We start from the raw sequence: 57,671 nt of genomic DNA, 5'->3' as shown, positions 1-57,671 counted from the left end.
TTAGCGATGGATATTGCCGGAAGTAGCCTTTATCCAAGTGTTAATGCATTAGCAAATACAGGTAACAATCTTGTCAGTGGAAGCCACATCGGGAAGTTGCAATTAAAAGCCAACTGGGAACTTGATCTCTGGGGAAAAAACAAATCTGCGGAAATGACGAGTGTAAGCCAATACTTTTCCGCGACTTTTCAGCAAAAAATGCTGGAACAGTCCGTTGCAGGGATGATTGCTAAGGCATATTACCTGAATATTGCAGGCCAGTACCAAGAACAAAAGATCAGCGAGTATATTACGAAAACCGAAGACTTAAAAAGGATTTTAACTGTTCAGAATAAAGTTGGAACGGCAAACGTCCTCGATTTGTCCAATATAGAAAGCGAGTCTATTCTCCTAAGCTCTTACCTTGAGAAAATCAGAAATGCGAATTCGCAATCAAGAAGAAGTTTAGAAATGTTGTGTGGAAAATACCCTGAGGGTTTGATAAAGGTAAGTGCGAAATTTTCGGCCTTACAACAGGATATCCCGACAAATTTTCCGCTCAATGTTTTGGAAAAGAGAGCCGATATTATGGCCCAGCAATTTCAAATAGAATCCACTTTCTATGAAATTCAGGAAGCAAAAGCCGCACGACTACCCGCTATTAACATCAGTGCCGCATTTGGAGCTGCTGCAACCAATGTTGAGGGGATCAGCAATCTGTTTTCCAATCCATTGATAAAAGTCGGTGGTGGTCTAACAACCCCTATTTTTAACGGAGGGAAACTAAAAAAGAATGTAGAAGTAAAAACCTCACAACAAAAACAAGCTGTTGAGCAGTATGCAAAATCAGTCCTATTAGCTTTTAATGAGGTAGAATCTGCCTTAGCAAATTTAGGTTCAATCGAAAAACAAGAGGTTTTCCAGCAATTGGCAATTTCTTCGTTAGAGAAAAATATAGATTTAACAAGAAAACAGATCAATGTCGGCAGCAGCAACAGTTTTATCCTGCTTCAAAAGCAAAGAGATCTGGTAAAAAGGGAAATGAACAATATCGATCTCCATCTCCAACAGCGCATTGAAAGGGTCAACCTTTACATGGCATTGGGAGCAAATGGACTCGCTAATTTTTAAATAACTCAAGTTCTATACAGTAAAAGCTAATCAAAAGATTAGCTTTTACTGTTTCCCCTCCATTATATCGATTTTATCAGCGTTATTATTTTACAAGACCATAAAAATTGTGGATGTCACAAAAACCGATTATTTTATACCTAGGCATATATTTTTTGTATAATTTAGGGGCTTAACCCATTTCGCACATGAAGAAAAATGAAATAACTTTATCTGCCTTCCATAGTAAATATACTTTTGGGGCATCGCTAGTTACCATATTCTTTTTATTTCCGATTTCAATCGTATTCATTAAAGCTGCAGATGTTAAATATACAGTAAATCAAACCCAATTAATTATTGCAATATTGAGTTTAGTTTTTGGTTTTTTAATCGTTGTAATGAAAAGTACCTTGCAAAAAATTTCATTTATAAAATCTGAAGATCAATTTTATTTGAAAGATGAAAAGGGAAATGAAGTTCCTCTGCCTAATAGCACAATCTATAATATTTACAACTATAATTCGAGAAAAGCGTTTATGTTAAGAGTCACAACACAAGCTGGCACAAAATATTTTTTGTCTCCTGATATGAACATGAAATCTGATATTGAAGAATTTTTTACCAAGTTCTCGAAAAAACCGATCAGAAAGGACTTTTATATTAAGGCTTATCCATACCTGATTTGTTGCGCTTATGTTATAATAAGTATTGTGCTCGTATTGTTTATTTAATGATTGATAGTTAGCGTAATCTCACCATCCAGGTTCAAAATAGATACGAATACTGGTTTAGTACATTAACCTTATTTCCGGTCATCATATACATGTTCAATAATGCTCTTCCATATCTTATTATTATGAGCATTCATTTTTGAGATGGTATCGACATCACTTACGATAATAATTTGGGTATCAACACCATCCACCGGCTGAACACTTTTACCTTCCTCCGAAGACCGAAATTCTCCCAAATTGATTTGAGTTATCAGGGCTTCCCAATCCTGAGGCACTGTTTTCTTATGATATTCTGAATTATCTGCTGGATTAGCCGCAACAGTTAGCCTATAATGTGTGGAGTCCTTATCTATCAACATACGCGAGTGAGATCCCAATTGCCCTCCAGAACTGATGATTTCAATAGACTTTATGCCCCCATCTTTCATAACGACTGGCTGATTTACTGTTCTATTTTTGTTGTTGGTACAGCTGATCAAAAACAAGGATAAAATAACTAATTTATACATTCTTCAAAATTTAAACTTTTATACATGGTTTACTTTGCAGAGTTCTGTAAAATGGATCAACCTTTTTCGGGGACAAAGACGTCCTATTTTATGTATCCTCCAATTTTTCTTATTGTCTGATCCTCCCATATTGCGATTTGTTGCATTGTATATCTTGAACCCAATTCCGAATGAATACTCTTCAGAATTTGCTCGGCATATTTCAATCCCATTAAATTACAGATATGTAAAATTTGATCGTCACTTTTGCCATCTTCATACCAGGTTAAGATCTGCCCAACAAATGTTCCATCCCAGGTCAATACGTCATGATCCGCCATTGGAATGGTATCTTCTGGACAGTAACGGATGAATCCTTTTAAAACATTATCATAGGCCAAAACTTCCAAAAAGTCATCCATTGTTTCAAATAAAGGGATATAGCGGTCTACGTCGAAAACGGACTGTTCCATTGAGTTGCAATCGATAATCATATGAGGCGGTATGAATGTATCGTAAAAATCATATTTCTGGAGATTTTCTGTTTCATCAAAAAGTCCCACGACAAAACGTGAAAGATCTAATTCAACTAAAACCGCTCGGATTTGGTCTTTTGTAAGCCGGCTTTTATCATTTTCTAAGTCTTGTAAGCTGTTTAAAGCCAGTTCCTCAGAGGCATTCCTCTCCTGAGTTGAAATTATTCTTGGTCTCATCGTTCTAGATTGTATATAAATAACGAAGAAATAGAGGATTACAAAGAGTATTGTCGCATATATTAAGATGATGGTCATTTATTTTTTGTGTTAATGATCTAAAATGAATGGACTAATACCAAGGTAAATATAGGGCATTTCCTTTCCTGCTTAATCAGAATCTTATATTTGCAGGTGACCAGTTACAATTCGCTACATAAGAATCATTATCTGGTACAGCCACTACCAAAAAGCACTTCATAACCAACTCTATAATATTGAGGCGCTGGTTTAACATTTCCTGACTGATTTAACAATACATGTTACAATGTAAAAATTAATTATTAAGAAACATAATTTCTATATAAAACAGGGGATATTTTTTAAGATTTACCCCAATCTGGGAATGGTTTTTGGCTTTTGCTAAACACTCCTAGAAAAAAAGTGATCAGTTATTACAACAAAGTGATCACTTTTTAGAAAATACTGATCAGTATTTGGTTAGGACCATTCAGTATCTTCTATCGACTGTTCGGTCCGTTCGAAGAACCGCACACAGTTTCAAACAAAGTGATTACCGAAAAGCAAAAAGTAGTCAGTCTTAGGGGAGCTTTAGTAACAAAAACCGCACTTACACATCATAATATAAGAAATCATTGAACGTTACCTACTTTTGATCTGTGATTTATTGAACAAATGCTATCAATAAAACAGAAAAATACTTCAGTTAAAATTTTAACACTAAATTTAATAAATAATACAATGGCGATACAGGAAACAGGTTTTTGGCAGGCTTACCTCACCCTCCTAATTATAGGAGGATAAATTTCACGATTTATCTGTATTGTAATAATTGAGAATACTTAATATGTTTGTTAACATGTTAAAATCAGTCCTTTTAAATCACTGAACAGCACACAATTAAAACACTTGATATGAAGAAACTGCTTTTCCAATTTATCTTAACAGTACTACCACTATTCGCAGTATATGGACAGGATACCAATGCAATAGATAGTTTGAGAAATAAATTTACAGCAGCAAAATCCGACACCGCCAAGTTATCGCTCTCAAATAAGCTTGCTCGGGAATATTTTATCCGTGGGGACAGCATTACAGCGTTTAAATACGGATACACATCGCTCGCTCTTGCCCGAAAAACTAAGGTTCGACTTTATCAAGCTAAGGGCAACCAGATCATGGGTTATCTGCACACCATATTGATCCATATGGACAGTGCTAAATATTACAATAATCAGGTTATCCAAATCCTAAAAGACGCAAAATCCACTGAAGAAATACGGGTTGTTGCCTATGCGAAAAATAACCTGGCGGCTAACTACCAAGTCACTGGACAGCTCAAAAAAACAGCAGAACTTCTCATAGAAAATTTGCCCAGATTTGAAAAGATAAAAGACAACAAACTCTACCAAGTCACTTTAGAAAATATCGCTGTAACTTTTAACGAGTTGGAGGATTTTGAAAAAGCTACCTTTTATCTTAAAAAGGGAATCGAGTTTCTAAATAAAAATAATTTTGATGCGGAGCATAAAATTGGTAATTACCTTACGGGCGCTTTGATCACCTACGGGCAGGATGATCTTGTGCTGATGAAGACGTATCTCGACCAAGTAAAGTCTTACCTCGACCAAGTGGGCGTTACCTCATTATATTCAGGTCGATATTATGCCTATTTGACCTGGTACTACGTCAAAAAAAAGGATTTAAAAAAATCAAGGGATGCACTCGCTCTAGCAGAAAAGTCACTCAGGCATCTGGAAAGCCGCACCAATTATTATGATTTTTACAATTCACGATATGGGGTTGCCAAATTGGCCGGAGACTATCAGGGAGCTTTGAAAGCTTCGCAAACCTTATATGAAATGGCAAGGGAAGATAACCGAGCTTCGATTGCTGCAAGACACGCAAAGGACATTGCTCTTCTGGCCAGCAAACTCGGTGATTATAAGACAGCCTATACCTTTCAGCAACGATACTCTGCTATTTCGGATAGCACGAAATTTGAAAATATGGAGGTGGAAATCCATGATCTGGAGATCAGTTATCAGACAGCAGAAAAAGAGAAACGCATTGTACTATTGGAAAATGAGCAACGGGAAGCCACATTAAAAAGTAAAAATCAGGTTTTGCTGAATTTAGTTTTGGGTATTGGTGCCCTTACTTTCTTATTGGTCATGTTGTTTCTTTTTTATGTATTGAGGACACATAAAAAGAATAATAAAAAACGTTTGGAGGAAATCGGTCGGGATCAAGAGCTTAAGATATCACAAGCACTACTTGAAGGTGAAGATCGCGAACGTATACGTATCGCTCGTGATTTACATGATGGTATCGGAGGAACATTGAGTGGAATAAAACTAAAACTTTCAGATCCAGCGGCTGATAAAGAATTGATGGTCCAAAAGGCAAATGAACAACTTGGTGCCGCCATTGGAGAGCTGAGAAGAACCGCACGGGGAATGATGCCCGAAAGTCTGCTAAAAAATGGGCTTGAAACCGCACTACATGACCTATGCGCGGATCTGATAAGCTCCGAGGTACAGATTGAATTTCAATCCAGTGGTTTATTGGCAGATCTTTCCATGAATAATACTGTTCATATCTACCGTATTGTACAAGAATTATTGACCAATGCGATCAAGCATGGTAAGGCAAAAAATATTCTGGTGCAACTTATTCAGGAAGGAGATACGATCTTGATTACTGTAGATGACAATGGTAAAGGATTTGATACAGGAAAAATGTCAAACGTAACAGGTATAGGTCTTAAAAATATTCAGAATCGCGTTGACTTTCTCAAAGGGAAATTGTCAATTGATAGTGATCCGAGAAATGGTACCTCCGTAAATATTGAGATTTATGTACGATAGAGAATTGGTTATAGCTATACTGGATGATCACCCAATGGTATTGGATGGCATTCAAGAAATTATCAGGAGGAATATCACCAATGCAACAGTCATCGGTTTTCCGAGTATTATGCAATTTAACGACTTTATCAGGGTCAAGCCCGTGGATCTCCTTTTGGTGGACATGTTTCTCAGTGATGGACGTGGAATTGATGTCTGTAAGGAGGTTAAAGAAAAGTTCCCTACGGTTCGTGTATTGGGAATGAGCAGCGCACTTGAAAGAAGCACGATCGTTGAACTTCTGCATCAGGGAGGATCCGGTTTTATTCTAAAAAATACCGAAGCTTCCGCGATCCTGGAAGCTATTGAAAAAGTGATGCGCGGTGAGATTGTATTAAGCCCTGAGGCAGATAATTTATTAAATAAATCTGTAGACAATCCAAGTCCGCTACCTACCCTAACCAGACGTGAACGAGAGCTATTGCTCTACTTGGTTCAAGGAAAAACAATAGCCGAAATTGCAGACATCTTGCTTTTAAGCAAATCAACGATAGACACCTATTGTAAATACCTCCTGCAGAAATTTAATGTGAGCAATACGCCGGAGTTGTTAACCCTCGTTTCCAGAGAAAACATATTGTAAAAGTCTTAGAGATTATGATTGTCACCTTACTTCCCTATCTTTTCGTTGCAGTATAATCTAAATCAAAAATTATGACAGTCTTTTTAACTCAATCTAGCTTGAAGAAGCTTATCTGATAATGTACCAAGCCTAACCATTATCAACTTGATAGAAGTTGAATCATAAAATATCAAAAAGTAGACAAAGAACATCCTGCAAGCAACCTAATAATTTTATAAAAAATTGAATGTAAATTAACAAATAACGGTTATCTTCATATGGCATACCTTGCTTTCCTTAATCCATTTCAGAAGTTATGGCATTAACGAAAGGAATTGGACTGTATTTATCTGAAAGACATCCCACTACATTACTAGGAACTATCTTTTAGAGATTAACATATATTCGGCATAGGGAAAATCCTAAGTTTAATGAAAGCAATATGATGAAAAAAACTGTATTAACCATTACATTAAACCCTTCGGTAGACAAAAGTACAAGTGTTCAAAACATTGTTCCCGAAAAGAAACTACGCTGCGATACGCCAAAGTATGAAGCCGGTGGTGGCGGTATTAATGTAAGCCGCGCGCTCAAACGACTTGGTATATCCTCAAACGCACTTTTTACCTCTGGAGGAAAAACGGGCAATATGTTGGAAGTATTATTAAAACAAGAAGAACTCGATATTACACCGATCCTTATCAGCAGTGAAACAAGGGAAAACTTTATTGTGGTAGATACGACCACGAATCAACAATACCGATTTGGATTTCCGGGGGAAGCCTTTACAGCGGAAGAGAAGGAAAACATTTTGGCTATTGTTGACCAATTAAATCCAATACCTGATTTTGTTGTCATCAGTGGTAGCCTCCCAAACGACGTTCCCGCGAACTTTATCGGATTACTTATCAATAAATGTAAAGCTAAAGGAAGCAAAGTAGTCGTAGATACTTCCGGAGATGCGCTTAAAGTTGCTTTGGAGGAAGGCATATATTTACTGAAACCAAATGCGGGTGAATTGGCCGCTCTTGTTGGAAAAGAGGAACTTGCAAGCACAGATCTGGATCATGCCGCCCAGCAAATAATTGCACAGGGCCAAGCTGTCCTTGTTGTCGTATCTCTTGGCGCTCAGGGAGCCGTATTGTATACCGCAGCAGAAAAAATTCAGATGGTTCCACCACTTGTAAAAATACGTAGTACAGTTGGCGCTGGAGACAGTATGGTTGCAGGCATGGTATCCGTTCTGGCTAGAGGAGGCACAACCGAAGAACTACTTCGCATGGGAATAGCTTGCGGATCGGCAACCACCATGGCCGAGGGAACCGCCCTCTTTCAAAAGAAAGATGTGGATAGACTATATGACGAAGTCAGAAAGCAATAAGCGTGTAGATAAAATACACGCGATTTAATTTTTAGAATAGTTGTTCAGTTGTAATAAGCCTGTCTTCCGGCAATTGGAGACATGCCACGCTATACGAAACTTTTTAACCTAATCTTTATTGTATTTATGCATATCAAAAACATTCAGAACCATAACCTTTTTGCATATCGAAGATTACGGCGGGCGATCGGTTATCTGGGTATCTTTCTACCCTTTATCTTGGTTTTGTTGTCCCTATTTAAGTTTTTCGGCACCAGCATTCAACCATCCATCAGTCATTACTATTTTTCAAATCTGAGAGAAATTTTTACCGGCACTTTATGTGCAGTTGGATTATTTCTAATCTGCTATAAAGGCAATGGAAATAAAGTCATTTGGAAAAATGATAATCTCCTCACAAATCTTGCTGGATTTATGGCGATCGGTGTTGCATTTATACCCACCGATCCAATCGGTAGCAGCTGCGCGCAATGCACACTCGTTGCAGTTGGTTTAAAGGAACTGCACTACGGTTTTGCAGCCATACTTTTTCTAACGTTTGCATTCCTTTCCATCAATGTATTTACTATTGGCCAGGAACCAAACAAAGAGATTCCGATTAGCATCATGAATGAAAATAATATCTACCGTTTTTGTGGCTATGGGATAATCGTTTGTATCGCTTTGATTCCCTTTAAGCTCTTTGGACATGCAACACTTGTCTTTGAGGCCTTTGCACTTTTTTTATTTGGCAGTTCATGGCTTATTAAGGGACGGGCTTTGGGTGATAAAGGTGCAATCGGCGAAAAATTATACCGTGAACATAATACCACAGATACCGAAGCGTCCTAGCTTTTGGGATCATCTACCGGATCGACCTCTACCCGCTTTTCCTCCTGTGTCAACGGAGCTGGAGGAATCTCACCACCGGCACGTTCGATTTCCTGGGTCTCCACATGTACGGCAAATTGAGCGGGTTCAATCGGAATCCCCATCACTGTGGCGTATTCTCTTGTGTAAATTGCTCCAAAATATAAGATAGCAGCGGTATAATACACCCACAGCAAAATCAAGACAAATGATCCCGCAGCGCCATAGGTATCCTGGGTCGCTGAATGTTCCAGATATAGTCCGATCAGATAACGACCCAAAATAAACAAAACTGCTGTAAATAGCGCTCCTGCTCGAACTGTCCGCCACTGAATATTCACGTCGGGAAGTACTTTAAAAATAATACTAAAGAGTAAGAATATAATACCAAATGATAGCGCAAAGTTGATCCCATCAAGCAGCACCACTGTCATGTCTGGAAAATAACGCTGCAACTGTCCTGTAAGGGCCAAGATTACACCATTGATAATCAAGGTGACAACCAGTAAAAATCCCAGACCAATGACTAAGGAAGAGGACAACAAACGATCCTGAATCAGTTTTAACCAGCCTTTCTTTGGCTTAGCCCGTACATGCCAAATTTTATTGATTGAATTTTGGATATCACCAAATACACTGGTTGCTCCCAATATCAAAGTTATGCTACTAATTAGCAGTGCCATATTGGATTTGCCCGACAATTCAAGATTTTGAATAACTTCCTGAATCTGTTTGGCGGCACTGTTCCCCACTAAGCCGCGCAGTTCCATAAAAACCTTCCCTTCGATGGCGTCTTCGCCATAAAATATACCTGCCAATGCAATTATTAAAACCAGTATTGGGCCAATCGAAAAAACAGTATAGTAAGATAAAGAAGCGCTATATTTCATTGAATCTTCATTCAAAAACCCAGCAACTGAGCTCTTCAAAATTCGCCAGTAGGTCTTTATCTTACTTCTACTTTTAGTTCTTATATCCATATTGATCATTTTTGTCAATAAGAATAAACCACCTTCTGGTAAAGAATGTTTTTGGATTTACAAAGAAACAGCGGTAACCTAGTTCGGTACTATCACATTATTCATGCGAATAGTCCCGAATAGTCCCTTGGAAAACAAGCTGTTTAGCACCCGCGACTTTTAAGGTGAGATCCATATCCGAAGCGATCGCCTTCAACATTAAAATCGGAGTGACTTTTAAGGCATTCGGCCAATCCACAAGATGAATTGCGACATGTGAAAGACTATTGGTTTTCGTATATTTTGCCTGCATCTTATCTATGGTTGACTCCGTCGATAATATACTAAATTGTCCATCATTTTTCTGAAACCACTGATAAAATAGCTTATTGGGAAGAAACTTAGGTAAGCTCTCATCCCCCCGAATTCCAAACCTCACATTTGGCACTTTACTTTCATAGGCAGTTTTTTCCTCTACTGTTTCAAAATCGTCATTCACAGCATAATTAATAATGGTATCTGTCTGTACGACCTGATTTTTTAAAACTTCGATATCAACATAATTCCCATTTGCATGCGCCATAATCGAGTCTGCCGAAACTGGAAGATCAACAAGTATGTCTTTTAAGGCTGTCTTTAACCGTTCGTTTGGAAAATTGATCCAGCCTTTGCTGATGTAATTTTCGTTTACCAATTCCCGGACGAGATATTCCTGTGGAAAATTCCAAGTATCAGATTGGAGTTCACCTGCGATCTCAATACGGCTACCTTTCAGGTCAAATTCAATAAAATTTTTGGACGAAATATCGCTATAACGCAATGATTTGCGGGTTAGTTCGCTCGGATGATTGATGAAACTCTCAATAGAAACCCGCTCTGTATCCGACTGGATCAACTGGATCATTTCATCTTTCTTTTTGTCGAGATTAAAACCCAGTCCGACCAACACGGTGTTACCTTTCCAAACAAATGCAATTTTATTTGTATCCTGATAAGCATAATTTACTCCCGGAGCGACGTTATTTTCAATGGAATCAACTTCCAGACCCTCTTTTAAGAATGTCAGAAATTGCTTCTCATCTTTCAAATCAAAAAAAGCATAAAAGTTCTTAGTCGTGTCGTCCAGAGAAAAAAGGAATACATTGGCCTTGATATCTATTCCATTGTCTTTTAGCTTAGTCAATTTTTTAGCAAAGTCCTGCCCTCCTTTCGGTGCAGTTTGCCATTTATCGAAGAATTGATTCAATAGGATATCATCCAGAGAAATCGTCAATAAAGCCTTACTCTTTTTATGGACTACAGACTTATACGACTGCTGTTGTCGAATGATATAAATTCCCCAGCCTATTATCACTAATCCTATGATAATACCTAAAGTCCAAATTATTCCTTTTTTAATCATTGTTAGTTATATCAATTGGGTTGTCCAGTTCAGGTTGTTCATCCGGCACAATGCCATCGAGCAGTTGGTTGATCATAAACTGTAAGCCATTGTTTGCGTTTGCGGGCAGTTCAAGTTGCAAATCAGTTTCCAGTCTATCGCCCACAATTCCTTTAGAACTCAAGGTAAAATTACCATAATTATTCAATTCTGCTAATGTAGAGCGCCAGCTATTGCCCAACACGAGATTCAGATCTTTTGTCAGCGCTGGTATTTTCTTTGTTTGGAAAGCCGCCGAAAATTTACTTCCTTTCATAAGCTTAGCAAAAGATTTATTGGGTTTCGTCGGGTAGTTATCCTTGTGCAAAATTTTATTTAACTGCAGGCTATCGTTGCTGATCATCACTAGATCTTCGCTGAACATCAGGTATAAAGGAAAATCTTTGCCATTACCTTGTTTGATTTTATAGATCCCGCCCGCAAAACTTGCATCGGACTTTGACACCGCGACATCCAATGCCTTTTTGATAATCCTTTGATCTTCGGATGTAAACATCCAGATAAAAGACACCACTTTCTCTTCCTTTGTCTTATTAACTTCCTTTACGTCATAATTATCATCATAGTCGTAATCAACGTAGTCAATCTTCAGGTTAGTGATTCCATTGACAACGACCAAATTGTCCCCAGGCATAATTTTGGCAACGGCTTTTTCATCCAGTGCAATTTCAAGCCCAAGGGCCATCAACTCAAGTACCTCATTCTCCTTTCCAAAATATTTTTTCAGGTTTTTTGCGAAAAATGCCGGTATTTCTTTTAGGTAAGCTTCGGAATTCACATTGACATTAAAATATCCCAGCGTTTCCTCTGTCAAATACTTTGCGAACTTCGGATTTGGCTTCCTTGCATACAATTGTTTGGTCAGTTTCACTAAATCTTTGCCGAGGGTTACACCTGTTTTTAGCGTAATTTTATTTCCCTGTTGTATCAGGTCAAAGAACATGTCCTTATAGTCATTTGCCAAAGAGAAACTGCTTGTATTATAATACGCATCTACCATGGAACGCACGGAACGAAGTCCGTCATAGAGACCTTCAACTTTGGGTAGCCATACACGTGCGATATCCACATTCTTTAGAAAACGCGCCTGCTCTGGTGCAGGTATATTCGGATAGTTACCGCTCAGTAGCTGCTCCTGCTCATGCAGTAACCATTTTTCCAATAATATATTCTTAATAGAATCGTTACGTCTATTCACTTCCTCAAAAGCCGTATCAAGTGAATCGTAGTCGATATGATCTTCATAGACACTTGTATCAGCATCGGTTGCACTGGCATAAACTTCCAAAGGTTCCCCCTCCTCTTGCTGTACCTCGGATTGCAATGTATCAAAATCAAATGCATCCCACTCCATCGTTGTAGAATCCATTAGTACAGAATCCGCACAGTCAGCTGCTGCTTCGGCCTCATCTGCAGCCGCAGTGGCAGCAGATACTGCAGCTGCGGCATAATCTATATTTTCGATGCCATACAATGCGGCAATAGAATCGTTGGCAAAATAGGTCGTGCCAACCTCGCCTTTTAAAATTCTAAACTCCTTTGCATTCCAAGCGAGCAATTGACCATCCATGGTTCTAAATCGGCTATAACCGTTCAAAGCCGGAAGCGAAGTCCCCTGCATAGTCAGCAACTTTTCAAAACGGCTGACAGCATTGATCGGGACAATCATCTCTCCATATAACAAACTATCCCTATCATTTCTGTAGTATATAGCCATTCCCTTCGAATCAACTCCTGTCTGCTGGAAATCCTTTTGCAGGTCAATACTCTTCTTTTCAAAATATTTAAAAAAACCAACCCGATCCAGCAACTTATTCAATGTGGAAGCTTCTGCGTATTCCACGACTTTAGCCAGATTAATAGCCACTATTGTATTTGATCTATCGGGTATTTTGGTATCAAAGCCCTGCGCTTGCACCGAACCAAAACCCACAGACAACATAACGCCAAAACAATAGGGAAGCAATTTTCTTCCCGAACGGCCTAATAAACTAGCTGATATAACCATATACATTTGATACTTTCTCTTATTTATCTATAACATCAAAAGTATCAAATGCAATAGGCTATTCTCATCCCTGAATTCAGGTAATTCGTGGATTTCTCCTAAGCTTCACGTATCAAACCATATTCTATAGCGGATTTGACAGCCGCAGTCACACTTTTCGTCTGAAATTTTTCCATTAAGTTTTTACGATGGCTCTCCACGGTATGGGAACTAATAAACAGGGATTCGGCAATCTGATTGGTCGTCATTCCTTTGGCCACAAAGGTCAATATCTCCTTTTCACGGCGTGTGAGTTTGGGAACTTGTTTCAGTCCGGAATCTGTTTTCTTGTTGAGTATAACCTGGGTTTTCTCACAGATATACCGCTTGCCCACCAAGACATCGGATATGGCGGTAATGATTTCATTGCCGGTGGCATTTTTTTGAAGATAAGCATCTGCCCCCTCATTCAAAATACTATTGATAACCGCCAATTCATTATGCACACTAAAGGCTACTATTTTCAGCTCTTTATGTGATTCTTTCAATCCCTTGACCAGATCGATTCCATTTGCATCGGGAAGATTGATATCCAGTAACAATACAAGCGGTGCATCTGCTACAATGTTTTTAAATAGTTCTGCTGCACTTGCATACATGCCCACAACTTCAAAATCTTCGTGGGAATTGATAATATTCTTTAATCCCTCCAACAACAGCGGGTGATCGTCTGTAATCGCTATTTTTATCATCTTAAGTTATTAATTAAACAACAGGCATTTCAATTTCTATGGTAGTCCCTTCGTCAATGGCGGATATAACCTTCATGTCACCATGTAGAAAAGAAAGTCTCGACTGTATATTGTGCATGCCTGCTGAATGTTGTAAATCTATCTTTTCGGTATCAAATCCCTTGCCATCATCTTCAATAGTAATATGTAAACGCTCATTATATACAGAAAGTTGTATGAAGATATTGCTTGCTGCAGCATGCTTCAATGCATTGTTTACCAGTTCTTGGATTATTCTGTATAAGGAAATCTGATGTTCTACACTTAATTTTGATTCAAATTGGATAAATTCACATTCTACTTGACAATTTGGTTGACTCATCCGTGCGGCATAATCCTTTAAGGCTTCCTCTAGACCATATTTGACAATTAGATCCGGCATCAGGTTATGTGCAAGTCGACGCAATTCGTCGACAGCATCATCCAGCAATTCGATGCTCCGTGTAATACCATCCTTAACTTCGGGCTGTTCGGCCCCGCTATCGCTGATTGAGGATAAGCCCAATTTTGTACTTGACAGCAATCCCCCTAAGCCATCGTGCAGGTCTCTAGCCAGACGAGTCCGCTCCTTCTCTTCCCCTGCCAACATCGCCGTCAGATTTTTAATGGCATGTTGCTGATTATTTTTTTCGATTTCAAGCCCATGCATGTGTTCCTTTTGCTTTAATGTTTTGGAACGTTGCCAATAAGCATAAAACAATAAGATAACAGCGATTAAACTACTAATAAATAACCAGATATAAATCGAATTCATACGTGATTTAAAGGCAATCTCCTGCTTGGAAACATCCAGTTCCTGTAATCGCTGTTCATTCTCCAAGCGGCTTAATTGCAAGTCCTGTTCCTTTTTGTCGCGCTCAAGTTGAAGCACTTTCAACTGTTGGGTACGGTTTAGTTCATTCAATTTTAAATTTTCAACCAATTGATTCTGTCGGTCATTTAGCGCTTTCATCAATTTGATCTGCTGTTCCTTTTTCTCCCCCTCCAAACGAAGACGCATTAATTTTTGGTTTTGCAGTTCTCGCTCATATTTTATTTCAAGTTGTTTGGTTTTATCCAATTTATCCGAGTTGAATGCCTCCTCGAAAACATTGATATAACTTTTTTGGTATTGAAATGCCTCTTCGTATTTTCCTTCTTCGACACTCACTTCAGCCAGTCTGCTAAAAAGACTTAACCCCATCTGATAATCATAATGTGGCTCTCGCTGCAGGTTGTAAAGCGCTTGTTGCAGATACTTTTTGCCCTGATCCCGATGGCCGCTTTTAAATGCCTCGTCAGCCAATACACCATAGGCCGGAACAGAGATTGCATATTGTCCTGTTTCCTGTGCAATTTCTAAGGCCTGTTGAGCAAATGAAATCGCTTTTTTAGCACCGTTTTCCGGATAAAATTCATGATACAGATTGGCTAGATTCACAGAGACATAGGCCATATCTGTCGGGTTAATAAGTTTTTTCTGATTAGCTTTTGCTATTCGATAAGCTTCCAGATAATGTTCCTCGGCTTTCTTCAAAAGTTGCTGATCTGTTTGGTTTGACCGATATTCCTCCTCAAATAGGTAACCAGCTTGCATATAGGCATCAAATAAACTATTCGTATTCTGACCTGCTTTCGCTGTCTCCAATAAAAGGTTCGTGTACTTCTCCTGAAATTCGTAATTCCGCTGATTGGCATAAATAGCCGTCAATTCTTTATATACCGCCAATTTACGGGCTATATTCGCATCTGTCTGGGGGGCTTTTTCCAAAAAAGAAATTGCTTTATGAAACTGGGAAACGGCCTGATCCTCCTTGTTCTGCCTTGTCATAATCCAGCCATCACAATAATGAATATATCCCTTGATACCGTTATCATTGATTATGGGAAGAACAGATTTTGCATGTTCCAGGTAAAAGCGCGATTTCTCAAAAAGGCGATCGTTATAACTATTCATTGCTGCGATGCAATTTAAATAGGCATAGTATTGTTTGTCGGGGTAATTTTTGGCCAATTGAATATTATCATTGAGCAACTGACTTGCCAATGCTTTCTCATTGTTGAAATATAGGGCCTGCGCATATTTTCCGGTCAACAGAAACCGTTCCTTACTCCCTAACGGAAGATTATAGTATGATTTCTGTAGCTCCTGCAACTGATCTTGGGCATACAGCTGACAGCAAGAGAATAGAAAAACTAAGCATATAATAAAGGTTTTAAAAAAAACACGAATATACCTCATAAAGTCTATTAATTCCCATTAGTGGATTGGCCAAACTTAGATAAATTTACCCTTATAAACAATTATAATTACCGTCAAAATTAGCCTGATCGCTGTAGATGCGCTGTATTTGTACCAACTCAATAGCTGCAATTTCCTAAATATAATACCATTGAGGCGAAGTGAATAGCAAAAAGTGTAGCTTTGCATACAATACTTCACTTGATCAGAAAAGAATCTGTAATGATAAAATATTTATACTTGTTTCTTGCTATTGCGGCAGAAATTTTCGCCACGACTTTCCTAAAGAAATCTGAGGGATTTACCTTATGGAAACCTACCGCTATCTGTATCATTGGTTACATTATCGCTTTTTATTTCCTGAGCATCACATTGAAATACCTTCCTGTCGGAATATCCTATGCAATCTGGTCGGGGGTTGGTATCGTTGCCATTACATTGATAGGGATGATTTTGTTTAAACAGATTCCCGACGCACCGGCAGTAATCGGAATGATATTGATCGTCGCTGGGGTAATTATTATCAATGTCTTTTCAAAAATGGGCGCACATTAGCTGATCTAAAAACTAAATGTGTATTTTTGCAACTTACATAAACTAAAGGATACGTGTCGTTAGAGAAACTAAAACTAAGCAAAAGATTGACTGCTACGATGACCGAGCTCGGTTATTTGGCTCCAAAGGAAGTTCAGAGTAGATGTATTTCCAGAATTCTTGGCGGACAGGATGTTATTGCGATTGCTCCTGAAGGAGCGGGCAAGACCACAACTTATGTATTATCTACCTTGATGAAATTAAAATTCACGGATGATGAGGCACCTAAGTTTTTAATCTTGGCTCCCAATGAAGAACGCATCGACGAGATCGTTGAAAAATTTTACCAACTAAGCAAAAATAGAGATCTTCGAATTATTGGATTGCGTGCAGGGGGAAGTATGGAAGAAGAAATAGAAGAATTAGTTGCTGGAAAGGACATTGTAGTCGCAACACCGAATCGTGCACGGGCAATCTATCTCAAATTAGCCCTCAATCTAAACCGTATCCAAACGTTGATTATTGATGATGCAGAAGAAATCATCAAACAGGGCATGCAAAATCCTGTAAGAGAACTAGCAGAAAGTTGTGGTAAAGTACAGCACCTGGTCTTCAGTACTGTTGAACATCAGAAGCTGTATGACATGATTGATAAGCATCTAAATGAGGATTATGCTTTGATTGAAGTGGATGAATTGGAGAATGAAACCATTGACACTTTAGATCTTTTATTGTACCATCTTCCCAATTTCACCACAAAAATCAATCTACTGAATTACCTTCTACAAGATAAAGAAGTTTTTCAAAAAGTGATTGTTTTTGTAAATTCAAAGCTTACAGCACAAAAGCTTGCCAGTAGCCTATTTCAACAAGGGAAAGAGGAAATAGCTATTCTAAACCCGCTATTTTATGATGATTTTGGCTTTGAAACAACGGCAGAATTCATAGAGAGTGAGCAAACTCGCGTTTTGATCATTGCCCGGGAAAACACCAATGCAGTTGATCTTGCTAATATTCCTTTTATTTTTCAATTTGAATTGCCAAATGAAAAAGAGGAATTTTTAAACCATTTAGTCAAAAATGACGAAAATGAGGACTCCGTGGTATTGACATTTACGACCGACCTTGAACTTCCAATGGTCAGAAAAATAGAACAGGCTGTGGGTAAACGAATGGATGTCCTGGATCTTCCTGAGGATCTGCAGATTTACAATCCCACAAGTGATAAAAAGAAAAAATCAACCAAGGAGGAACAAGAAGATAGTTCCCGCGGTGGAGCTTTTCACCAAAAGAAGGAAAGTAATTCCAAAACTTTCAATTATGGAGGTGGTGAAAAAGCAAAAATGACGATGAAATTGAAAAAGAAATAAATAAAAAAGGGAAGTTAAACTTCCCTTTTTTATTAAAATGTCAGCTTTTCATTGATCCTTTGAGGCATCGATGAGCTCGTTACGCTGAGTTTGTTGATCAGAAAGAAAAAATCCAGTTGAGTTTCAACGTAGGGATGCCCGTTAATGTATGAGAGTTTTATTTCAACACCTTTTTTAGCAACTTAATATACGCATTTGCGATATGTTCCATCCCCTGATCATTGGGGTGTGCATAATCCACCGTTGAGTTTAAGTCTAGCCCCAGTTCCCCACTCGATAGCATAAAAATTTGCCGAACCCCTTGTGACTGTAATTTCTCGTAGGTCGCTTTCAATACACGGCTACTTTGTTGGTATTCTTTGTTTTTGTCTTCGTTAAATACGGTATTGATATTCCCAGAACTATGCTGTGTCAATATGATCGGTGTTGTCGGGTGTTCTTTTCTTAAAAATGTAACCGCATTGACCAATAGCGAATCCAATTGTTTTTCGTTGAGTGATTTAGTAATCGCAAGATTTGGAATACAATCCAAAATATAACATGCGGCGTCCACCTGATTCATTACGTTTAGGATAGGCTGTTCAAGACGACCGTTACCCGAAAAACATAAATTCAACATCTCGTTATTAACAGCTCGGCCTACCTGACTTGTCCAGGCAAGTCCCGGACGGCTGGTACATGCCCCTTGTCCTATAGAAGTGCCATAGACCACAATAGGTTTCGAGGTAGTGGTATGTGCATATGTTAGCTTCGCAGCAGCAGGCACACCAATCTTCAACCATTTAACCGTATTATACAAAGGCAGATACAAGCGATAGCTAAAGTTATTATTCTTTCCTATATTCTTCCAAGTATAAGAAATCGTGTCTGAAAAATCATAATTACCGTAAGCCCATTTCCAAACTTTATTCGTTGTATCATAGGCATAAAGATCCAGTCCACTCACACCGGTAGTAGGCATATGGGGCATATTCAATCCGCCGGCAACTTGATATTGAACTGTAATTTCCGAGGCTGATGTCTGAAAATCAATATAGAGTCCAGCAGAATTTTGTCCCAGTTCCCAGACCGGTTTGCGCACCTGCTTTTCCAGCTCATCTGGTAGTCGACCAAAAGCTGTAAGCTTCTGATTGTCGATCCGACCTTCAACATGTTTATCATCAAGAGGCGAAAACCAGGTATAATTTTGCTGTCCTTTGACAATCGAAAGCGAGAACAGCATCAGTGCCATGAGAGAAACTTTTGAAAACATACGATACTTTAGGTTTAAATTTGAATTGATTAAAAAAAGGAGCCTATTGGCTCCTTTCTATTACGATTTATTTATTATACTATAAAATAGCTTGTCTTACACGTACCAGTTTTTCCATCAATCCTTCAAGTAGATCGAGGTGCAACATATTTGCTCCATCAGATTTTGCATTTGCAGGATCAGGATGGGTTTCTATAAATAGGCCATCGGCCCCAACAGCAATCGCCGCTTTGGCAATTGTTTCGATCAAGGCAGGCTTTCCACCTGTTACCCCTGATGTCTGATTTGGCTGCTGAAGTGAATGTGTACAATCCATTATAGTCGGCACATTAAAGGCACGCATTTCAGGAATTCCTCTATAGTCAACGATCAGATCCTGGTAGCCAAATGTGTTACCACGATCAGTCAAAAATACCTTTTCATTACCAGACTCTACAATCTTGTCTACAGCAAACTTCATGGATCCCGCACTTAAAAACTGTCCTTTTTTTACGTTAACGACTTTATTGGTTTTTGCTGCAGCGACCAATAAATCCGTTTGTCTACATAAAAATGCCGGAATTTGAAGAACATCTACGTAAGCTGCGGCCATTTCCGCTTCATGGCTTTCATGAATATCCGTTACCGTAGGAACGCCGAAGGTCTTCCCTACTTTCTCCAAAATTTTCAATGCTTTTTCATCTCCGATACCCATAAAAGAATCCAGACGAGACCGGTTGGCCTTACGATAAGAGCCTTTAAAAATATAAGGGATATTGAGTTTATCTGTAATAGTAACAATCTTTTCAGCAATCCGCAAAGCGATTTCTTCTCCCTCAATTGCACATGGCCCTGCCATTAAAAAGAAATTCTGCGAAGTTCCATTCTTTATTTCAGGAATGTATTTGTTGATCATATGAATTATATAAAAATTTTAATTACCCAATTCCGATAAAAACTTGATACGCATCAATTGAAGGTCTTCAAAGCTATAATCGTCACCGCCTAATTCCTTAAGCGCATCATTGATCGAATCAGTTTCAGCTGTTTTAAAGTAATCGTACACTTCGTCCTGACGATCTTCATCAATAATTTCATCAATAAAATAATTGATATTTATCTTGGTACCGGCATTAACGATTGTTTCAATTTCCTTCAAGATTTCCTCATAGGTAATTCCCTTCGCTGCTGCAATATCATCCAGCGCAATCTTGCGGTCAATATTTTGGATGATCGCCACTTTCAGTGCGGATTTATTTGCTGTACTTTTGATGACCAGATCTACGGGCCTGTCGATTTCATTTTCCTCCACATAGTCCTTGATCAGCGCAATAAAGGAAGCTCCGAATTTAATCGCCTTACCATTCCCTACCCCTTGAATCTGTTTTAATTCATCGATATTGACCGGATAATGTGTACACATCTCCTCTAAGGAAGGATCTTGGAAGATCACAAATGGTGGCAATGATTTACTCTTAGCGATCTTTTTACGCAGATCTTTGAGCATACCCAGTAAGGTCGTGTCGAGTGCACCAGTTCCATGACCAGCCTCGTCTCCAGCAGTGCTTTCGGCACTCTCGATAGGACGGTTTAAAACAAACTTTAACTGGTAAGGATTGTCTATATAATTCCGACCGATATCCGTTAATTTCAGCAAACCATAGTGATCAATATCCTTCTCAACGAAATTGTCCAGTACGGCTTGACGTAACAGTGATTTCCAATAGATAGTACCTTTTTCTTTTCCTGAGCCAAATAGACGGTGCTCGTCATGTTTGTAGGAAGATACAGGTTGATTGTTCTGCCCGATCATCACATTAATGACATGATGATCGTCAAATTTTTCACCCTGCTCTTTAATAAAGCCCAATACATCTTTTAGGGATTCCTCGGCTTCAAAATATTCTTTTTCCGAACGGCAATTATCGCACATGTTACTACAGCCTTGTTCGTCAAAGTTTTCTCCAAAATAATGAAGAATCTGTTTACGACGACAAACAGCAGATTCGGAATAATCGATGACTTCTTTCAGTATCTGCGTACCGATCTCACGTTCGGCCACAGGTTTATCTTTCATGAATTTTGTCAGTTTCTCAACATCTTTCTCCGAATAGAAAGCCAAACAATAACCATCGCCCCCATCGCGGCCAGCACGGCCAGTTTCCTGGTAGTAGCCTTCCATGGATTTCGGAATATCATGGTGGATAACATAACGGACATCCGGTTTGTCAATCCCCATACCAAAGGCGATTGTCGCAACAATCACTTCCACATCCTCCATCAAGAATTTATCTTGCGTATCGGCCCTTGTTTTAGCATCAAGACCTGCATGGTATGGCAGCGCTTTAATACCGTTCAGGTTCAACACCTCGCTTATTTCTTCAACTTTCTTTCTGCTCAAGCAATAAACAATACCAGTTTTGCCCGGTTTTGTCTTGATAAAACGTACAATTTCTTTGACCACGTCTTTTTTGGGACGTACCTCATAATATAAGTTGCTCCGATTGAATGATGATTTGAATAGCACGGCATCATTCATCTGTAAGTTTTTACGGATATCAGATTGCACTTTTGGCGTCGCTGTTGCTGTTAACGCAATAATTGGAATATTAGCGCCTATCTCATTGATAACTTGACGTATTTTGCGGTATTCCGGTCTAAAATCATGTCCCCATTCTGAAATACAATGTGCTTCATCTACGGCAACAAAAGACACGGTAATCTGATGTAAGAACTCCACATTATCTTGCTTAGCAAGTGATTCTGGAGCTACATAGAGTAACTTGGTCTTTCCCGCAAGCACATCCTCCTTTACACGGGTGATTTCACTCTTGTTCAGTGAGGAGTTCAAAAAATGAGCGATACTATCTTCGCCGCCGAACGCGCGAAGCTGATCCACTTGATTTTTCATTAAAGCAATCAACGGGGAAATTACAATTGCGGTTCCCTCACTCATGAGTGCAGGCAGTTGATAACAAATTGATTTCCCTCCCCCGGTTGGCATAATAACAAACGTATCCTTCTTTTGAAGAATGCTGGTTATAATAGCCTCTTGATCTCCTTTAAAAGTATCAAAACCAAAAAAATCCTGTAAATTGTCGAAAAGTGATTTTTCTATTTCCATTGCGCCTTGGGCAAAAATAAGATAGATAAATGAAGAAATAATCCTGAAAAATAATCTATTTTTGCAATCTATTCTAATACATAAAAGTAAGAGTATTTTTTGTGAAAAACAACTACGAAATAAAAAATATAGCTATTCAAGCTATTCAAGAAGAAGCCAAAGCAGTAGCTGCTCTGGCTCAATATATTGACGATGATTTTGTTACCGTTGTAAATAGAATCCTTCATCTCCAGGGACGAGTAATCGTCACAGGTATCGGAAAAAGTGCTATTATCGCACAAAAGATTGTTGCGACATTAAATTCGACAGGGACACCGTCTATCTTTATGCATGCAGCCGATGCCATCCATGGAGATTTAGGTATTATCCAACAACATGATCTCATTATTGCCATATCCAAAAGTGGTAATACACCAGAAATTAAAGTTTTAGTTCCATTTCTAAAACAAACGAAAAACACGTTGGTGGCTTTGGTTGGCAACACAGAATCCTACCTGGCAAAAAATGCAGACTACATATTGAATACCACAGTTGAGAAAGAAGCTTGTCCAAATAATTTGGCGCCTACGTCAAGCACAACAGCACAATTAGCCATGGGCGATGCGCTAGCCGTGGTACTACAGGAATGTCGTGATTTTACGGACCAGGATTTTGCCAAATACCATCCAGGAGGCGCCCTAGGCAAAAAGCTCTACTTAAAAGTGGCAGACCTATCTGATCAAAATGGTAAACCTAGCGTACAATTGGATGCCAACGTTAGAGATATCATCATCACCATCACGCATTTCAGACTGGGCGCAGTTGCCGTCTTAGAAGGCGTGCAGATCCAGGGTATTATTACCGATGGGGATATCCGTCGTATGCTCGAAAGACATACTGACCTCGCAACGATCAGCGCAGCAGATATTATGGGCAAATCACCAAAGGTAATCGATAAAAATGAACTGGCAGCCAATGCGCTTCATATCATGCGGGAAAACAACATCACGCAGTTATTGGTATCAGATCAAGGGAACTATGATGGGGTTATCCATATCCAAGATTTGCTTAAAGAGGGTATAATCTAACTGTAATAAAGTTGTTAGATGTGTAATAAATTGACAATAAATATTACATTTGGCATATCAGTTGTACTAGTTTAATCACAAAGTAATATCTTAGAAGCATGAAAAAGTATATAACAATTTTAGCAGTGATCATTTCCTTTATCGGTTTTTCGTCTATGCAAGCTGGACAAGGGGAATTTAAATTTGAAAAAGAAACACATGATTTCGGCAAGATTCCGGCTGGAACACCTGTATCCTATAATTTTAAATTTTCAAACACAGGCAGTGAGCCTATTATCATTTCGAATGTAGTCCCAACTTGCGGTTGTTCGGTAGCCGAGTTTACTAAAACCCCAATCAAACCGGGAGAAACAGGAACAATCAAGGTAACGTATAACGCCGCGGCCAAAGCGCCATTTACCAAAAGTTTTACGGTACAATCGAACACCAAAACACCTGTAAAGACACTTTATATTAAAGGGATTGTGGAATAAAAATCCGACAGATAAAACGAAAAAAGCCACATCCTGATGTGGCTTTTTTCGTTTTATTTTGGTTAGCTTTGCACAACTAATTTTAAAAAAACTATAATGCCAGTAATATCAGAAAAAGGGCTAAATATGCCTGCGTCACCCATCAGAAAACTGACGCCTTATGCTGATCAAGCAAAAAAAGAAGGTAAAAAAATATACCACTTAAATATCGGGCAACCAGATATCCAAACACCTGAAATTATGCTTAATGCTTTGAAAAATATTGATTTCAAAGTATGGGCTTATACACCTTCTGAAGGTACGGCCTCCTACCGAAAAAAATTAGCCGAGTATTATAACAAGCTAAATTACAATATTGAACCTACTGACATCCTGGTAACCAACGGAGGTTCAGAAGCAATCACCATTACGATGCAAGCCTGCTTAAATGAAGGTGAGGAAGTGATTATCCCAGAACCGTTTTATGCAAACTACAATGGTTTTGCCTGTTCGTCGGACATTGTGATCAAACCGATCATGTCTTATATTGAAAGTGGATTTGCACTACCTTCCATTGCTGAGTTTGAGAAAGTAATTACCGAGAAAACCAAAGCAATCTGCATCTGTAATCCCAACAATCCGACAGGTTATCTTTACTCGAGAGAAGAACTGGAAGCCTTACGCGAGCTTTGTCTGAAATATGATCTTTATCTTTTCTCCGATGAGGCTTATCGCGAATTTTGTTACGATGGCAGAGAGTTTATATCCCCGATGCACCTGGAAGGCCTCGAGAATAATGTTGTTATCTTTGATACGGTTTCAAAACGTTATTCAGCATGTGGTGCCCGTATAGGTTGTATTATCACCAAAAATAAAGAATTATATCAGACGGCATTGAAGTTTGCTCAGGCGCGTTTAAGTCCATCTTTGGAGGGACAAATTGCTGGCGAAGCTGCTGTGGATACTCCGGACAGCTACTTTGAGGCAGTATCTAAAGAATATACGGCCAGAAGAGATGTATTGGTCAGCGGATTAAATGCAATTGATGGTGTATACTCTCCTAATCCCGGAGGTGCATTTTATGTAGTTGCTAAGTTACCGATCGATAACGCGGATAAATTCTGCCAATGGATATTAGAGGAGTTTTCCTACAATAACGAAACGGTCATGATGGCGCCAGCAACTGGCTTCTATAGTACCGAAGGTGCCGGAACAAATGAGGTCCGCCTAGCTTATGTACTGAATCAAAATGATCTTAAAAACGCTTTGACCTGTTTGGAGAAAGCGCTTGAAGTATATCCAGGAAGAACGAATTAAAAAACAACATTTATACGTTATCAAAGCCGGTCCAAAAAAGGGACTGGCTTTTTTTGAACCTCCAAAGTATCATAAAGGCACATTTCTAGTGAATTTAAAAAAAACAAAACAAACTTTCGAGCGACATTGTTCTTATTACAGTATAACTAAAGATATTGCATATGGATAAATTGAAGAAATTCCAATTGATGGAAAAAATAGCGAGAGAGTTAGAAGATGTCAGAAATAGCCAACAGGCGGTTTTAGAAAAGATAGGCAAGATCGAAGTTGATAACATCGAACTCGGTGATAAGAAGATTGAACAAACAATTCCCGAAATCTATCAACGTACAGCGGATAATTCAGACGCTATCAAAGCGCTTCTGGAATCTTTTCAAGAACAGACAGCAGAGTTTGGTGAGAAAAACAATGTAGACAAATTATTGGAGCAACAACAAATCAATAGTATAAAATAGTTGTCTTCAAAATACAAAAAATGCCGATTGAAAAATCGGCATTTTTTGTTATATCGCGTTTATGCCTGTATTCTTGAGGCTTTAACTTTCAGATATTCCTCCTCAACAAAATGTAGCTGCTGCTCTGGAGTCAAATTTGAGTTATCCAATACGATAGCATCTTCGGCTTGTCTCAGTGGACTCTCAGCACGGGTGCTATCAATACGATCCCGATTGGCAAGATTTTCAACAACCTCTTCGAGTGTGACATCCTCCCCTTTCTCCGTCAATTCCAAATATCTTCTGGCTGCCCTAACTTTCGGATCTGCGGTCATAAAGATTTTCAGATCGGCATCAGGGAAAACGGTGGTACCAATATCCCGGCCATCCATAATAATATTTCTCCGGCTACCTAATTTTTGCTGTTGTGCCACCATTGCGGTTCGTACTGCTTTAATTGCACTTACATCACTGACTTTATCAGAAATGTACATCTGACGGATTTCTTCCGAAATATCTTCATCATTGAGGTGAATCTCCGTTTTGACTGCATTTGGAATAAAGTCGATATGGATCTCATTTAATGCCTGATCAATCGCTTCCTGATCATCCAAAGCAATGTTATGACGAATAAAATAAAGGGTTACCGCCCTGTACATCGCGCCGCTGTCAATAAAGGCAAATTTCAGTTTTTTAGCTAAAGCCTTGGCAAGTGTACTCTTTCCACAAGAGGAAAAGCCATCTATGGCAATAATAAAATTGTGTCTTCCACTCATTATTCATTTCCTCCTATGATGACACCGGGCTTATTCACTAAAGGGACTTTAGTTAAATTACCATCCACGATGCTTTCTGGTAAAAAGATATATTTTTTATCGTAAATAATATTGTCAATATAAAAGCTCAACCAATACTCGTTGGTCAGACCGAATACCTGCTCATCGATCGCTTCAACCCGATCAAAGGATTTGGGCTCTATATTCCCGATGAAATGCCGTAATGTTGTTGTGGTAACCTGTCTCCCATCCTTTTCACCATACCCTTTTGAACTGATCAGCACATTCTGTATCGCGATATTCTTATCGTTGATAACGTACACTGTCCAGTTCTTAGTCTCCACGGTTTCGCCCTCCAAAACCACGGCAATCATAATATCTTTTACTATATTTTCTGGCAAATCTGCTTTCATCCTTATTTAGACTTTGTCGTTTTCTTAGCTGGAGCCTTCTTTGCTGTTGCTTTTTTAGCAACTGTTTTCTTTTCGACAGTTTTTGCTTTAACGGCTTTACCCTTCGGAGCATCCGCTGCGGCCCACTTCAACACATCTTCGTAGCTGATCTTTTCGATTTCCGTTCCTTTCGGAATTTTCAAATTCTGCTTACCAAAACGGATAAATGGTCCCCAACGGCCTTGTTCAATCTGCGCATCCGGATTTTCATCGAATACACGGATTACTTTTTCAATATCTTTCTGACGTTTTTCCTGAATAATCTGAATGCATTCCTCTTCGGTTACATCCAAAGGATCTACTCCTTTTGGCAAAGAATAGAAAGCCGAGTTATGACGGATATAAGGTCCAAATCTGCCGATAGCAACTGTCATTTCCTTCTCTTCAAATACACCAACTTTTTTGGGCAATTTGAATAACTCCATCGCATCTTCAAAGGTGATTGTTTCAATCATCTGTCCTTTGCGTAGGGATGCAAATCGAGGTTTTTCCTCATCATCAGGAGAACCGATCTGAACCAAAGGTCCAAATTTTCCGATACGTACAGAGACGGGTTTACCTGAAACTGGATCTACGCCTAGCTCACGCTCATTGTTGGCACGATCGGCATTCTCCAATGTATCTTCAACTTCAGAGTGAAAAGGCCCATAGAAATCGTGCAACATTTTTGTCCATTCGGTCAATCCATGTGCAATATCGTCAAACTCTTTCTCCACATTCGCTGTAAAGTGAAAGTCTACAATACCATTGAAATGCTCTACAAGGAAATCATTCACGACAATACCAATATCCGTTGGGAACATTTTCCCTTTTTCTGCTCCTGTTATTTCCGTCTTAGTAACAGCTTTCAATTCAGTATTCTCAAGTGTCAACACACGATAGTCACGTGATCTCCCCTCCCTTTCTTCTTTCACAACATAGCCACGATTTTGGATCGTAGAAATTGTTGGTGCATAAGTAGAAGGTCTTCCGATACCCAGTTCCTCTAATTTCTTCACCAATGCGGCCTCAGTATAACGTGCCGGAGGTCTTGTAAAACGTTCCGTCGCAGACATACTTCTCAAGGTCAGTTGTAAACCAACTGTCAATGGTGGAAGGATTGCATTATCGCTATCCTCATCAAGGGTTGTCTCCTGATCATCATCTACAGATTCCATATAGACTTTAAGAAAACCATCAAATTTCATCACCTCACCAGAAGCGTTTAGATCTTCTGAACGTGTGGAAATCGAAATTTTCGCTAGTGTCCGCTCAAATTCAGCTTCACTCATCTGGGAAGCAATTGCTCTCTTCCAGATCAGTTCATACAATCGCTTTTCAGCAGAATCGCCTTCAATGGTATGTTCAGAAAAATAAGTAGGACGTATAGCCTCGTGCGCTTCCTGTGCGCCCGAAGTTTTTGTTTTATATCTTCTTACTTTATGGTATTGGTTACCATATGCCGATTTAATTTCTTTTTCAGCTGCGTCTATTGCAGTATCACTCAAATTGACAGAGTCGGTACGCATATAGGTGATACGTCCGGACTCATACAAACGTTGGGCAACTTGCATAGTACGTGCCACAGAGAATCCAAGTTTTCTACTCGCCTCCTGTTGTAAGGTAGAAGTTGTAAATGGAGCTGCTGGTGAACGTTTCGATGGTTTTGTCTCCAGATTTTTAACGGAGAACAAAGCCGCCTTACAGTCTTCCAAAAATTGAGTAGCCTCTGCTTCTGTTGCAAACCGTTGTGGAAGCTCAGCTTTAAAACTATCTTTAACCTTACCTGTATGAAAGAAAGCAACGATCTTAAATGCCGCCTCAGGTTCAAATTTGTTAATCTCACGCTCCCTGTCGACGATCAACCTCACGGCAACAGATTGTACACGTCCCGCAGATAAAGATGGTTTCACCTTTTTCCATAAAACGGGTGACAACTCAAAGCCCACCAATCGATCTAATACACGTCTCGCCTGTTGTGCGTTAACGAGATTATAATCTATTTTACGGGGATTGTCGATGGCTTTTAGTATTGCTGGTTTCGTGATCTCATGAAACACAATACGTTTAGTACTTTCATCTTTCAGTCCCAATGTCTCAAATAAATGCCAAGAGATAGCCTCCCCCTCACGGTCCTCATCGGATGCGAGCCATACAGTTTCTGCTGCCTTAGCTAATTTTTTCAGCTCGCTTACGACTGCCTTTTTATCAGAGGGAACTTCGTACTTCTGTTCGAAATTATTCTCTGTATTAATTGCATCATCGGTTTTCACCAGATCACGGATATGCCCATAACTTGACTTTACCAAAAAATCACTACCTAAATATCCTTCTATCGTTTTTGCTTTCGCTGGAGACTCAACTATCAATAAATTTTTCGCCATCTAATTTGAGATTTGTGCAAATAAAGGGAATTCTAAAAGGAATGACAATAATTTCTTGCAAAAAAGACAAAAAAAATAGATTTCGCCTTAATATATAAGTGTATTGTCCTATTTTCAATCCCGCTGTAATCGTTCTGAAAAGGCTTCCTTCTTGTAAAGATGGATATTTAACAGACCTTTAAAACTTCGTTTTTCTTCACTTCAATAATTTCTATAGTTCACTTCGGTTTGTTCTGCTTCGAAAACACATTCGAAAAAAGAGAAAATACAGCATCCGAAACCTTCAAAGTAAAATAGGTTATGTATATTCGCCTATTCAAAATGGGGTAATTTACCCCTAAATTTGTTTAAATATAATAATAATGAAAAGAAGTCTTTTTAGAATAGCCTTTTTTGGTCTGCTATTACCATTTGCATCTTGTTCAGTTATGAAAGATTCCGCAAAAACAACCAACAGCTTCCCTAAACTCAGTTTAGAAGCACATCGTGGCGGACGTGGCCTGTACCCCGAAGAATCCATTGCAGCAATGAAAAATGCAATTGACATGCCCCAAGTAACAACACTGGAAATGGATTGCCACATTACAAAAGATCGGAAAGTCGTTGTTTTTCATGACGATTATCTCAATCCCAAATTTGTGTTAAAACCAGATGGCACTGAGATTCCCGAAAAAGATAAATCTTTGAAAATATATGCAATGAACTATAAAGAGCTGATCAAGTACGATATTGGTTCCAAATTTTATAAGGAGTTTCCCGAACAGAAAAAACAAGTTACACGTATTGCAAAACTCGCCGACCTCATCGATAGTACAGAAGCCTATGCCCTCCAAAAGAGATCAGCGCCTATGTTTTATAATATTGAGGTGAAAAGTAAAGAGGATAAAGACGGCATCTATCATCCTAGAGTGGAAGAATTCGTTGATTTAATGGTACAGGTTATCACAGAGAAAAAAATTGCAGCACGCACCGTCATTCAATCCTTTGATATCCGGGCAGTCAAGTATCTAAACAAAGCCTACCCACAATTAAAAACATCTTACCTTATTGATGCCAACTATACAAAAAATACACAGGAGACAATCGCAGCATTAGGTTTTACACCTTTCATCATTAGCCCACACTATAAGCTGGTGACCAGCGAATTTGTCAAACAATACCATAAAGCGAATGTTAAGGTAATTCCATGGACGGTAAATAGTAAAACAGAGATTGAGCAATTGAAGGCGCTGAAAGTAGATGGAATTATCAGTGACTATCCCAATCTGTTTTAATCCTTGATTTCTGGACAACGAGCAAAGATCACCCTGTGCAATTCCCGATGATCTAAATCTGAAAGACCAAAATAAAGTAGCTTGCGCTGTCCACTACTCTATTTTGGTCTTACTTTTAATGGCTTTATCAATATACTCCCTACCTTTTTGAACTAAAAACTCTGCACGGTGGTAGTCCCACAAATTACAGATATTGTAAGGAATGTTGACAACAACATCCGGTCGGTAGAGATCAATAATCATACGGCTCATTTTTCTACGCATCACATAATAGGAAGCTTGTAGAATATCCAGAGAATTTGAGTTTTTTGTATCCAATTTTTTGATAACAGAATACTGTTTATCCGGTTTTGATTCCAGATTGACCGCTATAATTAAATTTTCTTTCCGTGTAACATGGTTGATGGGTAATGGATTGAGTACACCACCATCTACATAGACATGAGTATCCTCTTCTATTGCTGTAAAAACAGCTGGTATCGCGATGGAAGCCCGAATTGCATCATACATACTTCCAAAATCGAGTACGACTTCTTCTTCATAATTCAGATCGGTTGCAACTGCCTTGAATAAAATAGGAAACGTTTCGATATTAGCATCGGGAATAACCGATTTCAAGGCATTGAAGACTTTAATCCCTTTCATCATTCCCAAACCCTTCCAGCTGAAATCCATCATATTGAAAACTGATTTCTTTGTTAGATTATGCATCCAGTCTTCCAGTACATCCATCTTTCCCTGCGCATAAATTCCGCCGACTAATGCGCCAATGGAACAACCCACAATTTCATCGATCTCAAAGCCCATTTCCTCTAGTTTGCGGATAATACCGATATGTACCAATCCTCTCGCTCCCCCACCTCCGAGGACGAGTGTTACTTTACGATTCAAAAAATCTTTCTCTGACATATACTTAGACCTGCAATATAATGATGTTGACATTGACCCAACAATGTAATCCGATAATCACCGTTATTATATGTATTTTTGATTACAATATACGGAGTAAAATAAGAAATATGAAAATAGAAATTTGGTCGGACATCATTTGTCCATTTTGTTATATTGGTTTGACAAAGATTGAGTCTGCCCTACAGGAAGTTGAGCAGGAAGTACAAGCAGAGATTACCTGGAAATCCTATCAGCTCAATCCAGAATTTCCCGAAGACTTTCCGGGAATGCCAACGTACGATTACCTTGTCCGTACAAAAGGGATGAGCATGGATGATGTCGTGGCAATGACGGCACAACTCAGTGCGCAAGGTAAGGAACTTGGTATCGCATTAAACTTTGATAAAGCAATTATCGTAAATACGAAAAAAGCACATCGTGTCCTTCATTTTGCGCAGGCCCATCAAAAAGGAACTGCTTTGAAAAAATCATTATTCAAAGCTCATTTTACAGATGGTTTAGATGTCAACGATAATGCAACCCTAGTTGAACTGGCCAAACAAGTCGGCCTCTCCGCTCAAGCGGCACAGGAACTTTTGGAGTCTGATAACTATGCTTATGATGTCAGTCAGGATATTCAGGAAGGTGTCAACCTTGGTCTTCGTGGTGTACCATTCTTTGTCTTTGACCGGAAATATGCGATTCCCGGTGCACAACCCATGGAAGTTTTTCACAATACGATCAAAGAGTGTTTGGCAAGCCAATCCGCCCCATTACAACAAAGAGGTGAAGAAGGGCCTTCTTGCGATCCTGAAACAGGAAAATGTGAGTAAAGAAAGAAAAAAGTTTTATTTTAATTTACTATTTTCGCAAGCTTATAACGACAAACAAATTTGGTATAAATGCAGTTAACCAAACTAGAAATAAAGGGATTTAAGAGTTTCGGAGACAAGATCACGATCAACTTCAATGACGGTGTTACCGCGATTGTTGGGCCAAATGGATGTGGGAAATCCAATGTGGTGGACGCAATACGCTGGGTGCTTGGTGAACAAAGTACAAAGATGCTGCGTTCGGATAAAATGGAAAACATTATTTTTAACGGAACAAAGAACAGAAAACCAGCTAATCTTGCGGAAGTTTCCTTGACCTTCAATAATAACAATAATATCCTCCCAACAGAATTCTCTACTGTTACAGTGACCCGTAAACTATTCCGAAATGGGGATAGTGAGTATCGTTTGAATGATGTAAAATGTCGTTTAAAAGATATCACGGATCTATTTTTGGATACCGGGGTCGGTGCCGATAGTTATTCCATCATCGAGTTGAAAATGATCGATGAAATCATCAATAACAAAGACAATTCGCGTAGAAATCTTTTTGAGGAAGCATCCGGTATTTCAAAATACAAGGTGCGCAAAAAACAGACCCTAACAAAATTAAAAGATACCGAAGCTGACCTCAGTCGGGTGGACGATTTACTCTATGAGATCACAAAAAATCTTAAATCGCTAGAAAATCAAGCAAAAAAAGCGGAGAAATACACCCTACTCAAGCAGGAATATCGTCAAAGTAGCATTGATCTTGCTTATTATAGAATTGCTGATTTCTCGACTGAACTTGATCGACTTCAAACGCAGGAGTCTAAAGTTCAAAAGGATTCCGCAAATTCCCAGCAATTGATTCTCAATGCGGAGACTGAACTTCAATCACTGCGTCAGGTAAATTTGGAGCAGGAGAAGAACCTTTCTATACAACAAAAGGCTACACAGGAATTTGTCAACAAAATCCGTGGCTATGAGTCGGAAAAGAAGATCAAAAATGAGAAAGTAAAAAATCTTCAGGATAAAGAAAATCGATTAAACCTTGATGTCAATAGCGACAAACAACAACTTAATCACGTTCTTTATACCATTAAAAGACTGAATGAGGAGCTATTTGATGAACAGAATAAACTTGATTCACTCAAAGACAACCTGGAATCCAATAAATCTGAAGTGGATGCTCTGAGGGGTCAACAACAATCTGCTAAGGGGAAATTGGATATCTTCAACAAAAGCAATGCGGAACTTCAGGCTAAGATTTATAAACTCGAGAAGGATCTCGCTGTTTTTAATATCCAAAAGGAAGCCCTTCTTCAGGAAGCTGTCCGCAATAGTGTGGATACCGAATCGAAAGAAGCGGAATTACTACAATTTAACAGTGCTGTAGCGGAATTGGAAGGTCGTGTCGAAGCGCAGCAGTTGCAGTATGATTCGGCCAATCAACTGGAGGAAGAACTGCAAACGCAGATCCTTCAATGTCAGACAAATTTGGAGCAATTTAAAGCACAACTTGCGAAAGACCTTAGATTGGTCGATGCCAAACAGAATGAATATAATCTGACAAAATCCCTTATTGACAATTTAGAGGGTTTCCCAGATTCCATTCGATTCTTGAAGAAAAATGCAGGTTGGAAAAAACAGCCACCTCTCTTCTCCGATGTGTTATTTTGCCAGGAAGACTATCGTGTTGCGATCGAAAACTATTTGGAACCGATCATGAACCATTATGTTGTCGAGACGCAACAAGATGCCGTTCAGGCCATCCAGTTATTGAGCGACGCCGCAAAAGGCCGTGCCAATTTCTTTGTTCTGAATGCCATAGATACAGCCGTTAAACAGCCCCTTCCTCCACATGACAATCTCATGTCCGCATTAGATGTCATCACTGTGGATGAAAAATATAAAGCGCTTTGTACCCTACTCCTTCAGCATGTATATATTTTAAAGCAGGAAGGCGAAAAGGAAATGGAGCAGAAGCTTCCCGAAGCAGGACAGGTTATTCTCCAGAAGAATGGCCGTTACGCCAAACATCATCTAGGTATTTCAGGCGGATCGGTCGGGTTATTCGAAGGGAAACGTATCGGTAGAGCGAAAAACCTAGAGGTTCTCTCACAGGAAATTAAAGAGCTTAATCTGGAGATTGCAAAACTTGAAGACAAAATAACGGCTGAAACAGCACGTGTGGAGACTTTGCGTAGCAACTCACAAAAAGAACTTATTGATGAACTACGTTTTCAACTGAACAGACTCAACAATGAGTTGATAACGGTGAAAACCAAACAGGAGCAATATCAAGCTTTCATCAACAATTCGCAAATACGGAAAAAAGATATCCAGGAAAAAATTGCGACTATCGAGTCGGATCTTACAGTTGCCGAACCTCAACTTCAGGAATTACGTATAGAAAAAGATCAAAGTGTAACTGAACTCTCGGAATTGCAGGATCAATTCCATGAAATTTCAGAGATATTAAACGAAAAATCCATCGCCTATAACCAGGAAAATATCAGTTATCATCAACAACTGAATAAAGTAGCTAATATTAGCAAGGATCTCGAATTCAGAGAGACTCAAAAAGATGATCATGAAATCCGTATCGAGCGAAATAGTATTGAACTCGTTAAAGTACAGGAAGCATTGCGAACTACGATTCCATTTGAGGACGAAGAAGATGCAGATCTTATTGCTATGTATGAGCAGAAGATTTCATTGGAAGACGGCCTAAAAGAGCTAGAGGAAAAGTATTATGCGGACAAGCAACAGATCAATAATCTGGAAGATTCACTGACTCAGCAACGCCGCTCGAAAGAACAGAGTGACTTTCTTGTCGGTGAGATTAAGGATAAGAAAACAGCTTTACAAATTGATCTCAATGCACTTAAGGAACGTCTGTCGGTCGAATTTAATATCGAATTGAAAGATCTGATCGAACGTGAGGATGTACCGGAAATAGCCGAAGATCAATCCAGTTTAGCGACAAAATGCAGCAAACTCAAAAAGCAGCTCGATGAGTTTGGGACGATCAATTTAATGGCCAAAGAGGCCTTTGATGAGATGAATGAGCGTTATGACTTTATCAATAAGGAAAAAGCAGATCTGATTGAAGCAAAAGGCTCATTATTGGCAACAATCAAAGAAATAGATGATACGGCTAAGGTGCAGTTTATGTTTACCTTCAATGCTGTACGGGACAATTTCGTTAAGGTATTCCGTTCGTTATTCAATGAAGAAGACAGCTGTGATCTCGTTTTGACTGACCCAAGCAATCCATTGGATTCGGATATTGATATCATAGCTCAGCCAAAGGGAAAACGCCCGTTGTCAATCAACCAGCTTTCGGGTGGTGAGAAGACTTTGACTTCTACGGCATTGTTATTTTCCTTGTACCTCTCGAAGCCGGCACCTTTCTGTATTTTTGATGAGGTGGATGCTCCGCTGGATGATACCAATATTGATAAATTCAACAATATCATTCGTGATTTTTCCAAAAATTCACAGTTTATTGTTGTATCCCACAATAAGAAAACAATCGCAAGTACAGATATTATCTATGGCGTGACCATGGTCGAACAAGGTGTATCGCGTGTAGTTGCAGTAGATTTAAGGGAAGTAGCTTAGCGTTATTTTATTTAAAAGAATAGGAAAGCCCTACAAGCAAATTGTAGGGCTTTCCTTATACCTAATCATATTCCCGCCTTTAAATTAGACTTTTCGAGTAACCTGAATAATTAAATATTAGGATAAATGAACTTTATTTTTTAATTTCTAGCAATTATCAACGATTAAATTATGAAATTATTAGCTGCACTATTGACCTGCGCAATCTTACAGTCCTGCCAGGTAAACAAACTAGGCAAAAAAGATAAACACACATTGTATATCAATACAGTGGTCCCAGCACATAAATTCTTAAAGATTTCAACAGAGGACGCGAGCACATTTTCTATCGATGCCGTCAATAAATCGAGCAATACGATAGCGTTAGCGACTGATACCAGTGAAATCATCATGAAAAAAGGCAAAGAATATTCCCTGAACATCGGTCAGAAAGGAAGCGTGTCCATCAAAAATCCATCCGGGCAGGAAGTTGGCGTAAAGCTGAAAGTCTATAATCACTCTTCGAAAATTATCCAACATATGGATAACCTATAAACGGATAATCTATAATAGGCCCGACTTTATATTTTTAATTATAGGGGGGCATTTATCCTTCACTAAAAAACCATTCTGATTAATCAAAAAGTAAAAAGCCCAGAGTGGGGAACTCTGAGCTTTCGTTAGCCATATATTAACCTATTTTATGAAAAGTATTTGAAATTAAAACGACACATATTTCAATTAATTATATGATTACCATTCCTTTAACATTTTTTAACATTTATACAATATACGATCCTACCCTATCGTATATTCATGTATAATTACGAGTCAAGGCTGTTCACCAAAGAGCTAATCGAATACCTGAAAACGGTTCAACAGTATATGATCTTACCTTATGGAATGTTCCTAGCCAGATCAAAGTCTTTCACTGGAGAGCTAATTGGGTACCCGAAAAACTTTGCTGCATAAAAAAAGCCCGAAGTTGAGAACTCCGGGCTAACCTAACCAATTATTAACCTAAATTTATGAAAAGTCCAATTCTTAATCAAAGCATCCTTTTACATTGCTTTTCCTTATAACGTTGGCTTCTGGATCAATATTACATGTGCAGGTCTGATTTATTTTAGTTTTGACATTTTTTAACAATTCAATAAGTAACTTTAGGTGAACGAACTTGAAAAAAACAATTAATATGGCAGAATACGATTTAAAAGAGCTTGAAAAAATCCGTCAAAACAAAGATGTTCTTGACTATTTAGAGCAACATGGGATTTTGGAAATCAAAAAATTTAACGATGTCTATGACTATGAAAAAGAGCTCTATGAGCTACAGATTACCTTGCTCAAATTACAATATGATATCATTGAAAAGGGGAAACGTGTTGTCATTATATTCGAGGGAAGAGATGCCGCTGGAAAGGGAGGTACAATTGGTCGGGTGACCGAGCATTTAAATCCCAAAAAGGTACGTGTTGTGGCATTACCGAAGCCAACTGTTGAGGAGAATGGTCAGTGGTACTTTCAACGGTATATCAAGCATCTACCCAATGCCGGTGAAATGGTGATTTTCGACCGTAGTTATTATAACCGTGCTGTGGTAGAGCCTGTATTTGATTTTTGTACAAAGGAGCAGCATGAATTATTCATGCAACAGGTACCGGAATTTGAAAAGCAATTGATTGATGATGGCATTATCCTAATTAAGCTGTTTCTGAGCATCAGTAAAGAAGAGCAGGCGGAGCGCTTAAAGGAGCGGCAAGAAGATATTCTAAAGCACTGGAAGATTGGGGTTTTGGATCAGCAGGCACAAGAAAAATGGGATGTTTATACGGGTTATATTGAAAAACTCTTTAAAACGACTGCCACCAAAAAGTCGCCTTGGTTTGAAATCGACAAAGACAATAAAAAGAAAGCCCGCTTAGCTGCTTTTCGGATAATTATCAATGCAATTGCCGGAAATGAACAGGAGCAATTGGATTCTTTTGTGAACAAGCACAATTAAAATGCATCTATAAAAAAGCCTTCAGAAAGACAATGTCTTTTTGAAGGCTTTGTTCGCTAATTAATGCGATACTTTTAAACGAGTATCGTCGTAGCGATCCGAGGGCCAGCCATCTGTACCGACGCTGGCATTGAATGATCAAATTTTTCAAAATTTTCAATAAACAATTTTGCCAATCGTTTGGCTTGCATGTCGTAGGCTTCGTTATTGTTCCATAATCCCCTAGCGTCTAGAATCTGTTCGGGAACATATTCGCCACAGCTGGTCGGATAATCCAATCCAAAAATCTCATGCTTATTAAATTGAGCCTCCAATAGTGAACCATCCATTGCAGCACGAATTAGGGCCCGTGTATAGTTCAGTTTAATACGACGTCCGATACCATAAGGGCCGGCAATCCAGCCTGTATTAACCAACCATACTTTGATCTTGGGATTTTGCTCCAGTTTGGCCCGTAGTAACGCAGCATACTTCGCTGGGTGTAAAGGTAAGAATGCTTGACCAAAACATGTTGAGAAGGCTGCAGTAGGTTCCTTTACTCCCACTTCGGTACCGGCTACTTTTGCCGTATAACCACTCACAAAATGATAAACAGCCTGATCTACTGTTAGCAATGAAATCGGGGGCAATACACCAAAGGCATCTGCAGTCAGAAAGAAAATATTTTCAGGGGCATTACCTATTCCTGTCATCTCAGCGTTTTCCATGAAATCGATCGGATAGGAAACCCGTGTATTTTCCGTTTTACTGATATCGTCATAGTCTGGTCGATCAAACTCATCCAGGACAACATTCTCAAGCAAGGAACCAAAACGGATAGCATGATAAATTTCGGGCTCTTTTTCCTCTGTAAGTCCAACGCATTTTGCATAACAACCACCTTCAAAGTTGAAAATCCCCTTCTCGCTCCAACCATGTTCGTCATCACCGATCAATTTTCTATTTTTATCCGCCGATAATGTGGTCTTACCCGTTCCGGAAAGTCCGAAGAATAAGGCTGTTTTACCATCTTTGGAGGTATTCGCCGAGCAGTGCATAGATAATACATTATGTTCATGCGGTAAAATAAAATTCAAGATGGAAAAGATACTTTTCTTGATTTCACCTGTATATCCCGTTCCCGCAATCAACACCATTTTTTTTGTAAAGTCAATAGCTACAAAATTTTCGTTGCGAATACCGTAGTGTTGCGGGTCCTCGATAAGCAATGTCGGTGCAGCTAGTATTGACCATTGCGGTTGACTATCAATATCACCCGCAGATCTCAAAAACAAGTTGTTGGCAAAAATACTCTGATAAGCTGTTTCCGTGATAACACGAATGGATAATTGATATGCTGGGTCCGCCCCTGCCGCACAATCCCGAACGTAAATTGTTCTGTTACTCAAATGTGCAGCAACCTTTGAAAATAATGCATCAAAATTGGCCGAGGTCATCGGCTGATTGATTTCACCCCACCATACTGCATCCTTAGTCAAGGAATCCTCAACCAAAAAGCGGTCTTTGGGGGATCTTCCAGTAAATTTTCCTGTATCAGCGGCTAATGCTCCAGTGTCAGACAGTCTTCCTTCTTGATTCGCCAAAGCATGTTCGACCAACTCTGAAACAGGTAATTGATAAAATACATTTCCTGTATAATCAATTTTCAAATATTTCAAATCAGGCGCGTTTCCAATGTTACCCTTTTTCATATTTTTTGTTTGTTTTAAAATGTGCCCAAAGTTAAAGGCAAATTTCGCTAAAAACAAAACTTAATTATCTAAAAATCAGGCTTATTGTATAAAAAACACAAAACCAATAAGCTAACTATCAGTTACTTATAAAGGTAAAATAAATTAAACTTTTTAGCATATTTTTTTAGCACAATCCGTTCGTGTACCGTCCATATAATTTATATTTTTCGTAAATTGTTCCAAGCTTTACAAATATTAATAAGATGAAATTACATGCGATAGAAACAGGCTTCTTTAAATTGGACGGCGGTGCCATGTTTGGAGTGGTTCCCAAAAGTATCTGGAATAAAACAAATCCTGCTGATTCCAACAATATGTGCACATGGGGCAATCGTTTACTCCTCATTGAGGAAGGTAACAGATTAATGCTGGTGGACACAGGCCTTGGCGATAAACAAAACGAAAAATTCTTCAGTTATTACTATTTACACGGTGATGCCACCTTAGATAAATCGCTTAAAGCTATTGGCTTTGACAGAAACGACATTACGGACGTTATCCTGACACATTTGCATTTTGACCATTGCGGTGGTGCCATTATCCGTGAAGGGGAAAAACTATCTCCTGCTTTTAAAAATGCGGACTTTTGGAGTAATGCTGACCATTGGGCTTGGGCTACAACCCCCAATGCGAGAGAGAAAGCATCGTTTCTAAAAGAGAATATTCTTCCTATTCAAGAAAGTGGCCGATTGAAATTCGTAGAAGATAGCAAGGATCCATTTGGCAAAGACATCAGTATTCGTTATGCCAACGGCCACACCGAAGCGATGATGTTGCCGCAGGTTCAATATAAGGGAAAGACGGTGCTTTATATGGCAGATCTCTTGCCTTCTGTTGGTCATATCCCTATCCCTTATGTCATGGGCTATGATGTGAGACCGCTTATCACCATGGAAGAACGTAATAGCTATTGGAATGAAATCGTCGAAAATGAATATATTCTCTTCTTTGAGCATGATCCGATTAATGAATGCTGTACGCTACAACATACGGAGAAAGGAATCCGGGTAAAAGACATCTTTAAATTAAGTGATATTTAGGAAAACCTCGATTCGCTTATGAAATGATCTTGTTTCCCGATAGAGATATCATAGGAAAGGGGCTGTTTTTGACAGCCCCTTTCCTATGATAGTATAGATTGAAATCGTTAGAATCTAAAGCCCAAGGCCCAATAGTTTTCAAAAAACCAGATCTGTTGTGTAGCTTTGTCGACGCCTCTTCTACCCGTTGTGCGGATATTGTACAAATCCGTCCAGCCTGTTTTAAAATTTCCCTGCAGGTAAAGTCCTTTATAAAAACGGTAGTGTAAGCCTACTTTTGCCGAAGCACCATATCCGGCTATATTCCAGAAGTGGTTACCGCCTTCACCAAAAAGATGTACATCCGAACGCGGAATCAAGAGTCCTACATCTACACCAGACTCCATGGTGAGCACCTGTTGACCTTTGCGGTTGTTGATGATATCATCGTATCGCTCCAACCCGACGGAGGCAAAATTGTAGCCATCTGTATGTTCAAAAGTCAACATTGCAGAATCCACCGTGATCTTTTCGCCATTATATTGTCCTGCACGATTTCCGGTCGGTATGCCAGGGTTTGAGATTTCATCACCAATATAACCTGTGATCTTGACCTGTTGTGGAATATCCACAACATATTTCATATGATCCCAGCCTAAGGAAATGGAGTAATTGTCCTTGATATAATAACCAAAATGCAGATTAAATTGTGGAATAGTCAAACGACCGGGGTCAAAATAAGTAGACCCAAATTTCGTTGGGCGGTCACCCGCTTTTACATCATGGAGAATGAAATCATAATTTGGACCTGTAAAATGTATATCAGATTTTGCGTAAGAAGAAAAGTTATACCCCCAAAAAAAGAAAAACTTCCCTTTATTACTTTCTGTCCTTAAATTCCTTGGTTTAAAAATGCTTTTTCCTATTTCTGGATTTTCCTGTGCAAATAAACTCGAAACACTTAATGCAAGTGCTCCAATTGTCAAAAATATTTTTCTCATATCGGCGCTAAAAACGTTGGGCAAAAGTACCCTCATTCTATTTTATAACCAAATAAATTATATGGAAATTAGGAAAATATGACGAAGATCACAGAAATGTTTCCAGCTAGGAGTTTGTATAAAAAAAGCTGCTTCCGGATGAAAGCAGCTTTTTAAACTAAATTTTTATGGAATCAATTTATTTCGCTTGATTCTTACGAATGATATTCAAAGCACCACCGGCTTTAAACCATTCGATCTGTTGTGCATTGTAGGTATGGTTTGCCAAGATCTGCTCTTGTGTTCCATCTGCATGGTGCAAGACAAGAGTCAATGGTTTACCAGGAGCAAACTCCGTCAAGCCTAGGATATCAATCGTATCATTTTCTTGAATTTTGTTATAGTCGTCTTTGTTAGCGAAAGTTAAACCCAACATACCTTGTTTTTTCAGGTTCGTCTCGTGAATACGAGCAAAAGATTTAACCAATACTGCGCGGACACCCAAATGACGAGGTTCCATCGCGGCATGCTCACGGGAAGACCCTTCACCATAGTTCTCATCCCCTACCACAATTGATCCGATGTTATGTGCTTTATAGTCACGTTGCGTTGCAGGAACAGGACCATATTCACCTGTCAATTGATTCTTCACGTTATCGGTTTTCTCATTGAAAAAGTTAACCGCACCGATCAGCATATTATTTGAGATATTATCTAAGTGACCACGGTATTTCAACCAAGGACCAGCCATAGAAATATGATCCGTCGTACATTTACCTTTTGCTTTGATCAATAATTTCAAACCTTTTAAGTCTGTACCTTCCCAAGCTGCAAAAGGTTCCAACAATTGTAGACGGTCTGATGTCGGTGCTACGTCAACAACGATAGCACTACCATCCGCTGCAGGAGCCTGATATCCCGGATCATCAACAGCAAATCCTTTTGTTGGTAATTCATCTCCCACAGGAGGATCCAACTTCACTTGCTCACCTTTATTGTTCGTTAATGTATCCGTAACAGGATTAAAGCCCAAATCACCGGAAATTGCAATTGCAGCAACCAGTTCTGGTGAAGCAACAAATGCATAGGTATTTGGATTGCCATCCGCACGTTTTGCAAAGTTACGGTTGAACGAGTGAACAATCGTGTTTTTCTCTTGTTTGTCCGCACCTACACGATCCCACATACCGATACATGGACCACAAGCATTGGTGAATATCGTTGCGTTAAGATCTTCAAATGTTTTTAATAAACCATCACGATCCGCTGTAAAACGAACTTGCTCAGAGCCCGGGTTGATACCAAATTCAGCTTTGGTGATCAATCCTTTATCAACAGCTTGTTTGGCAATAGAAGCGGCGCGCGACAAATCCTCATATGAAGAGTTTGTACAGGATCCGATCAATCCCCACTCCACTTTCAAAGGCCAGCCATTCTTATCAGCCTCTTCACGCATGCGTGACACTGGCGTATATAAATCTGGCGTGAATGGCCCATTTAATGAAGGCTCGAGTTCCGAAAGATTGATTTCGATCAATTGATCAAAATATTGCTCCGGATTAGCATAAACTTCAGCATCAGCTGTCAAGTGTTGTTTGATGGCATTGGCAGCATCCGCAACTTCAGCACGGCCCGTCGCACGAAGGTAACGCTCCATGGACTCATCGTAACCAAATGTTGAAGTCGTGGCACCAATTTCTGCGCCCATGTTACAGATTGTACCCTTACCTGTACAAGATAGGGACTCCGCACCTTCGCCAAAATATTCAACGATTGCACCAGTTCCTCCTTTTACAGTTAAGATACCAGCAACTTTTAGGATAACGTCTTTTGCAGCAGCCCAACCACTCAATTTACCTGTTAATTTAACACCGATCAATTTGGGAAATTTAAGCTCCCAAGGTAAACCAGCCATCACATCACAAGCATCAGCACCACCTACACCGATGGCAACCATACCTAAACCACCGGCATTTACAGTATGCGAATCCGTACCGATCATCATACCACCTGGGAATGCATAGTTTTCCAATACAACCTGATGGATAATACCTGCTCCCGGTTTCCAGAAACCTATACCATATTTATTTGAAACAGAGCTCAAAAAGTTAAATACTTCCGAACTTTCGTTTTTAGCACGAGCTAAATCTTTATCTGCACCTTCTTTCGCCTGGATCAAGTGATCACAGTGAACGGTAGAAGGAACTGCTACCTTTGGACGTCCAGCCTGCATAAATTGCAATAAAGCCATTTGTGCAGTTGCGTCTTGCATCGCTACACGATCAGGAGCAAAATCAACGTAGGAAACGCCACGTTTATAATCTTCTGTCGCATTACCATCCCAAAGGTGGGCATATAAAATTTTCTCAGATAAAGTCAAAGGTTTGTTCACCACCTGACGAGCCGCAGCAATGCGCTCATCATAACGGCTGTACACCTTTTTAATCATATCTACATCAAAAGCCATATCTCTCTTATTTATGTTATTTAATTAAGTTACTGAAACCCTGATAGCTTTTTACTTTGTCGGAATAGGCGCAAATTTAGTTAAGTTAATGCCTTCGACAGCAGCTTTGTATTCTTCAATATTAGGAATACGGCCTAAAATAGCTGAAAGTACGACGACAGGCGTAGATGCCAATAAGGATTCTCCTTTTTTACCATCTCTGTCCTCTACGACACGACCTTGAAACAAACGTGTTGAAGTAGCCATCACTGTATCACCTTTAGCAGCTTTCTCTTGGTTACCCATACAAAGGTTACAACCAGGACGCTCCAGATACATGATATTTTCGTATTCTGTACGGGCAGTGCTTTTTGGCAAAGCATCACTGAACTCAAATCCAGAGTATTTTTGCAAAAATTCCCAATCGCCTTCAGCTTTCAACTCATCAATGATATTATACGTCGGAGCCGCTACAACCAATGGTGCCTCAAAAGTAACAACACCTTTTTGCTGTTCGATATTCCGCAACATTTTCGAAACGATTTTCAAATCGTCCTTGTGCACCATACATGAACCTACGAAACCTAAATCTACCTTTTTGTTTCCACCATAGTAAGAAAGATCACGAATAGTGTCGTGTGTATAACGTTTAGAAACGTCTGCGTTATTTACATCTGGATCCGCAATCATTGGTTCTTCGATAAGATCCAAGTCAACGACAACCTCAGCATAGTATTTCGCATTGTTATCTGGCGTCAAGGCTGGTTTCGCGCCAGATCTGATTTCCTCAATACGCTTGTTCGCTTTATCGATCAAACCCTGCAAAACGTTGTTTTTATTTTCCATACCCTTATCAATCATGATTTGGATACGATTTTTAGCGATTTCTAAAGATTCAATTAATGTATCATCTTGTGAAATACAGATGGATGCTTTTGCTTTCATCTCCGCTGTCCAGTCCGTAAAAGTAAAGGCCTGGTCGGCAAGTAAAGTACCGATATGAACTTCAATGATTCTACCTTGGAAAACGTTTTCTCCAGCGAATTGCTGTAACATCTGCGCTTGTGTGGCATGTACAACATCACGGAAATCCATGTGTTCTTTCATACTACCCTTGAAAGTAACTTTTACAGATTCAGGAATCGGCATCGAAGCTTCACCCGTAGCCAATGCCAATGCAACAGTACCCGAGTCAGCTCCAAAAGCAACACCTTTAGACATCCGTGTATGCGAGTCACCACCAATGATGATTGCCCATTCGTCAATCGTAATATCATTTAATACTTTGTGGATCACGTCTGTCATAGAGTGATAAACGCCTTTTGGATCGCGTGCTGTGATCAAACCAAAATCGTTCATAAATTTCATCAATTTGGGAATGTTCGCTTGCGCTTTCTTATCCCAAACAGATGCTGTATGACAACCTGATTGATAAGCACCGTCAACCGTAGGAGCAATTACTGTGGCAGCCATTGCTTCCAACTCCTGTGCAGTCATTAAACCTGTCGTATCTTGAGAACCGACAATGTTCACTTTCACGCGAACGTCAGAACCAGCATGTAATACTTTACCTGGTGTTACACCAACCGCATTTTTGTTGAAGATTTTTTCTACAGCGGTTAAGCCTTGTCCTTCAATGGTGATTTCTTTCGAAGGAGCAAATACTGTAGGTGCTTGGATACCTAAAGTTTGTGCTGCGAAAGTTTGGATTTTTTTACCAAATACGATAGCATAAGAACCACCCGCTTTGATAAACTCCATTTTTTGTGGTGTCAATGCTTTTGAAATATCAATTAGCTCCTGCTCACCATTATATAATTTTTTTGTTTTTGTATTGATAGTTAATACAGTACCTGTAGCAACAGAATAAACCTCTTCTAAAACAGGCTCATTTTTATCATTGCGAATAACATTTCCGTTTTCATCAACTTTCTTTACCCAGTTTTTAAGATCGATACCAATACCACCTGTAACATCTACTGTTGTCAAGAAAATTGGCGAGATACCATTCGTACCACCGACAATTGGCGCGATGTTTACAAAAGGAACATAAGGGCTAGCTTGTTTACCGGTCCATAAGGCCACATTATTCACACCTGACATCCGTGAGGATCCCACACCCATTGTACCTCTTTCGGCGATCAACATCACACTTTTACCTGGATGCTGTGCCTGTAGATCCTGGATTTGTTGTTGTGCTTCTGGAGTGATCATACATTTACCGTGTAATTCACGATCAGAACGCGAGTGCGCTTGGTTACCCGGAGATAGTAAATCTGTAGAGATATCACCTTCACCTGCGATAAAAGTAACCACCTGAATTTCTTCAGTTACTTCAGGAAGTTTCGTGAAAAATTCAGCTTTTGCATAGCTTTCCAAGATATCTTTTGCGATAGCATTACCTTGTTCATAAGCGTCCTTCAAACGAGCAGTATCTGCATCATATAAGAAAACTTGTGTTTTAAGTACTTCCGCAGCTTGACTTGCGATCGCAGCATCAGCACCTAAAGCAAGATCCAATAATACGTTGATAGAAGGTCCACCCTTCATATGAGACAATAGCTCAAAAGCAAAATCAGCTGTGATCTCAGCAACAACTGATTCACCCAGAATAATTTCTTTTAAGAACTGCGCCTTAACACCAGCTGCAGGGGTTGTGCCCGGCAAGGTATTATAGATAAACAATCTTAAAGATTCTGCTCTATTTTCATTGTTTAAATCTTTAATCTGAGCAATTACTTCACTTAGTAATTCTGCTCCGTCAATAGGCTTAGGATGTAACCCTTGGCCTTCTCGTTCTACAACCTCTTGTACGTAATCGTTGTAAATACTCATAGATATCAATCTTTCTATTTTAAGGGTAGTTCAGCAGATATACTCCTATCCTCCTACACTACCGTGTCTGTAATATAATTAAGCGAATATATAACCTGTGCAGCCTTCCTACATTAAATTATAAATTGCCCGTTCAGTTCGCATTTTTAAGTTGATTCATTTACCGTAAATCAACTATTATGACTAAATACAAAAATAGTGAAAATCCAACTTTAAACGCATGCATTCAATTTATTTAAATCAATTTGGAATTGTTCTAAACAGAACTTATGCAATCCAGCCATTTTTTTTTGAAACTATTTTTTTCGCCTTATCCATCCAAAAAAAGAGGCGATTTATTTTACTAAATCACCTCTTCTTATCTTTATATATTTTCTATATTTATATCTATATCTTTCAGCGATTTAATGGTATCCAAAGGCGCAGCAGCATTGAATACAAAAGAACCCGCGACCAATACATCTGCACCAGCTTTCAACAGTTGAGCAGCATTGGCTGTGGTAACTCCCCCATCAATTTCAATCAGCAATCCATCGTTGACACCTTTAGCCATTGCACGGAGTTCCTGTACTTTGGCATACGTATTTGAGATAAACTTCTGTCCACCAAATCCAGGATTGACAGACATCAGACACACAAGATCCAGATCGGCCAAAACATCTTTCAAAAGTGCTACAGGTGTATGTGGATTCAATGCAACCCCAGCTTTACAGCCTAACTCTTTGATAGCCGCCAATGTACGGTGCAAATGCGTACAAGCCTCATAATGTACGGTAATTATTTCTGCTCCCGAATCCTTACATACCTGTAAATAACGATCAGGATCAACAATCATCAAATGTACATCCAACGGTTTGGTGGCATGCTTCGCAATAGCTTGCATGACGGGAAATCCAAACGAGATATTCGGCACAAAAACGCCGTCCATAATATCGATATGAAACCAATCAGCCTCACTATTGTTTACCATGATGATATCATCGTATAATTTTGCGAAGTCTGCAGCAAGAACGGATGGTGCAATTAGATGTGATTTTGTTGACATGTTGTGTTTTTTTTGCAAAGATAACAAGTATTTTCCGTTCAACACAGCATTCCCCACATTTAACATGATTCAAATCGCTTCGGCAGAATCCACAAAAAATAAATTATAACTACATTTGTATATTAACTTTATATAAAAACATCGTTCACTGTGGGAAGATTAAAAATAAAATATAAAAGAGAATTAAACACGACAGAAAATCTCATCCGAAAAATTGGATTAATATTGATCACTATCGTTCTGATCTGTATTTTTCTTCCCAAACAACCGCGATTCCGTTATGAATTCCAAAAAGGAAAAGTATGGAACCATGAAAATTTAATATCCCCTTACAATTTTGCGATCCTCAAGACGCAGGAGGAGCTCAATGCGGACAAAAAAGGTATATTGAATACAATCCAGCCAATTTATAACGCCAACACAACAACTAGCAAAGAGCAGATTGATCAGTTCAATACTGATTTGTCTGAAAAATGGCAAAGTAGCAAACTCGACACGACACATGAAAATATAAACGATTACCGCAGTGCCGGAAATGCGATATTAAACCATCTCTATGGAAAAGGGATACTCTCGTTGAATAATCGGTTTCAAAACCGCAACAACGAGAAATCACCGGCTTCAAAACATTATAATTTTACGTTAATACAAGACAAAGTTGCCTCACAAAAAAACACGGCTGATTGCTATACCATCGAGAGCTCCTATGGCTATATGGACGAATTAATGCCTAAGCTGACCAAAATAAAACAAAAAGGTTGGCTAGAGGAAACATTAAAAAACTATATCACAATTAATTATATTTATAACGACCAGCAGACCGAAGCATTGGAACAAAATGCCATCGCCAATATATCCGTTACCCGGGGTGTTGTCCAAAAAGGTGAACTGATCGCTGAAAAAGAAAAGATTATATCCAATGAGACTTACCAAAAGCTAGAATCATTACGTAAGGTATATGAAGACGAAGGAAAAATAAGTGGAAATCAAAACTATGTAACCCTAGGGCAATTTCTCATTATATCCCTTGCTCTTTCCATACTTATGGTCTTTCTGTTTCTTTTCCGTAAAGACATCTATTTCAACAACAGGTTATTGATGATTATCATGATCGTTATCATCGGTATGCTTGCTGTACTTTCCTGGGCTATCAAGATCAAAATACCAAACCTGTACTTTATTCCATTTTGTGCGGTCCCCATTATCATCCGTATCCTATTCGACACAAGGGTCGCACTGAATATCCATCTATTGATGGTCCTTTTGGCGGGACTATTTGTACCGAACAGTTTTGAGTTTGTCTTTTTACAATTTATGGCGGGCATCGTCGCGATATACAGTATCAAGACATTGGTCAAGCGAGAACAATTGTTCGTTTCATCAGCGATCATCCTCGGAACATACTGGGTCGCTTACATTGGATTAGTAGTCACAAGAAATGGCTCTATTGACACCATTTACTGGACAGATCTCCTTCCCTTCTTGGTTAGTGTGATGATCACTTTGCTTGCCTATCCAATGATCTATGCCTTCGAGAAACTTTTTGGCATTGTTTCTGATTTAACCTTGATGGAACTCACCAATAGTAACTCCAAATTATTGCGGGAACTTTCCTTTAAAGCTCCAGGCACTTTTCAGCACTCCCTACAGGTAGCCAATCTGGCGGAGGCCGCAATTTATAAAATCGGGGGTAATCCCCTATTGGTCCGTGCCGGCGCCCTGTACCATGACATTGGTAAATTGACCAATCCGCAATTTTTCATTGAGAATCAAAAAACAGAGAAAAATCCACATGATGAACTCTCTCCAGAGCAAAGTGCACAGATCATCATCTCCCATGTCATCAAAGGTGTTGATGTCGCCAAGAAACATCAGCTTCCCGAGGTTATCCTTGACTTTATCCGAACACACCACGGTACCACACGTGTAGACTATTTTTATAATTTATTTGTTAAAAATAATCCAGACAAACTCGTGGACGAATCTTTATTCACCTACCCCGGCCCCATCCCTTTCTCTAAAGAAACGGCAGTATTGATGATGGCCGACTCTGTTGAAGCTGCATCCAGAGCGTTAAAAGAACCCTCGGAAGAGTCCATCAATAATCTGGTTGATAAAATAATTGAACACAAATTGATGCGCGGACAGTTCAACAATAGTAATATCACATTGAAAGATATCACCGAATCGGCTGTCATTTTCAAGGCTATGCTCAAAAGTATCTACCATGTGCGGGTGGATTATGATTTAAGCAAAAAAACAATGTGATTTTAATTGCTAAACAACAAATTGAAATTCAAATGCTTATTGTAACGTTACGTTTTTTTTGCATTTTTTTTGATATTTAGGCTTTGCAGATTCAAATAATTGCCTTATGTTTGCAATGTCAAAACACGGAAGGGTGCCTGAGTGGCCGAAAGGAACAGTTTGCTAAACTGTCGTACTGGAAACGGTACCGCGGGTTCGAATCCCGCCTCTTCCGCCAAGACTACAAAGAGCTCAACTAATGTTGAGCTCTTTTTGTTTTTTAATTTTCGCTTGTCTGATCTTATAAAGATCCCATCTCAAAATAATGTCAGGATGAAAGTAGTTTCGATATTATTTTCATTCTATTTAACATTAATTCCCTTCTTTCTATACGAGATTAAACACCTAATATACAATGATATGACCGACACGAGGTATCGTCCATATCATATAGTTTTTAGACCAGATCTAACTTACCTAAATAGTTTGTTCGACTGATCCGCGTTTGTTCTTGCGATGCGCAAAGAAGAGCCAAAGCTGTCCTTTAGTGCCCAAAAAGTGTCCTACACCCGGTTAACTCGATATTGTCGCGATGTTGATTCAATACCACTTCGTACCCTATCCATATCTGATTCGGCATTTATCAACTGTTTCTCTACTTATTACCTACTCCTTTTCTACTCTTTTAGTAGGGAATTAGTGGAGGATAAGTAGCGGAATACAGCAGTAATTGCGAATATGGTATGAGCGAGTAGTGAACAAGCGTTAAATGATCTGCGGACAAACTGAAAGGATATGGCAATAACTATCCAAAAAATCAAAACAAAGCTAGGAAGAAAAGAGAAATCTCGGATCTTTGAGGCAAGATCTGTTTAAATCTTGGCTATGTTAATAACTTAAAGTCTCTAATCCATCCGTTTCGAGGATTATACATCGTTTGCCTGCCGCAACAGCCTATTCCTTTCAGATGTTGGTTCCATTTATCTTTTTCTTACAAAATGATTTTGAACGATTGAATTTAGAAAGATTTTTGTACCCACAGCTTCAAACTTCAACATTTCGGAAAGATATCCGAACAAAGGAATCCCTTCCCCCAGCAGATAAGGAATCAGCGTGATAATGATCTCATCAATCCGGTCTTCTTGCAAAAAGCCCTGAATAGTCTTTCCCCCATCGATATACAGGTTATGATATCCTTTTCCATGAATTTCACCCAGTACATCGTTTAGGCAGCCTTTGACAAGAGAAGCTTTATCCCTGAATTTTGCAGGGATCTCCGTCATACTGTCGCTTAACACAAAAACATGCTTATCATAATACCATTCGTCAAAACCACAAACCACTTCAAAGGTTTTGCGGCCCATGACCAGCGCATCAATCTGTGCAATAAATTTCTTATAGCCCATATCATCCTTTTCGGGATTCGGTATGGAAAGCAGCCAATCGATTTCTCCGTTCCTATCGGCAATATATCCGTCCAGACTGGTAGCAATGAAGACTTTGTTTTTCTGATTCATTTTTATGTATTTAAAGTTATACCACAAAATTAAATCCTTCGACACATTTAAAATTGTACAGAATTTACCCTGCTCCAAATTTTGAAAATTCTTTTGGAGTATAACCACTGAATTTTTTAAATACCCTAATAAAATGAGACTGATCATAGAATCCAGCATTCAACCCAATGTCAGTCAATCGTTCCGGCGAATTGTTTTGAAGCAATAGGATCGCTTTATTGACTTTGTAAAGATTCAGATATTCACTGGGAGTCAAAAAATAATGCTTTCTGAATTTCTGAATGAAACTTTTCTGCGAAATCGGCAGCAGTTTACTGAAATCCCTCAGCATTCCCTTTCCTGCTATTTCAGCAGCCAGATGTGCTTCGAACCTCATCAAGTGAGGGTCGGTATTTACTGTTTCGAATACCCTCAACAAACATTTTTCGGCTTGGACAAAATCAGGATTCTCGACAGCAAAAAGACAGTCAAATAAAATCGAAGCTACTTCTTCCAAAGATGAGCTCCCTAATTTGGGGAGCAGTATTCCATAGCAAAACGGCTTTAAAATTAACCCTATGCACGCGTAAGCTCCATTTGTTCTGGTCAGAAAAGGTCGATTTTTTAAACCCGATAGCACCTGAAGTCCTATACGACCGTCTATCTTTTCGGTATTGATTCCTCTGATGTCGTACTCATCGCCATAACTGAAAATAAGTTCGGTAAACAAAGCAGCATGATGAACAAAATCCATGGTAAGATCAGGCGACTTTCCTACCCAGATATAATCTATAAATCCGCTGAGTGGATATTTTGGCCGGTAAGCTATTTCTTCGATCATTTTTATTTTTCTGAGTAAGCCAATTACACTGATTCTATAGGAACAGATAAATATAAAGGTTATTTTTCGGAACTAAGCCCGATATGATTTCCTTCTGTGTCCTCGATAACGGCAATATAACCTGCGGGAATCAAAGTTTTACTAAGGATTATTTTACCACCTGCTGCTATCACTCTATCAAGAACAAGCTGGATTTCGGGATAAGCATTTATATAAATAAGGACTCCAGATCGTGACGGTTTTTTATTAGGTGATTTGGTCAGAACTCCCGTAATTCGGCCAGACGTTGCCTGTATAACATTAGGATCATAAGGAAAGAATGTAAGTTCTTCTTCGGAATCCGGAAAAGACCTTATAGTCATCTTTAGGTCTAGGATTTCTTCATAAAAGCTTTTTGCCCTTAGGGTATTGAGGACAGGGATTTCGAACCAAGTTAGCACATTGGTATGCGCATCGATTTTCTTTAATTTTTGCATGACTTCTTATTTTTTTCAAAACTCAGGAAAAAATAAGATTTTAGCCTGTGACGATCGTCACATAATTAATAATGTGTCCTTCTTCTTCTAATTCGGCTCAATGTTTCCCGAGCCACTCCAAGAAAAGAGGCTAGCTGTGTGAGCGGAACACGTTGCCCCATTTCCGGAAACTGACTTTCCAGAAAGTCCAACCTCTCTTGAGGTTTATAGAGTTTGGCCATATTTGCGAATTCCGCCTGCTTTGATGCAAACTGGCGGATACAGTTTCTCCCCAATCTTTCAATCTCTATGTGCTGGCTTGAAGCTTCAAACAACTTTTTCTTATCAAAGATGACTACTGCCAACGGTTCACAGGCTACAATATTAAGGGCGGAAGGATGACCACATCCAAAACTCTGGATGTCCGTTGCGATTTCATCTTCAAAGAAAAATCCGATATTCTTTTTCTCAGCCTCTATCATGCAGTAGCTTTTGCAATAGCCCTTTTCAATATAAAAGAGCTTATCACATATATCGCCTTCTTTTAGCAAAACCTCATTTTTCCGGTATTCTTGCAAACGAAGGGCGGGTTGCAAATATATCCAGGCTTCATCAGAAAAATCCGTTAATGAACGTATGAAAAGTAATAGATTTTCCATTTATTTATCTAGAAATGCTAATTTTTATCGAAAACAGCATTTTAATATGCCATTCAATACATTTTCGTTTGTAAAGTTACCAAAAGCGATAGAGAACTTACATTAAAAAATCAACGAGCATTAATCTCTGTTTCCTTAAATATTTTTACAGCCCGCGATTCATGTGCTATAAGCGGGGCCAACTCCTCTTCGGATAAAGATGAAACAGCAGGAATAAATACAACTTTAGAATAACCAATATATCGTCTGTACAAAATCTGAGCTCTTTCCATATGAAAATCTGACGTAATTACGATTAACAAATCGGGTTTCTTTAGCAATACCAGTTCCTTAACCAGTTGAAAATCCGTTATGGTATTAGTCGAAAGTATCCCCTCTTCAAGGGCCTGTTCGGGTATTCCCCGCTCAATCAAGAATTGATAGGCATAGAAGTAATGTGGCCTTTCTGTTGTATTGAAATGTGCTCCGAAACCACCAGTGCACAGGATTCTAAAACCGGGATTGGCCAGGTGTAAATTGAGAGCACAATTCAACCTGTCTTGCGCCATCTGAGATAAATTGCCCTGTGCATCGTTCGGCGCACCAAGAACTAAAATTATATTATTCATACCATAATCTACAAAATCTGACATTACCTGCCAAAAAACAGGTAAAACTTTGTTGTGCCGGACCATACATTGCTATAAGCGGATACGAATAGAAATTATTCCTCACTTTTTAGGTGGAAAAAAGAATGATTTTGGATTCATCTTAAAATAAATCCATACCGCCTTTGCCATTTTCGCCAACTCCTTAGAGGACAGGTTTCTCGAACGGAACGCCAGGACCAATGACAAACCAAAGCTTATCAGAAAATTAAAGAACCCAATGATTCCGATACCCAAAATTCCCCATATCCAGATATCCGTGGACAGCTCCATACCATGCCCAAATAAGCCCAGGGCCAGATTCCCGCTTGCAAAAGTGATATGTCGAATATCCAAACTCAGACCAAGAAACATCCCGATGGAGGCCGTTGAACCCATAAAAACACCAAACCAGAGATTGGAAACAATACCAGCCCATTTCTTCTCATAAAAAGAGGCTATCTTGTCCGTCTTCGTTTTCCCAAATATCCTTTTCAGCAAGGGATGTTCCTGAATTCTGTAGTAAACGGAATTATGTTTATCTCGATTTGAAATACTTCCAGTGATAATACCTGACAGAAATAAAAACACACCTGCAATGGAAGCGTGCAAGATAACGGGGGTCTTCGTCGGATTTAAATCATCGACCAGATGTAGCCATTTTGCGCTTGCTATATTTACACCCGACAGCTGCTCTATTCCCCAAACTAACAAAAGACTAATGGGGAATGCCATAATTACATTACCAACGAAAGCGATAAACTGCGAACGAAATAAACGTGCGAAAAATTGCGCAAAGACCCAATAACGGTGTCTGTCAGTACCTTGGTCCGAAGTTCCCTGTTCAATCGCGCTCACAAGGGATGATGCTGTCATCGCCGGCTGCTTTGTTGCCAAGGTAGCACCAAAAAGATAGATGACCGTAAAACCGATCGCATAATTCAAGCTATACAAAAATGCATGCCCGAATTCGCTTGTCTCCACTTTTCCCAACAATAGTTTTACAATACACATCGCCCCCACAATTACACCACCGCCGCAGGCAGAACGAAACATTTTCCAATACTCCTGATGGGTTGACGTAATATAGTGCTCACCCGTCTGGGCGGTATGGTGTGTAATTTCGTAAGCCAGCAATTGTGTGCTCTGCCCTATTAATTTCCGAATATTGCTTTTTCTTGAATTATATCCAATCAGCGTCTTCGCCAATTGAATACTTTTCTCTGCTTTTTGGAATTCGCTATCAATCACCAAAAAAGAGAGCATCTCCTTGATGCGCTCCAGTTGTTGCCGAATCCGCAATAAGGACTGGTTCACTTTAATGGAAATACCAAAACGATGTGAATTACTAAAAGCTGTTTCTATATAAGTTTCGCATTGCTTGTGAAGTACCAATAGCTGTTTGTATGAAAGATCCTCAGTCGTAATATATTTTTTCTCCGATTGTAAAATACGATCATTTAACTCGCTAAATTCCCGCATGATCGCGATAAATGGACTATCAAAATTCTGAAACTCAGGTACCATTTTATTGACATCAGTTTCCATGGCGCGGCCCGTGATACGTTGTACCAACAGTTCTATGCCATATAAGATTTCAATCATTTCAAAACCCGTTTCATTATCATATATCGAATCGAATTCACATAGTCGAAAAAGCTCATGCAATTGCTCAGCGGGAATCGTTGACAACCAATCTGCGTCTTTAACATTGTAAAACACTTGGTTCAGTAAATACTGTAACGTTGACTTTGCCGGTTGATAAGGCAGATAGCGTTCCGTTATTCGCTTCCTGAGTTCATAAATAAAGTCGGCATAACTGATAATCCCTGTATCGGATACCAATTGATCAAAATCTCTTCGCCAAAGAACACGTTTGAGATATTGGACAAATTGACGCCTTGTATCGGGTAACTCTTTCAGAAAATCAAGAAAAAACTGTATATCGACCTGATAAAATAATTGCACTCTTTTTGGACGAATAATAGCTACAATTAAAACCAAAAGCTCAATTTCTGCAAACGCTGGATTATCCAAATGATTCTTATAGCGATCAAACAGCTCAACTATTTGCTGTTTCTGATCCATTTTTTTCTTCATAAACTCTTAGTATCCGCTTTTCGATGACTACTCAAATAGCCTGTATAAACTTTAATCCTTAAGATACCATCTTTAGGACTAAATTGTTTTAAATTATAAAATCTATTTCCTCTTATTTTCTATAAAGCAAAGAGGCTAAGGAGCACATAGCCCGCTACTATTCTCACTGTAATCTCAAACAGAAAAATACCTGAAACCAGTGATAAGCATGCCCCAAAATTCTTCTATTTTTGCAATTAGTGAACAGGATAAAAATGAAAACAGCGAATTTTGCGATAGTATGTTTAGGTCTATTTCCGATGCTTCTAAAAGCACAGGACGGTGTCACATTTGAAGATGATTTTAACTTATGGAATATCGAAAAAGGACAAACAGCCTCCGTTTTTGTTGAAAAAGCCTATATACGCTCCGGACCGGGGCTCAACATAAAAGTGGTGGACTCATTGACACTTGGCAAAAATGTCACCATTGCCAGTGCTCCATTTAAAGGTAATACCGTCAAAAATTTTTATGCCCCATGGTATCAGATCAGCTATCATAGCGATGGTCAGCTTAAACAGGGTTTCATCTGGCTCGGGTTATTGGCGCTCGGTAAACAGACCGACAAGAACGGCCTCCAGTATTTATTCGGCTTTGAACGTTTCATCAAACAACAAAATGAGGAACAACAGGATCACTATTTAACCACAGTAAAATTATTGGATGCACAAGATTCATTAATCACCAGTCAATCTTACCCATTTGTGTTCTCTGGTCAGCTAAGCTCGCAAAGTAAATTGCTGCCAGCTATGGGACTAAATAATGTAAAGCAAATCTTACGCATGGAATTTTTATCAGGTGCCTGCGGAGTTTCCACGGAGTACAATTACATGGCCTGGACTGGCCAGAAATTGATCAATCTCCCCAGTAGGTACTCCGTTAGTGATGCCGGTGTCTTTTATTACGACGAAAAAATCCTATTCCCCTCAGAACACAAAAGAAACAACCAGTTGATCTATAAGTACATCGAAGAAGGTGAAGCGAAAGATGATGATACCCTGAACCCCGACTATCGCATTTCGAAAAGAGAAGAACATTTTCAATGGGATGGCAATAAGTTCGTAAAACTTACGCTACCGAAATAACTTTTCAATAAAATTTAACATATTAGTAAAAATAATAAAAGAAAGAAGCAAAGAATGGAAGAGAAAAATATTTACGATTTGTTCTACAGTGGTGAACTTGATCTGTTTATTATAGAAGGTGAAAATCAATTGAAGCAGAACGACCAGGATGTCCCACTCTGGACACACCTTGCTGTTGCCTATCACGATCAAGTATTTTACGATGGACACGAAGCTATTTTTGA

46 protein-coding genes and 1 tRNA gene (2 of these 47 only partly in view) are annotated in these 57,671 nt (G+C 39.1%); 22 read left to right on the top strand and 25 right to left on the bottom strand.

Features of this window, described 5'->3' with window-relative positions; genetic code table 11:
* Together LC454_RS04200 and LC454_RS04195 are read left to right on the top strand one after the other, a co-directional pair.
* A protein-coding gene (locus tag LC454_RS04200) for a TolC family protein (RefSeq protein WP_223579895.1) crosses the window boundary here: on the top strand, positions 1-1,110 show its 3' portion. The gene continues 291 nt to the left of window position 1, outside the view; the window shows 1,110 of its 1,401 coding nt (coding positions 292-1,401); the start codon falls outside the window, past its left edge; the stop codon is at positions 1,108-1,110.
* Between the two features lie 188 nt (positions 1,111-1,298).
* The gene (locus LC454_RS04195; RefSeq protein WP_223579892.1) at positions 1,299-1,823 is read left to right on the top strand and encodes a hypothetical protein; all 525 of its coding nucleotides are present in this window, start codon (positions 1,299-1,301) and stop codon (positions 1,821-1,823) included.
* A 71-nt stretch (positions 1,824-1,894) separates the two neighbouring features.
* Here LC454_RS04195 and LC454_RS04190 read toward each other — a convergent pair whose 3' ends face one another.
* Positions 1,895-2,335: a hypothetical protein gene (locus LC454_RS04190; protein WP_223579889.1), complete on the bottom strand. Its 441-nt coding sequence runs from the start codon at positions 2,333-2,335 to the stop codon at positions 1,895-1,897.
* Positions 2,336-2,418: 83 nt separating this feature from the next.
* Entirely contained in the window at positions 2,419-3,027 is a 609-nt protein-coding gene (locus tag LC454_RS04185; protein ID WP_223579886.1) for a hypothetical protein, read from the bottom strand.
* Positions 3,028-3,941: 914 nt separating this feature from the next.
* Here LC454_RS04185 and LC454_RS04180 point away from each other — a divergent pair.
* The 4 genes from LC454_RS04180 (at position 3,942) to LC454_RS04165 (ending at position 8,710) form a co-directional block, all read left to right on the top strand.
* Positions 3,942-5,897 carry a sensor histidine kinase gene (locus LC454_RS04180; protein ID WP_223579883.1) on the top strand — a complete coding sequence of 652 codons (1,956 nt, stop codon included), beginning with the start codon at positions 3,942-3,944 and terminating at the stop codon, positions 5,895-5,897.
* Positions 5,887-6,519 (top strand): response regulator, encoded by a 633-nt coding sequence (locus LC454_RS04175; protein WP_223579881.1) that lies wholly within the window; start codon positions 5,887-5,889, stop codon positions 6,517-6,519. The genes LC454_RS04180 and LC454_RS04175 overlap by 11 nt, the downstream gene beginning before the upstream one ends.
* 421 nt (positions 6,520-6,940) lie before the next feature.
* Positions 6,941-7,879 carry a 1-phosphofructokinase family hexose kinase gene (locus LC454_RS04170; protein ID WP_223579878.1) on the top strand — a complete coding sequence of 313 codons (939 nt, stop codon included), beginning with the start codon at positions 6,941-6,943 and terminating at the stop codon, positions 7,877-7,879.
* Between the two features lie 126 nt (positions 7,880-8,005).
* Entirely contained in the window at positions 8,006-8,710 is a 705-nt protein-coding gene (locus LC454_RS04165) for a hypothetical protein (RefSeq protein WP_223579876.1), read from the top strand.
* Here LC454_RS04165 and LC454_RS04160 read toward each other — a convergent pair.
* The 5 genes from LC454_RS04160 to LC454_RS04140 form a co-directional block, all read right to left on the bottom strand.
* Positions 8,707-9,708, bottom strand: coding sequence for a YihY/virulence factor BrkB family protein (locus LC454_RS04160; RefSeq protein WP_223579873.1), 1,002 nt, complete (start codon positions 9,706-9,708; stop codon positions 8,707-8,709). The two genes, LC454_RS04165 and LC454_RS04160, sit on opposite strands and share 4 nt — an antisense overlap.
* A gap of 97 nt (positions 9,709-9,805) precedes the next feature.
* On the bottom strand, positions 9,806-11,089 hold the full coding sequence (locus tag LC454_RS04155; protein WP_223579870.1) for a hypothetical protein: 1,284 nt from the start codon (positions 11,087-11,089) through the stop codon (positions 9,806-9,808).
* Entirely contained in the window at positions 11,082-13,136 is a 2,055-nt protein-coding gene (locus tag LC454_RS04150) for a hypothetical protein (protein ID WP_223579867.1), read from the bottom strand. Before LC454_RS04150 ends, LC454_RS04155 begins: the two co-directional genes overlap by 8 nt.
* 98 nt (positions 13,137-13,234) lie before the next feature.
* Positions 13,235-13,867 carry a response regulator gene (locus LC454_RS04145; RefSeq protein WP_223579864.1) on the bottom strand — a complete coding sequence of 211 codons (633 nt, stop codon included), beginning with the start codon at positions 13,865-13,867 and terminating at the stop codon, positions 13,235-13,237.
* Between the two features lie 13 nt (positions 13,868-13,880).
* Positions 13,881-16,127 carry an ATP-binding protein gene (locus LC454_RS04140; protein WP_223579861.1) on the bottom strand — a complete coding sequence of 749 codons (2,247 nt, stop codon included), beginning with the start codon at positions 16,125-16,127 and terminating at the stop codon, positions 13,881-13,883.
* 222 nt (positions 16,128-16,349) lie between these two features.
* On the opposite strand from LC454_RS04140, the gene LC454_RS04135 reads away from it, so the two are divergent.
* Positions 16,350-16,682 carry a DMT family transporter gene (locus LC454_RS04135; RefSeq protein ID WP_223579858.1) on the top strand — a complete coding sequence of 111 codons (333 nt, stop codon included), beginning with the start codon at positions 16,350-16,352 and terminating at the stop codon, positions 16,680-16,682.
* Between the two features lie 53 nt (positions 16,683-16,735).
* A complete protein-coding gene (locus tag LC454_RS04130; protein WP_223579855.1) occupies positions 16,736-18,031 on the top strand; it encodes a DEAD/DEAH box helicase in 1,296 nt (431 codons plus the stop codon).
* A gap of 157 nt (positions 18,032-18,188) precedes the next feature.
* On the opposite strand, the gene LC454_RS04125 is transcribed toward LC454_RS04130, so the two are convergent.
* The 3 genes from LC454_RS04125 to recQ all read right to left on the bottom strand — a co-directional run bounded on the left by LC454_RS04125 (position 18,189) and on the right by recQ (position 22,386).
* On the bottom strand, positions 18,189-19,283 hold the full coding sequence (locus tag LC454_RS04125; protein ID WP_223579852.1) for an SGNH/GDSL hydrolase family protein: 1,095 nt from the start codon (positions 19,281-19,283) through the stop codon (positions 18,189-18,191).
* A 79-nt stretch (positions 19,284-19,362) separates the two neighbouring features.
* Complete coding sequence (gene kdsA, locus LC454_RS04120) at positions 19,363-20,178, bottom strand: 3-deoxy-8-phosphooctulonate synthase (RefSeq protein ID WP_120258021.1); 816 nt, start codon at positions 20,176-20,178, stop codon at positions 19,363-19,365.
* Positions 20,179-20,196: 18 nt separating this feature from the next.
* Positions 20,197-22,386: a DNA helicase RecQ gene (gene recQ, locus LC454_RS04115; RefSeq protein ID WP_223579850.1), complete on the bottom strand. Its 2,190-nt coding sequence runs from the start codon at positions 22,384-22,386 to the stop codon at positions 20,197-20,199.
* A gap of 101 nt (positions 22,387-22,487) precedes the next feature.
* Here recQ and LC454_RS04110 point away from each other — a divergent pair, with 101 nt between their 5' ends.
* The 4 genes from LC454_RS04110 (at position 22,488) to LC454_RS04095 (ending at position 25,677) form a co-directional block, all read left to right on the top strand.
* Entirely contained in the window at positions 22,488-23,453 is a 966-nt protein-coding gene (locus LC454_RS04110) for an SIS domain-containing protein (protein WP_223579848.1), read from the top strand.
* A 98-nt stretch (positions 23,454-23,551) separates the two neighbouring features.
* Complete coding sequence (locus tag LC454_RS04105) at positions 23,552-23,926, top strand: DUF1573 domain-containing protein (protein WP_077434338.1); 375 nt, start codon at positions 23,552-23,554, stop codon at positions 23,924-23,926.
* Positions 23,927-24,022: 96 nt separating this feature from the next.
* The gene (locus LC454_RS04100; RefSeq protein WP_223579846.1) at positions 24,023-25,222 is read left to right on the top strand and encodes a pyridoxal phosphate-dependent aminotransferase; all 1,200 of its coding nucleotides are present in this window, start codon (positions 24,023-24,025) and stop codon (positions 25,220-25,222) included.
* A gap of 161 nt (positions 25,223-25,383) precedes the next feature.
* A complete protein-coding gene (locus LC454_RS04095) occupies positions 25,384-25,677 on the top strand; it encodes a hypothetical protein (protein WP_223579844.1) in 294 nt (97 codons plus the stop codon).
* 59 nt (positions 25,678-25,736) lie between these two features.
* On the opposite strand, the gene cmk is transcribed toward LC454_RS04095, so the two are convergent.
* From cmk to topA, 3 genes are read right to left on the bottom strand one after another with little or no spacing between them, the layout of a single operon-like run.
* Positions 25,737-26,432 (bottom strand): (d)CMP kinase, encoded by a 696-nt coding sequence (gene cmk, locus LC454_RS04090; RefSeq protein ID WP_223579842.1) that lies wholly within the window; start codon positions 26,430-26,432, stop codon positions 25,737-25,739.
* The gene (locus LC454_RS04085; protein ID WP_120258027.1) at positions 26,432-26,845 is read right to left on the bottom strand and encodes a hypothetical protein; all 414 of its coding nucleotides are present in this window, start codon (positions 26,843-26,845) and stop codon (positions 26,432-26,434) included. Before LC454_RS04085 ends, cmk begins: the two co-directional genes overlap by 1 nt.
* Positions 26,846-26,847: 2 nt before the next feature.
* A complete protein-coding gene (topA, locus tag LC454_RS04080; RefSeq protein ID WP_223579839.1) occupies positions 26,848-29,247 on the bottom strand; it encodes a type I DNA topoisomerase in 2,400 nt (799 codons plus the stop codon).
* A gap of 362 nt (positions 29,248-29,609) precedes the next feature.
* Here topA and LC454_RS04075 point away from each other — a divergent pair, with 362 nt between their 5' ends.
* Positions 29,610-30,521: a glycerophosphodiester phosphodiesterase family protein gene (locus LC454_RS04075; protein ID WP_223579836.1), complete on the top strand. Its 912-nt coding sequence runs from the start codon at positions 29,610-29,612 to the stop codon at positions 30,519-30,521.
* 93 nt (positions 30,522-30,614) lie between these two features.
* Here the strand turns inward: LC454_RS04075 and LC454_RS04070 are convergent, their stop codons facing one another.
* Complete coding sequence (locus LC454_RS04070; protein WP_223579833.1) at positions 30,615-31,430, bottom strand: patatin-like phospholipase family protein; 816 nt, start codon at positions 31,428-31,430, stop codon at positions 30,615-30,617.
* A 110-nt stretch (positions 31,431-31,540) separates the two neighbouring features.
* On the opposite strand from LC454_RS04070, the gene LC454_RS04065 reads away from it, so the two are divergent.
* The 4 genes from LC454_RS04065 to ppk2 all read left to right on the top strand — a co-directional run bounded on the left by LC454_RS04065 (position 31,541) and on the right by ppk2 (position 37,841).
* Positions 31,541-32,245, top strand: coding sequence for a DsbA family oxidoreductase (locus LC454_RS04065; RefSeq protein WP_223579830.1), 705 nt, complete (start codon positions 31,541-31,543; stop codon positions 32,243-32,245).
* A 69-nt stretch (positions 32,246-32,314) separates the two neighbouring features.
* Entirely contained in the window at positions 32,315-35,857 is a 3,543-nt protein-coding gene (gene smc / locus LC454_RS04060; protein ID WP_223579827.1) for a chromosome segregation protein SMC, read from the top strand.
* Between the two features lie 171 nt (positions 35,858-36,028).
* Positions 36,029-36,391 carry a hypothetical protein gene (locus LC454_RS04055; RefSeq protein WP_223579824.1) on the top strand — a complete coding sequence of 121 codons (363 nt, stop codon included), beginning with the start codon at positions 36,029-36,031 and terminating at the stop codon, positions 36,389-36,391.
* A gap of 640 nt (positions 36,392-37,031) precedes the next feature.
* Positions 37,032-37,841 carry a polyphosphate kinase 2 gene (ppk2, locus tag LC454_RS04050; RefSeq protein ID WP_223579821.1) on the top strand — a complete coding sequence of 270 codons (810 nt, stop codon included), beginning with the start codon at positions 37,032-37,034 and terminating at the stop codon, positions 37,839-37,841.
* A gap of 74 nt (positions 37,842-37,915) precedes the next feature.
* Here ppk2 and pckA read toward each other — a convergent pair whose 3' ends face one another.
* Positions 37,916-39,532, bottom strand: coding sequence for a phosphoenolpyruvate carboxykinase (ATP) (gene pckA / locus LC454_RS04045; RefSeq protein WP_223579818.1), 1,617 nt, complete (start codon positions 39,530-39,532; stop codon positions 37,916-37,918).
* Positions 39,533-39,777: 245 nt separating this feature from the next.
* Between pckA and LC454_RS04040 the strand changes: the two genes are divergently transcribed.
* Positions 39,778-40,614 carry an MBL fold metallo-hydrolase gene (locus LC454_RS04040; RefSeq protein ID WP_223579815.1) on the top strand — a complete coding sequence of 279 codons (837 nt, stop codon included), beginning with the start codon at positions 39,778-39,780 and terminating at the stop codon, positions 40,612-40,614.
* A gap of 107 nt (positions 40,615-40,721) precedes the next feature.
* Here the strand turns inward: LC454_RS04040 and LC454_RS04035 are convergent, their stop codons facing one another.
* The 4 genes from LC454_RS04035 to rpe all read right to left on the bottom strand — a co-directional run bounded on the left by LC454_RS04035 (position 40,722) and on the right by rpe (position 47,899).
* Positions 40,722-41,594, bottom strand: coding sequence for a hypothetical protein (locus tag LC454_RS04035; protein ID WP_223579812.1), 873 nt, complete (start codon positions 41,592-41,594; stop codon positions 40,722-40,724).
* A 178-nt stretch (positions 41,595-41,772) separates the two neighbouring features.
* Positions 41,773-44,040 carry an aconitate hydratase gene (locus LC454_RS04030; RefSeq protein ID WP_223579809.1) on the bottom strand — a complete coding sequence of 756 codons (2,268 nt, stop codon included), beginning with the start codon at positions 44,038-44,040 and terminating at the stop codon, positions 41,773-41,775.
* A 51-nt stretch (positions 44,041-44,091) separates the two neighbouring features.
* Positions 44,092-46,854: a bifunctional aconitate hydratase 2/2-methylisocitrate dehydratase gene (locus LC454_RS04025; protein ID WP_223579806.1), complete on the bottom strand. Its 2,763-nt coding sequence runs from the start codon at positions 46,852-46,854 to the stop codon at positions 44,092-44,094.
* Between the two features lie 364 nt (positions 46,855-47,218).
* Positions 47,219-47,899: a ribulose-phosphate 3-epimerase gene (rpe, locus tag LC454_RS04020; RefSeq protein ID WP_223579803.1), complete on the bottom strand. Its 681-nt coding sequence runs from the start codon at positions 47,897-47,899 to the stop codon at positions 47,219-47,221.
* Between the two features lie 150 nt (positions 47,900-48,049).
* Between rpe and LC454_RS04015 the strand changes: the two genes are divergently transcribed.
* The gene (locus LC454_RS04015; protein WP_223579800.1) at positions 48,050-50,167 is read left to right on the top strand and encodes an HD family phosphohydrolase; all 2,118 of its coding nucleotides are present in this window, start codon (positions 48,050-48,052) and stop codon (positions 50,165-50,167) included.
* A 127-nt stretch (positions 50,168-50,294) separates the two neighbouring features.
* Positions 50,295-50,384 (top strand) — tRNA-Ser (locus LC454_RS04010).
* Positions 50,385-51,126: 742 nt separating this feature from the next.
* Here LC454_RS04010 and LC454_RS04005 read toward each other — a convergent pair.
* From LC454_RS04005 to LC454_RS03980, 6 genes are all read right to left on the bottom strand, one after another.
* Positions 51,127-51,663 carry a dihydrofolate reductase family protein gene (locus LC454_RS04005; protein ID WP_223579797.1) on the bottom strand — a complete coding sequence of 179 codons (537 nt, stop codon included), beginning with the start codon at positions 51,661-51,663 and terminating at the stop codon, positions 51,127-51,129.
* A gap of 64 nt (positions 51,664-51,727) precedes the next feature.
* Positions 51,728-52,483, bottom strand: coding sequence for a helix-turn-helix domain-containing protein (locus LC454_RS04000; RefSeq protein WP_223579794.1), 756 nt, complete (start codon positions 52,481-52,483; stop codon positions 51,728-51,730).
* Positions 52,484-52,542: 59 nt separating this feature from the next.
* Complete coding sequence (locus LC454_RS03995) at positions 52,543-52,959, bottom strand: VOC family protein (RefSeq protein WP_223579791.1); 417 nt, start codon at positions 52,957-52,959, stop codon at positions 52,543-52,545.
* A gap of 65 nt (positions 52,960-53,024) precedes the next feature.
* Positions 53,025-53,597: a Crp/Fnr family transcriptional regulator gene (locus LC454_RS03990; protein WP_223579788.1), complete on the bottom strand. Its 573-nt coding sequence runs from the start codon at positions 53,595-53,597 to the stop codon at positions 53,025-53,027.
* A gap of 110 nt (positions 53,598-53,707) precedes the next feature.
* A complete protein-coding gene (locus tag LC454_RS03985) occupies positions 53,708-54,205 on the bottom strand; it encodes a YdcF family protein (protein ID WP_223579785.1) in 498 nt (165 codons plus the stop codon).
* Positions 54,206-54,307: 102 nt separating this feature from the next.
* On the bottom strand, positions 54,308-56,323 hold the full coding sequence (locus LC454_RS03980) for a site-specific recombinase (protein ID WP_223579782.1): 2,016 nt from the start codon (positions 56,321-56,323) through the stop codon (positions 54,308-54,310).
* Positions 56,324-56,577: 254 nt separating this feature from the next.
* On the opposite strand from LC454_RS03980, the gene LC454_RS03975 reads away from it, so the two are divergent.
* Together LC454_RS03975 and LC454_RS03970 are read left to right on the top strand one after the other, a co-directional pair.
* The gene (locus tag LC454_RS03975; protein ID WP_223579779.1) at positions 56,578-57,447 is read left to right on the top strand and encodes a hypothetical protein; all 870 of its coding nucleotides are present in this window, start codon (positions 56,578-56,580) and stop codon (positions 57,445-57,447) included.
* A gap of 54 nt (positions 57,448-57,501) precedes the next feature.
* Positions 57,502-57,671: the beginning of a hypothetical protein gene (locus LC454_RS03970; protein ID WP_223579776.1), read on the top strand. It continues 2,206 nt past the right edge of the window; the window shows 170 of its 2,376 coding nt (coding positions 1-170); it begins with the start codon at positions 57,502-57,504; its stop codon lies off the right edge, out of view.

The sequence above is a fragment of the Sphingobacterium sp. GVS05A genome, assembly GCF_019969845.1.
GTDB lineage: Bacteria > Bacteroidota > Bacteroidia > Sphingobacteriales > Sphingobacteriaceae > Sphingobacterium.
Note: the sequence above shows the minus strand (reverse complement) of the source record. Positions and strands in the feature narration are given on the sequence as shown.

Coding starts and splice junctions, on each gene's coding strand:
- LC454_RS04195 (WP_223579892.1), top strand. CDS start 1,299: ATGAAGAAAAATGAAATAACTTTATCTGCCTTCCATAGTAAATATACT.
- LC454_RS04190 (WP_223579889.1), bottom strand. CDS start 2,335: ATGTATAAATTAGTTATTTTATCCTTGTTTTTGATCAGCTGTACCAAC.
- LC454_RS04185 (WP_223579886.1), bottom strand. CDS start 3,027: ATGAGACCAAGAATAATTTCAACTCAGGAGAGGAATGCCTCTGAGGAA.
- LC454_RS04180 (WP_223579883.1), top strand. CDS start 3,942: ATGAAGAAACTGCTTTTCCAATTTATCTTAACAGTACTACCACTATTC.
- LC454_RS04175 (WP_223579881.1), top strand. CDS start 5,887: ATGTACGATAGAGAATTGGTTATAGCTATACTGGATGATCACCCAATG.
- LC454_RS04170 (WP_223579878.1), top strand. CDS start 6,941: ATGATGAAAAAAACTGTATTAACCATTACATTAAACCCTTCGGTAGAC.
- LC454_RS04165 (WP_223579876.1), top strand. CDS start 8,006: ATGCATATCAAAAACATTCAGAACCATAACCTTTTTGCATATCGAAGA.
- LC454_RS04160 (WP_223579873.1), bottom strand. CDS start 9,708: ATGGATATAAGAACTAAAAGTAGAAGTAAGATAAAGACCTACTGGCGA.
- LC454_RS04155 (WP_223579870.1), bottom strand. CDS start 11,089: ATGATTAAAAAAGGAATAATTTGGACTTTAGGTATTATCATAGGATTA.
- LC454_RS04150 (WP_223579867.1), bottom strand. CDS start 13,136: ATGGTTATATCAGCTAGTTTATTAGGCCGTTCGGGAAGAAAATTGCTT.
- LC454_RS04145 (WP_223579864.1), bottom strand. CDS start 13,867: ATGATAAAAATAGCGATTACAGACGATCACCCGCTGTTGTTGGAGGGA.
- LC454_RS04140 (WP_223579861.1), bottom strand. CDS start 16,127: ATGAGGTATATTCGTGTTTTTTTTAAAACCTTTATTATATGCTTAGTT.
- LC454_RS04135 (WP_223579858.1), top strand. CDS start 16,350: ATGATAAAATATTTATACTTGTTTCTTGCTATTGCGGCAGAAATTTTC.
- LC454_RS04125 (WP_223579852.1), bottom strand. CDS start 19,283: ATGTTTTCAAAAGTTTCTCTCATGGCACTGATGCTGTTCTCGCTTTCG.
- kdsA (WP_120258021.1), bottom strand. CDS start 20,178: ATGATCAACAAATACATTCCTGAAATAAAGAATGGAACTTCGCAGAAT.
- recQ (WP_223579850.1), bottom strand. CDS start 22,386: ATGGAAATAGAAAAATCACTTTTCGACAATTTACAGGATTTTTTTGGT.
- LC454_RS04105 (WP_077434338.1), top strand. CDS start 23,552: ATGAAAAAGTATATAACAATTTTAGCAGTGATCATTTCCTTTATCGGT.
- LC454_RS04100 (WP_223579846.1), top strand. CDS start 24,023: ATGCCAGTAATATCAGAAAAAGGGCTAAATATGCCTGCGTCACCCATC.
- LC454_RS04095 (WP_223579844.1), top strand. CDS start 25,384: ATGGATAAATTGAAGAAATTCCAATTGATGGAAAAAATAGCGAGAGAG.
- cmk (WP_223579842.1), bottom strand. CDS start 26,432: ATGAGTGGAAGACACAATTTTATTATTGCCATAGATGGCTTTTCCTCT.
- LC454_RS04085 (WP_120258027.1), bottom strand. CDS start 26,845: ATGAAAGCAGATTTGCCAGAAAATATAGTAAAAGATATTATGATTGCC.
- topA (WP_223579839.1), bottom strand. CDS start 29,247: ATGGCGAAAAATTTATTGATAGTTGAGTCTCCAGCGAAAGCAAAAACG.
- LC454_RS04075 (WP_223579836.1), top strand. CDS start 29,610: ATGAAAAGAAGTCTTTTTAGAATAGCCTTTTTTGGTCTGCTATTACCA.
- LC454_RS04070 (WP_223579833.1), bottom strand. CDS start 31,430: ATGTCAGAGAAAGATTTTTTGAATCGTAAAGTAACACTCGTCCTCGGA.
- LC454_RS04065 (WP_223579830.1), top strand. CDS start 31,541: ATGAAAATAGAAATTTGGTCGGACATCATTTGTCCATTTTGTTATATT.
- smc (WP_223579827.1), top strand. CDS start 32,315: ATGCAGTTAACCAAACTAGAAATAAAGGGATTTAAGAGTTTCGGAGAC.
- LC454_RS04055 (WP_223579824.1), top strand. CDS start 36,029: ATGAAATTATTAGCTGCACTATTGACCTGCGCAATCTTACAGTCCTGC.
- ppk2 (WP_223579821.1), top strand. CDS start 37,032: ATGGCAGAATACGATTTAAAAGAGCTTGAAAAAATCCGTCAAAACAAA.
- pckA (WP_223579818.1), bottom strand. CDS start 39,532: ATGAAAAAGGGTAACATTGGAAACGCGCCTGATTTGAAATATTTGAAA.
- LC454_RS04040 (WP_223579815.1), top strand. CDS start 39,778: ATGAAATTACATGCGATAGAAACAGGCTTCTTTAAATTGGACGGCGGT.
- LC454_RS04035 (WP_223579812.1), bottom strand. CDS start 41,594: ATGAGAAAAATATTTTTGACAATTGGAGCACTTGCATTAAGTGTTTCG.
- LC454_RS04030 (WP_223579809.1), bottom strand. CDS start 44,040: ATGGCTTTTGATGTAGATATGATTAAAAAGGTGTACAGCCGTTATGAT.
- LC454_RS04025 (WP_223579806.1), bottom strand. CDS start 46,854: ATGAGTATTTACAACGATTACGTACAAGAGGTTGTAGAACGAGAAGGC.
- rpe (WP_223579803.1), bottom strand. CDS start 47,899: ATGTCAACAAAATCACATCTAATTGCACCATCCGTTCTTGCTGCAGAC.
- LC454_RS04005 (WP_223579797.1), bottom strand. CDS start 51,663: ATGAATCAGAAAAACAAAGTCTTCATTGCTACCAGTCTGGACGGATAT.
- LC454_RS04000 (WP_223579794.1), bottom strand. CDS start 52,483: ATGATCGAAGAAATAGCTTACCGGCCAAAATATCCACTCAGCGGATTT.
- LC454_RS03995 (WP_223579791.1), bottom strand. CDS start 52,959: ATGCAAAAATTAAAGAAAATCGATGCGCATACCAATGTGCTAACTTGG.
- LC454_RS03990 (WP_223579788.1), bottom strand. CDS start 53,597: ATGGAAAATCTATTACTTTTCATACGTTCATTAACGGATTTTTCTGAT.
- LC454_RS03985 (WP_223579785.1), bottom strand. CDS start 54,205: ATGAATAATATAATTTTAGTTCTTGGTGCGCCGAACGATGCACAGGGC.
- LC454_RS03980 (WP_223579782.1), bottom strand. CDS start 56,323: ATGAAGAAAAAAATGGATCAGAAACAGCAAATAGTTGAGCTGTTTGAT.
- LC454_RS03975 (WP_223579779.1), top strand. CDS start 56,578: ATGAAAACAGCGAATTTTGCGATAGTATGTTTAGGTCTATTTCCGATG.